Annotated in this window: 50 protein-coding genes and 3 pseudogenes (2 of these 53 running past the window's edge); 30 read left to right on the top strand and 23 right to left on the bottom strand. The window is 69.5% G+C overall.

All coding sequences use genetic code 11. The annotated features are described in order from the left end of the window. From DAETH_RS21860 to DAETH_RS21880, 5 genes and pseudogenes are all read right to left on the bottom strand, one after another. A protein-coding gene (locus DAETH_RS21860) for a COG1361 family protein (protein ID WP_264778230.1) crosses the window boundary here: on the bottom strand, positions 1-1,215 show its 5' portion. Its footprint begins 219 nt before the window's first position; 1,215 of the gene's 1,434 nt are visible here — the first part of the coding sequence; its start codon is at positions 1,213-1,215; the stop codon falls past the left edge of the window. A 74-nt stretch (positions 1,216-1,289) separates the two neighbouring features. Beyond that, positions 1,290-2,798 carry a hypothetical protein gene (locus DAETH_RS21865; protein WP_264778231.1) on the bottom strand — a complete coding sequence of 503 codons (1,509 nt, stop codon included), beginning with the start codon at positions 2,796-2,798 and terminating at the stop codon, positions 1,290-1,292. A 187-nt stretch (positions 2,799-2,985) separates the two neighbouring features. Then, positions 2,986-3,474 (bottom strand): hypothetical protein, encoded by a 489-nt coding sequence (locus tag DAETH_RS21870; protein WP_264778232.1) that lies wholly within the window; start codon positions 3,472-3,474, stop codon positions 2,986-2,988. A 921-nt stretch (positions 3,475-4,395) separates the two neighbouring features. Next, positions 4,396-5,121 (bottom strand): SDR family oxidoreductase, encoded by a 726-nt coding sequence (locus DAETH_RS21875; protein ID WP_264778233.1) that lies wholly within the window; start codon positions 5,119-5,121, stop codon positions 4,396-4,398. A gap of 112 nt (positions 5,122-5,233) precedes the next feature. Then, positions 5,234-6,332 (bottom strand): annotated as a pseudogene (locus DAETH_RS21880) (transposase). 531 nt (positions 6,333-6,863) lie between these two features. Between DAETH_RS21880 and DAETH_RS21885 the strand changes: the two are divergent. The 5 genes from DAETH_RS21885 (at position 6,864) to DAETH_RS21905 (ending at position 14,376) form a co-directional block, all read left to right on the top strand. Continuing rightward, the gene (locus tag DAETH_RS21885) at positions 6,864-8,270 is read left to right on the top strand and encodes a xanthine dehydrogenase small subunit (RefSeq protein ID WP_264778234.1); all 1,407 of its coding nucleotides are present in this window, start codon (positions 6,864-6,866) and stop codon (positions 8,268-8,270) included. Further along, positions 8,267-10,642: a xanthine dehydrogenase molybdopterin binding subunit gene (gene xdhB, locus DAETH_RS21890; RefSeq protein WP_264778235.1), complete on the top strand. Its 2,376-nt coding sequence runs from the start codon at positions 8,267-8,269 to the stop codon at positions 10,640-10,642. Before DAETH_RS21885 ends, xdhB begins: the two co-directional genes overlap by 4 nt. A 1-nt stretch (position 10,643) precedes the next feature. Beyond that, positions 10,644-11,495 (top strand): xanthine dehydrogenase accessory protein XdhC, encoded by an 852-nt coding sequence (gene xdhC / locus DAETH_RS21895; RefSeq protein WP_264778236.1) that lies wholly within the window; start codon positions 10,644-10,646, stop codon positions 11,493-11,495. Further along, on the top strand, positions 11,492-12,811 hold the full coding sequence (gene guaD, locus DAETH_RS21900; RefSeq protein WP_264778237.1) for a guanine deaminase: 1,320 nt from the start codon (positions 11,492-11,494) through the stop codon (positions 12,809-12,811). Before xdhC ends, guaD begins: the two co-directional genes overlap by 4 nt. Positions 12,812-12,975: 164 nt before the next feature. Continuing rightward, positions 12,976-14,376, top strand: coding sequence for an NCS2 family permease (locus DAETH_RS21905; protein WP_264778238.1), 1,401 nt, complete (start codon positions 12,976-12,978; stop codon positions 14,374-14,376). Positions 14,377-14,519: 143 nt separating this feature from the next. Here the strand turns inward: DAETH_RS21905 and DAETH_RS21910 are convergent, their stop codons facing one another. From DAETH_RS21910 to DAETH_RS21930, 5 genes are all read right to left on the bottom strand, one after another. Beyond that, positions 14,520-16,259, bottom strand: coding sequence for an NAD-dependent malic enzyme (locus DAETH_RS21910; RefSeq protein ID WP_264778567.1), 1,740 nt, complete (start codon positions 16,257-16,259; stop codon positions 14,520-14,522). 135 nt (positions 16,260-16,394) lie between these two features. After that, positions 16,395-17,150 (bottom strand): (S)-ureidoglycine aminohydrolase, encoded by a 756-nt coding sequence (gene allE / locus DAETH_RS21915; protein ID WP_264778568.1) that lies wholly within the window; start codon positions 17,148-17,150, stop codon positions 16,395-16,397. 2 nt (positions 17,151-17,152) lie between these two features. Then, positions 17,153-18,526 carry an allantoinase gene (locus DAETH_RS21920; protein ID WP_264778239.1) on the bottom strand — a complete coding sequence of 458 codons (1,374 nt, stop codon included), beginning with the start codon at positions 18,524-18,526 and terminating at the stop codon, positions 17,153-17,155. Further along, positions 18,526-19,770 carry an allantoate amidohydrolase gene (locus tag DAETH_RS21925; protein WP_264778240.1) on the bottom strand — a complete coding sequence of 415 codons (1,245 nt, stop codon included), beginning with the start codon at positions 19,768-19,770 and terminating at the stop codon, positions 18,526-18,528. Before DAETH_RS21925 ends, DAETH_RS21920 begins: the two co-directional genes overlap by 1 nt. After that, a complete protein-coding gene (locus tag DAETH_RS21930; protein WP_264778241.1) occupies positions 19,767-21,158 on the bottom strand; it encodes an aldolase/citrate lyase/malate synthase family protein in 1,392 nt (463 codons plus the stop codon). Before DAETH_RS21930 ends, DAETH_RS21925 begins: the two co-directional genes overlap by 4 nt. A gap of 319 nt (positions 21,159-21,477) precedes the next feature. On the opposite strand from DAETH_RS21930, the gene gcl reads away from it, so the two are divergent. The 6 genes from gcl to DAETH_RS21960 all read left to right on the top strand — a co-directional run bounded on the left by gcl (position 21,478) and on the right by DAETH_RS21960 (position 28,934). After that, positions 21,478-23,256, top strand: a complete 1,779-nt coding sequence (gcl, locus tag DAETH_RS21935) for a glyoxylate carboligase (RefSeq protein ID WP_264778242.1) — start codon at positions 21,478-21,480, stop codon at positions 23,254-23,256. Between the two features lie 112 nt (positions 23,257-23,368). Continuing rightward, positions 23,369-24,169, top strand: a complete 801-nt coding sequence (hyi, locus tag DAETH_RS21940) for a hydroxypyruvate isomerase (protein WP_264778243.1) — start codon at positions 23,369-23,371, stop codon at positions 24,167-24,169. Continuing rightward, complete coding sequence (locus DAETH_RS21945; protein ID WP_264778244.1) at positions 24,166-25,056, top strand: 2-hydroxy-3-oxopropionate reductase; 891 nt, start codon at positions 24,166-24,168, stop codon at positions 25,054-25,056. Before hyi ends, DAETH_RS21945 begins: the two co-directional genes overlap by 4 nt. Before the next feature lie 2 nt (positions 25,057-25,058). After that, positions 25,059-26,351 (top strand): glycerate kinase type-2 family protein, encoded by a 1,293-nt coding sequence (locus DAETH_RS21950; protein WP_264778245.1) that lies wholly within the window; start codon positions 25,059-25,061, stop codon positions 26,349-26,351. A gap of 185 nt (positions 26,352-26,536) precedes the next feature. Beyond that, complete coding sequence (gene aceB, locus DAETH_RS21955) at positions 26,537-28,075, top strand: malate synthase A (protein WP_264778569.1); 1,539 nt, start codon at positions 26,537-26,539, stop codon at positions 28,073-28,075. A 58-nt stretch (positions 28,076-28,133) separates the two neighbouring features. After that, positions 28,134-28,934, top strand: coding sequence for an IclR family transcriptional regulator (locus tag DAETH_RS21960; RefSeq protein ID WP_264778246.1), 801 nt, complete (start codon positions 28,134-28,136; stop codon positions 28,932-28,934). Between the two features lie 197 nt (positions 28,935-29,131). On the opposite strand, the gene DAETH_RS21965 is transcribed toward DAETH_RS21960, so the two are convergent. Beyond that, complete coding sequence (locus DAETH_RS21965; protein WP_264778247.1) at positions 29,132-29,671, bottom strand: MarR family winged helix-turn-helix transcriptional regulator; 540 nt, start codon at positions 29,669-29,671, stop codon at positions 29,132-29,134. Positions 29,672-29,965: 294 nt separating this feature from the next. Between DAETH_RS21965 and DAETH_RS21970 the strand changes: the two genes are divergently transcribed. The 8 genes from DAETH_RS21970 to DAETH_RS22005 all read left to right on the top strand — a co-directional run bounded on the left by DAETH_RS21970 (position 29,966) and on the right by DAETH_RS22005 (position 35,913). Then, on the top strand, positions 29,966-31,342 hold the full coding sequence (locus tag DAETH_RS21970; RefSeq protein WP_264778248.1) for a nucleobase:cation symporter-2 family protein: 1,377 nt from the start codon (positions 29,966-29,968) through the stop codon (positions 31,340-31,342). Next, positions 31,339-31,878: a 2-oxo-4-hydroxy-4-carboxy-5-ureidoimidazoline decarboxylase gene (gene uraD / locus DAETH_RS21975; RefSeq protein WP_264778249.1), complete on the top strand. Its 540-nt coding sequence runs from the start codon at positions 31,339-31,341 to the stop codon at positions 31,876-31,878. Before DAETH_RS21970 ends, uraD begins: the two co-directional genes overlap by 4 nt. Beyond that, a complete protein-coding gene (gene pucL / locus DAETH_RS21980; protein WP_264778250.1) occupies positions 31,875-32,750 on the top strand; it encodes a factor-independent urate hydroxylase in 876 nt (291 codons plus the stop codon). The genes uraD and pucL overlap by 4 nt, the downstream gene beginning before the upstream one ends. Further along, entirely contained in the window at positions 32,750-33,109 is a 360-nt protein-coding gene (gene uraH / locus DAETH_RS21985) for a hydroxyisourate hydrolase (protein ID WP_264778251.1), read from the top strand. Before pucL ends, uraH begins: the two co-directional genes overlap by 1 nt. A 266-nt stretch (positions 33,110-33,375) precedes the next feature. Further along, a complete protein-coding gene (locus tag DAETH_RS21990) occupies positions 33,376-34,086 on the top strand; it encodes a helix-turn-helix domain-containing protein (RefSeq protein ID WP_264778252.1) in 711 nt (236 codons plus the stop codon). A 162-nt stretch (positions 34,087-34,248) separates the two neighbouring features. Further along, on the top strand, positions 34,249-34,809 hold the full coding sequence (locus DAETH_RS21995) for a dihydrofolate reductase family protein (RefSeq protein ID WP_264778253.1): 561 nt from the start codon (positions 34,249-34,251) through the stop codon (positions 34,807-34,809). 1 nt (position 34,810) lies between these two features. Beyond that, on the top strand, positions 34,811-35,701 hold the full coding sequence (locus DAETH_RS22000) for an alpha/beta fold hydrolase (protein ID WP_264778254.1): 891 nt from the start codon (positions 34,811-34,813) through the stop codon (positions 35,699-35,701). 56 nt (positions 35,702-35,757) lie between these two features. Beyond that, positions 35,758-35,913 carry a YciI family protein gene (locus tag DAETH_RS22005; protein WP_264778255.1) on the top strand — a complete coding sequence of 52 codons (156 nt, stop codon included), beginning with the start codon at positions 35,758-35,760 and terminating at the stop codon, positions 35,911-35,913. A gap of 431 nt (positions 35,914-36,344) precedes the next feature. Here DAETH_RS22005 and DAETH_RS22010 read toward each other — a convergent pair whose 3' ends face one another. Continuing rightward, positions 36,345-37,289: an NAD(P)-dependent alcohol dehydrogenase gene (locus DAETH_RS22010; protein ID WP_264778256.1), complete on the bottom strand. Its 945-nt coding sequence runs from the start codon at positions 37,287-37,289 to the stop codon at positions 36,345-36,347. A gap of 367 nt (positions 37,290-37,656) precedes the next feature. Here DAETH_RS22010 and DAETH_RS22015 point away from each other — a divergent pair. Continuing rightward, positions 37,657-37,752, top strand: a pseudogene (locus DAETH_RS22015) (IS6 family transposase); the annotation flags it as partial. Here DAETH_RS22015 and DAETH_RS22020 read toward each other — a convergent pair. The 6 genes from DAETH_RS22020 to DAETH_RS22045 all read right to left on the bottom strand — a co-directional run bounded on the left by DAETH_RS22020 (position 37,739) and on the right by DAETH_RS22045 (position 40,364). Beyond that, positions 37,739-37,948 (bottom strand): DUF1064 domain-containing protein, encoded by a 210-nt coding sequence (locus DAETH_RS22020; RefSeq protein ID WP_319993764.1) that lies wholly within the window; start codon positions 37,946-37,948, stop codon positions 37,739-37,741. The pseudogene DAETH_RS22015 and the gene DAETH_RS22020 overlap by 14 nt on opposite strands. A 47-nt stretch (positions 37,949-37,995) precedes the next feature. Further along, the gene (locus tag DAETH_RS22025; RefSeq protein WP_264778257.1) at positions 37,996-38,169 is read right to left on the bottom strand and encodes a hypothetical protein; all 174 of its coding nucleotides are present in this window, start codon (positions 38,167-38,169) and stop codon (positions 37,996-37,998) included. Between the two features lie 197 nt (positions 38,170-38,366). Further along, complete coding sequence (locus tag DAETH_RS22030; protein ID WP_264778258.1) at positions 38,367-38,741, bottom strand: hypothetical protein; 375 nt, start codon at positions 38,739-38,741, stop codon at positions 38,367-38,369. A gap of 18 nt (positions 38,742-38,759) precedes the next feature. After that, positions 38,760-39,086: a BrnA antitoxin family protein gene (locus DAETH_RS22035; protein WP_264778259.1), complete on the bottom strand. Its 327-nt coding sequence runs from the start codon at positions 39,084-39,086 to the stop codon at positions 38,760-38,762. A gap of 7 nt (positions 39,087-39,093) precedes the next feature. Beyond that, a complete protein-coding gene (locus DAETH_RS22040) occupies positions 39,094-39,780 on the bottom strand; it encodes a BrnT family toxin (RefSeq protein WP_264778260.1) in 687 nt (228 codons plus the stop codon). A gap of 101 nt (positions 39,781-39,881) precedes the next feature. Then, positions 39,882-40,364 (bottom strand): 3'-5' exonuclease, encoded by a 483-nt coding sequence (locus DAETH_RS22045; protein WP_264778261.1) that lies wholly within the window; start codon positions 40,362-40,364, stop codon positions 39,882-39,884. A 44-nt stretch (positions 40,365-40,408) separates the two neighbouring features. Between DAETH_RS22045 and DAETH_RS22050 the strand changes: the two are divergent. After that, positions 40,409-41,069: pseudogene (locus DAETH_RS22050) on the top strand (IS6 family transposase). Between the two features lie 86 nt (positions 41,070-41,155). Here DAETH_RS22050 and DAETH_RS22055 read toward each other — a convergent pair. Further along, complete coding sequence (locus tag DAETH_RS22055) at positions 41,156-43,765, bottom strand: glycoside hydrolase family 9 protein (protein WP_264778262.1); 2,610 nt, start codon at positions 43,763-43,765, stop codon at positions 41,156-41,158. A gap of 850 nt (positions 43,766-44,615) precedes the next feature. On the opposite strand from DAETH_RS22055, the gene DAETH_RS22060 reads away from it, so the two are divergent. Continuing rightward, positions 44,616-47,057 (top strand): apiosidase-like domain-containing protein, encoded by a 2,442-nt coding sequence (locus DAETH_RS22060; protein WP_264778263.1) that lies wholly within the window; start codon positions 44,616-44,618, stop codon positions 47,055-47,057. Positions 47,058-47,195: 138 nt separating this feature from the next. On the opposite strand, the gene DAETH_RS22065 is transcribed toward DAETH_RS22060, so the two are convergent. After that, the gene (locus tag DAETH_RS22065; protein ID WP_264778264.1) at positions 47,196-49,703 is read right to left on the bottom strand and encodes a heavy metal translocating P-type ATPase; all 2,508 of its coding nucleotides are present in this window, start codon (positions 49,701-49,703) and stop codon (positions 47,196-47,198) included. A gap of 152 nt (positions 49,704-49,855) precedes the next feature. On the opposite strand from DAETH_RS22065, the gene DAETH_RS22070 reads away from it, so the two are divergent. Together DAETH_RS22070 and DAETH_RS22075 are read left to right on the top strand one after the other, a co-directional pair. Continuing rightward, entirely contained in the window at positions 49,856-50,059 is a 204-nt protein-coding gene (locus DAETH_RS22070; protein WP_264778265.1) for a CopZ family metallochaperone, read from the top strand. Position 50,060: 1 nt separating this feature from the next. Further along, on the top strand, positions 50,061-50,375 hold the full coding sequence (locus DAETH_RS22075; protein WP_319993760.1) for a metal-sensitive transcriptional regulator: 315 nt from the start codon (positions 50,061-50,063) through the stop codon (positions 50,373-50,375). A gap of 240 nt (positions 50,376-50,615) precedes the next feature. On the opposite strand, the gene DAETH_RS22080 is transcribed toward DAETH_RS22075, so the two are convergent. From DAETH_RS22080 to DAETH_RS22090, 3 genes are all read right to left on the bottom strand, one after another. Next, complete coding sequence (locus tag DAETH_RS22080) at positions 50,616-51,077, bottom strand: hypothetical protein (RefSeq protein ID WP_264778266.1); 462 nt, start codon at positions 51,075-51,077, stop codon at positions 50,616-50,618. Between the two features lie 79 nt (positions 51,078-51,156). Beyond that, the gene (locus tag DAETH_RS22085) at positions 51,157-51,744 is read right to left on the bottom strand and encodes a hypothetical protein (RefSeq protein WP_264778267.1); all 588 of its coding nucleotides are present in this window, start codon (positions 51,742-51,744) and stop codon (positions 51,157-51,159) included. A 128-nt stretch (positions 51,745-51,872) separates the two neighbouring features. Beyond that, positions 51,873-52,241, bottom strand: a complete 369-nt coding sequence (locus DAETH_RS22090; protein ID WP_264778268.1) for an N-acetyltransferase — start codon at positions 52,239-52,241, stop codon at positions 51,873-51,875. Between the two features lie 42 nt (positions 52,242-52,283). On the opposite strand from DAETH_RS22090, the gene DAETH_RS22095 reads away from it, so the two are divergent. The 6 genes from DAETH_RS22095 to DAETH_RS22120 all read left to right on the top strand — a co-directional run. Continuing rightward, entirely contained in the window at positions 52,284-52,433 is a 150-nt protein-coding gene (locus DAETH_RS22095) for a hypothetical protein (RefSeq protein WP_264778269.1), read from the top strand. Between the two features lie 128 nt (positions 52,434-52,561). Next, complete coding sequence (locus DAETH_RS22100) at positions 52,562-52,957, top strand: hypothetical protein (RefSeq protein WP_264778270.1); 396 nt, start codon at positions 52,562-52,564, stop codon at positions 52,955-52,957. 5 nt (positions 52,958-52,962) lie between these two features. Then, positions 52,963-53,430: a YbjN domain-containing protein gene (locus DAETH_RS22105; RefSeq protein WP_264778271.1), complete on the top strand. Its 468-nt coding sequence runs from the start codon at positions 52,963-52,965 to the stop codon at positions 53,428-53,430. A gap of 225 nt (positions 53,431-53,655) precedes the next feature. Then, positions 53,656-54,336, top strand: coding sequence for a glycerophosphodiester phosphodiesterase (locus DAETH_RS22110; RefSeq protein ID WP_406585126.1), 681 nt, complete (start codon positions 53,656-53,658; stop codon positions 54,334-54,336). Positions 54,337-54,468: 132 nt separating this feature from the next. Next, positions 54,469-55,755 (top strand): ABC transporter substrate-binding protein, encoded by a 1,287-nt coding sequence (locus DAETH_RS22115; RefSeq protein WP_264778273.1) that lies wholly within the window; start codon positions 54,469-54,471, stop codon positions 55,753-55,755. Between the two features lie 75 nt (positions 55,756-55,830). Continuing rightward, a protein-coding gene (locus DAETH_RS22120) for a carbohydrate ABC transporter permease (protein ID WP_264778274.1) crosses the window boundary here: on the top strand, positions 55,831-56,714 show its 5' portion. Its footprint extends 73 nt past the window's final position; 884 of the gene's 957 nt are visible here — the first part of the coding sequence; its start codon is at positions 55,831-55,833; its stop codon lies off the right edge, out of view.

Genomic DNA, 56,714 nt, shown 5'->3' on the forward strand with positions numbered 1-56,714 from the left:
GCCGGTGACCGACTTAAAGGTCGTGTTCGCGGGCACGTAGTCGCGCAGGGTGGGGAAGCGCAGCGCCGAGCCGCCCGTGTTGGTGACCGTGACGGTGTAGCGCAGGTACTCGCCGGGCTTGGCGGTCGTGGAGTTCAGCACCGGGGCCGTCTGGCAGGAGGCGTCAGTGCCGCAGTTGTCCACGGTCTTGGAGACGCTCGCCACCCCACGGTTGACGTTCACCGTGTCGGTGTCGCTGACGGACTGGCCCTGTTCGACGCGGTTGTCGAAGCCGGTGCTGTCGGCCGCGTTGCTGTACACCGTGAGCTGGTTGGTGAACGACTGACCGTTGGTCGCGCCCGCCGCGCCCGTGTAGGTCACCACGATGGTGTAGGTCTCGCCTGCGGGCAGGTTCCCCGCGTTTTGCAGCGCCGTCTGGAGGCTGGCGTTGCTGACCGAGGCGCCGGTGGCGCTGTTGGTGACGGTGTAGCTCACGCCGCCGCTCGCCGCGTTCGGGTCGGTCAGCGTGGTCGTGGCGACCAGGGTACTCGCGTCGAGGGTAGCGTTGCCGGTGTTCGTCAGGGTGTGCGTCGCGGTAACGGTGCCGGTCGGGGTGACACTGACCGTGTTGTCCCCATCGAGCGTGAAGGAGAGGATACTGGTCGCCGTGATCAGACCGACGTTGTTGCTGTCGGTCTTGGCCGGGTTCCCCGCCGAGGTCGCCGTGAGGTTGACGTAGGTCTGCTGGTTGCCCGCAGCGTTGCTGGGGACGGTGTACACCACGAAGACCCGGCGGGTCTCGTCGGCGGTCATGTTCTGGAGGCTGGTCACGACCGTGTCGCCGGGATCGTAGCTGCCGACGGTGCCCGTAAGGGGGTTGTCGAGGTAGATCGTCGCGCCTAGCGGGGCCCCCGTCTGCGCGTCCGTGACGCTGAGGTTCAGGGTGTCGGTGCCGTTGCCGCTGTTGGTGACGTTGTAGGTCAGGGTGGCGGTCTGGCCGGGCAGCGCGGTCTGCGTCTGGCCGGGGGCAGCGACCGAGCCGTCCGGGGAGACGTTCGGGTCGTACTGCTGGGTCACCGTGATGTTCACCGGCGTGGTGGGCGTGGAGGTGGTGGTGCCGCCCACGTCGGTGAATTCGAAGACACCGATGTTCTGAATGGTGCTGCCGGCGGGGGCGCCGACGGCGAGGGCGCCGGAGGCGGCGGCGAGCAGGGCGGTGACGAGCAGCTTCTTCATGGTTCTCCTGTCAGGGGGCGGAAAGATCGGCGTTAAACGCGGCTTAAGGTAGTGGGCCGGGCCTTACAGCCGGCTTACAGGCCGCTGTCGTCGCGGGTGATCGTGGTCGTCGTCGTGCTGTCGCTGCGGACGTACCCGGCGATCTTCAGGCGCAGGGTGCCCGCCGCCGGAAAGGTGTCGCTCGTGTCGATGGTGCTCGCGGTGCCGCCGTTCTCCACGGCCACGTACAGGGTGGAGGTGCCGCCGGTCAGGGTGAGGCCGACGGGCGTCCCGACCCAGGTCGTGCCGTCGGTGCTGAACTTGAGGGTGCCCGTGGCGGAGGTGGTCGCCCCGACGCTCGTGGCCACGAAGTTCGCGGGCAGGACGTCGCGCAGGCGGACGTTCGTGAGAGTGCCCGTGCCGGTGTTGGTCGCCTCCAGGTAGTACACGACGTACTCGCCGGGCTTGGCGCTCACCGGGCCGGCGGTCGCGGCCGTTCTGACCGGGCAACTGCTCGCGGCGCTCCCGCAGTAGGCGACGGTTTTCGTCACGCTGCCGACGCCCCGCGCCACCACGGTGGTGTTGACGATTTGGCCCTGCGGGTCGGTGCTGGGGGCATTGTTGGTCACGCCCGCGCCGGTGGTGGGGCTGTAGGCGGTGATCGAGAGGGCCTGCTGATCCTTGTCCGCCGGCGTGCTCGGCGCCGCGACGTTCACGGTGATCGTCAGGCTGCCCCCCGCCGTGAGCCCCGTCCCGACCGCGCTCTTGATCAGGGTGTCGAGGTTGTTGCCTGTCGTGCCACCCACCGTGTACGTCGTGGTGAAGCCGTTGGTGATGCTCGCGCCCGCCGCGTTCGTGGCGGCGGCCGTCACGGTCGCGGTGATGTCGGCGGCGGTCAGCGTGGTGTTGCCGGTGTTCGTCAGCGTGTCGGTGAAGGTGACGGTCCCGTTCGGCGCGACGGTCTTCGTCTGGGTCGAGGCCAGCGTCAGGTCGATGACGCGGCCCACCGTGAACTGCCCAACGTTGTTGGTGTCGGTCTTGGTGGTGTCGCCCGCCGAGGTGCCGCTGAGGTTGAGCTGGTGCGCGGCGCCCGAGGCGCTACCGCCCGTCGTGCCGCTCGGCAGGCTGTAGCGCACGAACAGGGTGCGGGTGGCGTCGGCGGCGAGGCTGGCGACCGAGGTCACGAGGGTGTCGCCCGCGTCGTAGCTCCCGACTGTGCCCGTCGTGGGGTTGTCGAGGTAGACGCCGAGGATGTTGGCGCCCTGCGCTGTCGCGTTCGCCGTGGCAGCGGCGACGTTGAAGGAGTCGGTGCCGTTACCGGTGTTCGTCAGCGTGTAGGTCAGGATGCCCGTCTGCCCGGGGAAGAGGGTGACGTTCTGCCCGGGGGCGGCGGTGGTGCCGTCGGGCGTGACCGTCACGCCGTACACCTGCGTGACGTTGACGACAACGGGCGTGGACTGAAGTGTGGTGGTGTTGACCCCGTCGTTCAGATCGAGGTAGCCGGTGTTGGAGATCGCCGTGTTGGCGGCGGTGCCCACGGCGAGCCCCTGGGAGAACACGGAGAACGTGGCGAGGGCCAGGGTGGTGGCGAGAAGCTTTTTCATCGAACGGGATGTGGGGCGGGAGACTCCTGCCGGGAAGCGCGCCCTGGGCGCCGGGCAGGAGAGGGAAGGCCCCACCAGCGCGGTCAGGCGCTGCCTTTCTGCCTTGGTTCAAGGCGTTCCTGGGGTTAAGTGCCGACTTCTTTTCGTCTGAACGTCCGGAGGCTGGACGCCCCCCGGCGGGAGGGCCTCAGTTGACCCGGATGCGGTGCCCGACCGTCACGGTGCCCGACAGGCCGGTGAGGTCGTAGCGCACGGCGCGGTACTCGTTCTGGGGGGCGGGCACTTCCTTCGTGACCGCCTTGCCGTTCTCCTGCACCGTAATCGCTTTCATCGGGGTCGTGGAGAAGGGTCCGGTGGGGTTCAGGGCGTAAGTCACGCGCACGCCCTGGCTGGCCCGGGCGCTCCCGGGCACGAAGGTCGTGTTCGCGGGCACGGGCACGGTGAAGCGCGCGCCTTTCTCCTTGCCGCTCAGCATGAGGACGCTGCTGGCCTGAAGCAGGTCACCCGGGCGGGTGGTCGCGGCGGCCTCCAGCCGTTCCGTCTGTTTTCCCCCAACCGTGGCCGTCACCACGCGCTGAATCGTCAGCGTCGGCTTGGGAGGTGTGCCCGGTGCGGCGGCGGCGAGGCTGGCGCCGACCAGCGTGAGGACGAGAGGGGCAGCGAGGGAGACGTTCATGGTGTTCCTCCAGCAGAGCGGCGAAGTCGGAGAGCCGAGGGTGCAGGGAAGGTGCGCCGCAGGGGCAATCCGTCTCCAGGGGACTTCATGGAAACTTCATGCTAGGAAGAACGTTAGGAAATGACCTCTGACAGAAGTGTCACGGCGTCGGCGAGGTCGGTACGTCAGTTCACAACCTCCGGACGCTCCCACCACCGGCGGCCCACCGCTGGAGGCATGGATGGCCGCCATACCCTTGCCGATCTGGCAATGACAAAAACCGTAACTCCCCAAGCACCCTCGACGGGAACGGGTCCGATTTCAGGCCGGGGCGAAGATCGCAGTGCCGCTCATGGACGTGGGCAACGGCATCACCTCGCGGTGGACACTGCCGCGAGCGGCACCTCCTTCATAGGGTGCCGATTGGAACCCGCATGATTCGGGTCGTCACCGCCGGCCCCGGCCTCTGCTGAGGACATCGGTGTGACGCTGGCGGCCGGGGCCACCTGGACGGGATTTTGGCCTCGACGCCGCCGGTCTGCTGCGCGTTACGCAGGTTCGCCCTGTGGTGCTGTGGCGGCGTCGCCCCAGGCACGGCGAGCGTCGGCAAGCCCGGCGGTGCGAATGCGGCCAGCGTGGTGCTCGCGACCTCGTGCCGAGTACCAGTGCGGCGGACCTGAACGCCCATGGGAGAAGGGCCTTCAGACCGGCTCCGGAACCACCCTCCCCACCTCAGAGGCTGACACGGACAGCGGGAACCTCACCGCCTCCCCGCGCTCCCGCTCACCCCCAAACTTCTCCGGCCCGCCGTCAAGGACCCCCTGAGCCCCAACGAGCCTCACCAACTGCCGCGCCGGGAGGGAGGAGCTTTCCCCTGTTCAGGATCACGCGCGGCGCCATTCAGCGGTCGCCCCGACAAGCGCCCCATCCACTCGGCGGCCTTCACCCCTCGTACGTCCGGGCGGCCATGCGCCGCACCGCCTCGGCCATGACCTCCGGCGCCTCGGTCCGCACCGCTTCGAGGATCAGCCCCGCCACGTACTCGGGGGAGTCCCCCTGCGTGTAGGCCTCGCCCTCGCCGGGCCGGATGCCCACCGAGTTGAAGCCGAAGTCGGTCGCGGTCCGGGTCGGGTACACCGTGCTGACCCGGATGCCCAGGGGCGCGAGTTCCAGGCGGGCGATGTCCGAGAGGTGGTTGACCACGTGTTTGGTCGCGGAATACAGCCCCATGCCCGGAATCAGCATTTTGGTCGTGCCGGAGCTGATGTTCACGAGCATCCCGCCGCCCTGCGCCCGCATGATGGGCACGACCCGCTGCGTGGCGTGGAGCAGGCTGATCACGTTCAGTTCCAGCAGGTCCCGGAACTCCTGCAACCCCACCTCCGCCACGCCCGCGCGCATGCCACGCCCGGCGTTGTTCACCAGAACGTCGATGCGCCCGTAGTGCTCGTGGGTGCGCTCCACCATCCGCCGCACGTCCTTCTCCCGGGTCATGTCGGTGGCGATGGCGAGGGAGCCGGGCAGCCGCGCGGCGAGGGTTTCGAGTGCCTCAGCCGACCGGGCGGCCAGCGCGACCTGGGCTCCCTGGGCGGCGAACAGCTCGGCGGCGGCCTTCCCGATGCCGGAAGACGCGCCCGTGACCAGGACCACCTTGTTCTTGACGTCCATGCCCGCACTCTAAACCCAGAAGTTCGGGCGGGAGGAGCGGCAACTTCTCCGAGAAGGAACGCCGGCTACGCGGCAGGCACAGGCGGGCGACCTCGGCCCGGCGCGGGAATACTCAGGACTTGCACCTGGATAGGGAGAGTGCATAGCCGTGCTGGCGCAGGAATTCCTCCTCTTGCCAGAGCTGTACAGCAAGTCGCTGAACGACCAACAGGGGCAGGGCCATTCGAGCCGCGACTTCGGCCGCCTGTTCCAACGAGAGGCTGTCGGCGCGGCAGAGCATCGCCAGAGTGAACGCGGCAAAGACGAGCAGGACCCAGCGGTCCAGTCCTTGGGCGGTTTGCAACGCGAACCGATTCAGCCCGAAGCCATGCTTCGCCTCTTTAAACAACGACAACGACTCGATCGCCCAGCGCCGTGCTCCTTCCCGGGCGACTTGGTCGCCCGGGAGCAGTTGGGAGGCGACGAAGAAAAAGGTGCGCTGCCCTCGGTCAACCCGGGCCAGGGTGAGCGTGTCCCACGGCCAGTTGGCCAGGTGAATCCAGCTCCCGTGTTCACAGTCCTGCACCGTGACGTGACCAGGATGGTCGGTGCGTCGAGTGGAACGGACCCCCACCACGAACTCGAAGCCCAGGTCCCGCACTCCCTGAAGGAACGCGGCGAACTCGAAGCCGCTGTCCGCCAGCACCCACACGTCAAACCGCTCGCAGACCTCTGCTGGAACGGTTGACAGCAACTCCAGGGCGAGACGCACGGGGGCAGGGGACCCCTGCCCCCGGTACACCCGGTAGCCCACAGGCAACTTCAGGTCTCCGTACACCGCATACAGGACCACCAGATGAAGGCCGTAGACCTCGCCCTGCACGCGGACGAAGGGCAGCTCGCGTCCCGTCTTCGGGACGCTGGTCAGGTCCACACACAGCCGTAAGCGAGGGTGGTGTTTGCGGCGGGCGGCGAGCAGCAGGGCGTCCCATTGAGCCTGCACCAAGGTCGTCCAACAGGCCGCCGTGTTCCACTCGTACACGTTGAGCAAGCGACTAAGCGCACTGGCACTCACCGTGTGGGCCCGGTGCAGCGCCTTTTTCGTCTTCAGGTCGAGAAAGAGCCCCAGCGCAGCCTCCAGGCTGCGCTTCTGGTACGGACTGGTCGGGATGGCGAGCAGCGCGTCTGCCGTTTGGGGAGGCGCGCTCCCCGCGAAGCTTGAGGTCATACACACCCTCTTTCTCGCGTCTGGGAGCGCTTTCTGGCTACCTACTCAGGTGCAAGAGATGAGGAATATCCTCGATCTCGTTCACGCCGTCGCTTCCATTGTTCTCGAAGCACCCATAACCTTCTCGTCGTTCGGAACGGGGACCCCAACACGTGCAGCGGCCCGCCGGTCTGTCGTGTCCGTCCATGGGAGAGGACGAGGTTGTCCGCGCCAACGGCACCGCCCCGTCACTCCAGCTTCCCCCCTCGGCACCGCTCGTTGGACGAATGAACCATCCTCTGTCCCCACCCCCACACCGAGCGTCGGGCGCTGCCGATCCTTGGACCGGGTCGAACCAACACTCCCGGCCTCTTGCAAAGTAAGTAGACGTCTCAGTATTCTCTTCTTGCAGTCACAACCCTGACCACTGTTCTGCATGGATAACCAGCGGTCCGCCTCGTGCGTCAACCATGCGCCTGACCCCTTCCGGTCGGCGCGTGCCAGACACGGGGCGGACGCTTTTTTGGATTCTCCCTGACGTGGGAAAGGAGCAAGGATGGACAGCATCACCCTGACCGTGAACGGCGTTCCCCGCGAGGCGCATGGGGTGCAGCCCCACACCACCCTCCTGAACTGGCTGCGCGACCTTGGCCTGACCGGCAGCAAGGAAGGCTGCGCGGAGGGTGAGTGCGGCGCCTGCGCCGTCCTGGTCGCCCGCCCCGCCGGGGACGGCGGCACCCGCCTGGAGTCCGTGAACAGTTGCCTCGTCCTGCTCGCGGCCCTGAACGGGGCGGAGGTCGTCACCGCCGAGGGCCTGGGGGCGCCGGGGAGGCTCCACCCCGTCCAGCGTGAACTCGCCGTGCGGGGCGGGTCGCAGTGCGGGTACTGCACGCCCGGCTTCGTGGTCAGCATGGCCGCCGAGTACTACCGGGAGGACCGGCCCGAGGCGGAGTTCGACATTCACTCCCTGAGCGGGAACCTCTGCCGCTGTACCGGCTACCGTCCCATAGGTGATGCGGCCCTCGCCCTGGGGGGCCCGTCGGAGGACGACCCCCTCGCCCGGCGCCGCGAGGGGCCCGCTCCGACCCCGCAGGCCACCCACCTGACCACCCCGGAGGGCGAGTTCCACCGCCCCACGACGCTCGCGGGGGCGCTCGGCCTGCTTGCCGCCCAGCCCGGGGCCGTGCTCCTCGCGGGCGGCACCGACTGGGGGGTAGACGTGAACCTCCGCCACTCACGCGCCGCTGTCACCATCGCACTCGACGGGCTGCCCGAACTCCGGACCCTGGGTTGGAACGCGGACCATGTGGAGATCGGCGCCGCGCTCAGCCTCTCCGAGGTCGAGCGGCGGCTGGCGGGCCGGGTGCCGCTGCTGGACGAACTGTTCCCCCTCTTCGCCTCGCGCCTGATTCGCAACAGTGCCACGCTGGGCGGCAACCTGGGCACGGCCTCGCCCATCGGGGACAGCCTGCCCGTGCTGCTCGCCCTGGACGCGCGGGTGGTGCTGGCCTCGCGGGAGGGCGAGCGCGAGGTGCAGCTCTCGGCCTACTTCACCGGCTACCGGCGCACGCGGCGTGAGCCCGGTGAACTCATCCGCGCCGTGCGGGTTCCGCTGCCCCTGGCGCCCCGGAGCGGCTTCTACAAGATCGCCAAGCGCCGCTTCGACGACATCTCCAGCGTGGCGGTCGCCGTGGCGCTCGACCTTGACGGCGACGTGGTACGCTCCGCCCGCATTGGATTGGGCGGGGTTGCGGCCACACCGATTCGCGCCCTCGCCACCGAGGAGGTGCTGAACGGGCGCCCCTGGAACGAGCGGACGGTGCGCGAGGCCGCCCGCGTCCTGCGGGGCGAGGGCACCCCCCTCGACGACCACCGCGCGAGTGCCGCTTACCGCGCGGCGATGCTGGAGGGGGCCCTCTTGAAGTTCTACTTCGAGAAGACCGCCCGGGAGGTGACCCTATGACCAGCCTGCACGAGCGTCCCCCCGTCGGCGCGGTGGGTGAGGCCATCCCCCACGAGAGCGCCGAGCTGCACGTCACCGGACACGCCCTCTACACCGACGACCTGGGGGTGCGCCTCAGAGAGCTCCTCCACGCCTGGCCGCTCCAGGCCCCCCACGCCCACGCCCAGGTCACGCGCCTGAACGTAGGCCCGGCCCTCACCGTGCCCGGCGTGGTCCGGGTCCTCACCGCCGACGACGTGCCGGGGCTGAACGACGCGGGGGTCAAGCACGACGAGCCGCTCTTCCCCAGCGAGGTGATGTACTACGGCCACGCGGTCTGCTGGGTCCTCGCCGACAGCATCGAGGCCGCCCGGCTGGGGTCCTTGCGAGTCGAGGTGGAGTACGAACCGCTGCCCGCTCTGGTGACGGTGCAGGAGGCCATCGCCGCCGAATCCTTCCAGGGGGGCCAGCCCACCCTGCGACGGGGAGACGCCGAGGATGGCCTGGCGCGGGCCGCCCACGTCTTTGAGGGCGAGTTCGAGATAGGCGGGCAGGAGCACTTCTACCTGGAGACGAACGCCTCCCTCGCCACCGTGGACGAATACGGGCAGGTCTTCGTGCAGTCGAGCACCCAGCACCCCACCGAGACGCAGGAGATCGTGGCGCACGTCCTGGGGCTCGCCAGCCATCAGGTCACGGTCCAGTGCCTGCGGATGGGGGGAGGCTTCGGCGGCAAGGAGATGCAGCCCCACGGGTACGCCGCGATTGCCGCGCTGGGGGCGGTGCTCACGGGCCGCCCGGTGCGCCTGCGCCTGAACCGCCAGCAGGACCTCACCCTGACCGGCAAGCGCCACCCCTTCCACGCGAGCTGGCGGGTGGGCTTCAACGCGGACGGGCAGCTCCTCGCCCTCCAGGCCACCCTCACCTCGGACGGCGGGTGGAGCCTCGACCTCTCCGAGCCGGTGCTCGCCCGAGCCCTGTGCCACATCGACAACGCTTACTTCATCCCGCACGTCGAGGTTCACGGACGCATCGCCAGGACGAACAAGACCTCGCAGACGGCCTTCCGGGGCTTCGGCGGGCCGCAGGGGATGCTGGTGATCGAGGACATCCTGGGCCGCTGCGCACCGCTCCTGGGGCTCGAACCCCACGAACTGCGCCGCCGCAACTTCTACCGCCCCGGCGAGAGCACCCCCTACGGCCAGCCCGTGCGCCATGCCGAGCGGCTGGAGGACCTCTGGGCAACCCTGCTCGCCCGCTCGGACTTCGCGGCGCGGGCGGAGGAGGTGCGGGCCTTCAACGCGGCGAATCCCCACACCAAACGCGGCCTCGCTGTGACGCCCGTCAAGTTCGGCATCTCCTTCAACTTCACCGCCTACAACCAGGCGGGCGCCCTCGTCCACGTCTACAAGGACGGCTCGGTCCTCATCAACCACGGCGGCACCGAGATGGGCCAGGGGCTGCACACGAAGATGCTTCAGGTCGCGGCGACCGCCCTCGGCGTCCCGCTCTCCTGCGTGCGGCTCGCGCCCACCCGCACGGACAAGGTGCCCAACACCTCGGCGACGGCGGCGAGCAGCGGCGCGGACCTCAACGGCGGGGCGATCAAGGACGCCTGCGAGCAGATCAAGGGGCGGCTGGCGGCGGTGGCGGCGGGGCGCTTCGGCGACTACGTCCACCCGAACGACGTGCGGTTCGAGAACGGGCTGGTCTTCCCGCTGGGGCATCCCGAGCGCGGCCTGACCTTCGCGCGGCTCGTCCACGACGCCTATCACGCCCGCACGCAGCTCTGGGCCGCCGGGTACTACCGCACCCCCGGCCTGCACTGGGACCGCGAGCGGATGCAGGGCGAGCCCTTCAAGTACTTCTCCTACGGCGCCTCCGTGAGCGAGGTGGAGGTGGACGGCTTCAGCGGCGCCTACCGCCTGCGCCGGGTGGACATCCTGCACGACGTGGGTGACAGCCTCTCGCCGCTGATCGACCTCGGGCAGGTCGAGGGCGGCTTCGTGCAGGGGGCGGGCTGGCTGACCCTGGAGGATCTGCGCTGGGACACCTCCGACGGGCCTTACCGGGGCCGCCTCGCCACCCAGGCGGCGAGCACCTACAAGCTCCCCAGCTTCTCGGAGATGCCTGAGGTCTTCAACGTGGCGCTGCTGGAGCGGGCGACCGAGAGCGGCGTGGTGTACGGCTCCAAGGCGGTCGGCGAGCCGCCCCTGATGCTGGCGATCAGTGTGCGCGAGGCGTTGCGGCAGGCGGCATCCGCTTTTGGCCCGGAAGGTCACTCCACCCTCCTTGCCAGCCCGGCCACCCCGGAGGCCGTGTACTGGGCGCTCGACGCGGCGCGGCAGGCCAGCGCCCGGCCTACCCCTCCCTCCCACGTGGCGGCGGACTGACATGCCGGGCGGCTGGCTGGAGGCCGTGCAGGGCCTCGCGGACCAGGGCGGGCCGGGCGTCCTCGTCACCGTCGTGGTGGTGCGCGGCCACGCCCCCCGGGAGGCGGGCGCGAAGATGGTCGTCGGCCTGGAGCAGACCTGGGACAGCGTGGGCGGCGGCAACCTGGAGGCGACCGCCGTGGAGCGTTCACGGGCGCTGCTCGCCTGCCGGGCGACCACCCCCGAACTGCTCACCCTGCGGCTCACGGACCGCGCCCCGAACGAGTATGGGCGGCAGTGTTGCGGCGGAGAGGTGACGCTGCTCCTCGAACCCCTCCAGACCGCACGCCCGCACCTCGCCGTCTTTGGGGTGGGCCATGTGGGGCTCGCGCTGGCGAACATCCTGAGCACCCTGCCGGTGAGGCTCCACCTGATCGACTCGCGGGAGGGACAACTCACCCCCGAGCGGCTGGCCGGGCTCCCGGGCGGCGCCGCCCGGCTCCACGTCCACCACGCGCCGATTCCCGAGCTGGCCCTAGCGGACCTGCCCGCCGGGACCCACCTCGTGATCATGACCCACGACCACGCCGAGGACGCCGCCCTGTGTGACGCCGCGTTGCGCCGCCGAGACCTGGGCTTCGTCGGACTCATCGGGTCGCGGGTCAAGTGGCTGCGCTTCCAGGAGCAACTGAAGGAGGTGGGCCACACGGAGGCCGACCTCGCCCGCATCACCACGCCGGTCGGCCTTCCCGGCATCCGTGGCAAGAGTCCGGCGGTGATCGCCCTGGGGGTGGCCGCGCAGCTTCAGCAGGTGCTGGAGGCGACCGAGTTCTCCGCCGTCTCTCCCGCCCCCATCCCCCAGAGGACCCCATGAAGCTTTACCGCGCGACCCTGATGCACACGCCCGAGAACCCCTTCGCCGTGCCGGACGCCCTGCACACGCTGGACGACGGGGCCCTGCTGGTGGACGAAGGTCGCATCCTGGCCGCCGCACCTTACCCGGACCTGCGGGCAGCCCACCCCCGCGCCGAGGTCGTTGACCTGCGCGGCGGCGTGCTGCTGCCCGGCTTCGTGGACACCCACGTCCACTACCCGCAGGTCCGGGTGCTCGGCGGGCTGGGGATGGGGCTGCTGGAATGGCTGGACCGCAACACCCTGCCGGAGGAGGCCAGGCTGGCCGACGCCACCTACGCCGGGGCGGTCGCCCGCGAGTTCCTGTCCGCGCTGGCCGCGAACGGCACGACGACCGCCTTGGTGTTCGGCAGCCACTACGCCTCCGCGATGGACGTGTTCTTCGAGGAGGCCGCGCGGACCGGCCTGCGGGTGGTCGCCGGGCAGGTCGTCTCCGACCGCCTGCTGCGCCCCGAACTGCACACCACGCCGGAGCGCGCCTACGCCGAGGGCCGGGCGCTGATCGAACGCTGGCACGGGACGGGCCGCGCCCTCTACGCCGTCACCCCGCGCTTCGCCCTGTCGGCCAGTGAGGGCATCCTGGACGCCTGCGGGGCGCTGATGGGGGAGTTCCCGGGGGTGCGCTTCACCAGCCACATCAACGAGAGCCCGCGCGAGATCGAGGTGGTTCGGGGGCTGTTCCCGGGCGCCCGCGATTACCTAGACACCTACGAGCGCGCGGGGCTGGTCACCCGCCACAGCGTCCTCGCCCACAACGTTCACCCCACGGGGCGCGAGCTGGATGTGATGGCAGCCTACCGTTGCACCGCCGCGCACTGCCCTTGCAGCAACTCGTCCCTGGGAAGCGGCCTCTTCCCGCTGCGCCGCCACCTCCAGGCAGGCGTCCACGTCTCGCTGGGCACGGACGTGGGGGGCGGCACGGGCTTTTCGATGCTCAAGGAGGGGTTGCAGGCCTACTTCATGCAGCAGCTTCTCGGCGAGGCGGGGCAGCCGCTCGCCCCGGCGCACCTGCTGTACCTGGCGACGCGGGCAGGCGCCGAGGCCCTCGACTTGCAGGACCGGACGGGCGATTTCGGCGCGGGCAAGGCCTTCGACGCGGTGTACCTGCGCCCCCCGGAGGGCAGCACGCTGGCGACGGTCCTCCGGCACGCGGAGGGCCCCGAGCGTGCCCTGGCCGCCCTCTTCACCCTGGGCACCGGGGCGGACGTGGCCGGGGTCTGGGTGGAGGGCGACCGGGTGTATCAACGGCCCGCCACCCCCAGCGAGGTCCGCGTGTGACCCGGCTCTCCCGCGCCCGGGACGGTCCCCCGGCTTAACCCAGGCTGCTGGTGCTTCGCCCCGGACGGGCCACGTCGGCCGCCTGGGTGGGAGCCCTATGCTCCCGGTTTTCCAGCCTTCGATGTCCTGCCCCGCTCCAGGGGCTTTCCGACAGGAGACTGAGCATGTCCGACGTTTCTGCATCCCGTCCCGCAACCGGCTCCGGCCTCGACCGCTACTTCGGCCTGCGGGCCTCGGGTTCGACTGTCCCCCGTGAGTTGCGGGCGGGCCTGACGACCTTCCTCACGATGAGCTACATCCTCTTCGTGAACCCGCAGGTGCTGTCCACGGCGATCCAGGTTCCCAACGCCTTCGTGCAACTCCTGATGACGACCGCCATCGCGGCGGCCTTCGGGTCGCTGGTGATGGGGCTGGTCGCCAAGTACCCCTTCGCGCAGGCGCCTGGGATGGGGCTGAACGCCTTTTTCGCCTTCACGGTCGTGCAGGGGCTGGGGATTCCCTGGCAGACCGCGCTGGGGGCGGTGTTCATCAGCGGCATCCTGTTCGTGCTGCTGAGCGTCCTGGGTGCCCGGCAGGCCATCGTGCGGGCGATTCCCACCTCGCTCAAGTTCGCCATCACGGGCGGGATCGGGGCCTTCCTGGCCTTCCTGGGCCTCAAGAACGCCGGGATCGTGGTGAGCAACCCGGCGACGCTGGTGGGCCTGGGGTCGCTCACCGCCGCGCCCGTGTGGCTGGCCCTGCTCGGGCTGATCGTCGCCGCCGTCCTGATGAGCCGCCGGGTGACGGGCGCGATCCTGTGGAGCATCCTCGCCACCACCGCCATTGCCATCGTGACCCGGGCACCGGTGTACGCGGGTGGCCCCGAGGGCGCCCTGCGGTCCTTCCCCGGCTTCGACGGCCGTCTCCTCGGCATCCTCGACGCGCCGGTCTGGCCCGGGTCGCTGGTCGGGCACCTCGATATCGCCGGGGCACTCGGTCTCGGTCTGCTGAGCGTCGTCTTCACCTTCTTCTTCGTGGACTTCTTCGACGCGACGGGCACCCTGACCGGCCTCGCCCAGCGCGCGGGGTACCTGGACGAGCGGGGGGACATGCCGCGCGCCCGCCGCACCTTCGCTATGGACGGGCTGGCGGCGATGTTCGGGGCGTTTATGGGCACGAGCACGACGACGGCGTATGTGGAGTCGGCCAGCGGCATTGGGGAGGGGGGACGCACCGGCCTGACCGCCGTGACGGTGGGGGTGCTGTTCCTGCTGAGCATGTTCCTGTGGCCGCTGGCTGCCGCGATTCCCGGGGCCGCCACCGCCCCGGCCCTGATCCTCGTCGGTGCCCTGATGATGGAGGGTGTCCGGCATGTGGACTGGGACGACATCAGCGAGGGCCTGCCCGCCTTCCTGACCGTGATCGCCATGCCGCTGACTTTCTCCATCGCCAACGGGGTGAGCCTGGGCGTCATCAGTTATTGCGCGATCAAGCTGTTCAGCGGGCGGGGGCGGCAGGTCAGCCCGATCCTGTACGTCGTCGCCGCGTTGCTGCTGGTGCGGTACATCTGGCTGATGGGCGGGTAGCGTCGCCCGGTCCCATTCAGGAATCCGGGTCCCAGGCCGTGTGTCCGGGACCCTTTTCCCAGCGGCGGAAGGCAGGGGAGGTCCGCGCAGGGGCGGCCTCCCCGGAGTGGAGCGCGTTTGCTGACGGGCTCAGGCGAGGGGTTTCAGGAGCGGGCCCCGTCTGCCCGTGGAGCGCGGAAGGGCAGGTACTTCGGCCGCCAGAACTTGGCCCGCACCCGCTCGGTCAGCGCCGGGTCGTCCAGTTCGCCCAGGCCCGGCTCCTGGGCCACCCCGTCGCGCAGGGCCTGCCGGATCACCCGGGCGGCGACCTCCACGCTGGCGCCCGGCAGGTCGGCCACCGGCGGATAGAGACGCTCCGGATGCTCGCGCCCGGTGTAATCGGCCAGGGCATACGCCGCCTCCAGCACCATCTCGTCGGTGATCTCCCGCGCCCCCGCCAGGATCGCCCCGAAGCCCAGCCCCGGGAAGATGAAGGCGTTGTTCCCCTGCCCGATAGGATGGGTGCGGCCCCCCAACTCGACCGGGTGGAAGGGGCTGCCCGTGGCGACGAGCGCCTCCCCGTTCGTCCAGCGCAGCACGTCTTCCGGCAACGCCTCGCAGTGGGCGGTGGGGTTGGACAGCGGGAACACGATGGGCTGGCGGGTATTCGCCTGAACGGCCCGCACCACGTCCTCGCCGAACGCCCCCGCCACGCCGGAAAGGCCCACCAGGATGGTCGCCCCCGCCCCTTGCACGGTCTCCAACAGACCCAGTGCGCGGTCCGCGTATGTGAAGTCCAGGGTGGCGGAGTCGTGCGCGTAGGGCCGCTTGTAGCCGTCCAGTTCGCGGTCCCTGAGCAGCAGTCCCGTCTGGTCGAGCACGAACAGGCGGGCGCGGGCCTCCTCGTCACTCAGGCCGTCGCGCATCAGGCCCCTTCTGAGGGCGTCCGTCACCCCGATGCCGCCCGCCCCGGCCCCGTGGACTACGATGCGCTGGTCCCGCAGGCGTTCGCCCTTCAGTCGGCAGGCGTTCAACAGGCCCGCAAGCACGACCGCGCCCGTCCCCTGGATGTCGTCGTTGAAGCTCGGCACCACCTTGCGGTACCGCTCCAGCACGGTGAAGGCCGCGTCGCGCGAGAAGTCCTCCCACTGGATGATCGCCTTGGGATACCGCCTGCGCGTCGCCTCCACGAAGCGGTCCACGAAGGCCAGGTACTCGTCCCCCGTGAGGCGGCGGTGATGCACCCCCAGGTAATCCGGGTCGTCGATCAGGTCCTGGCGGTTGGTCCCCACGTCGAGTTCGACGGGCAGGGTCTTGTCCGGCCCCACGCCCCCCGCGACGACGTACAGGCTGAGCTTCCCGATGGAGATGCCCAGTCCCCCGAAGCCCTGGTCCCCGATGCCGAGGATCGCGCTGGAGTCGGTCGCCACGATGATGCGCACATCGTTCAGCGGTACATTCGCCAGCGTCCCCTCCGCCCGGTCGATGTCGCGGGTCGAGAGCACCAGGCCGCGCGGCACCCGGTAGATCCGGCTGAACTGCTGCACCGCCAGGCCCACGGTCGGCGTGTACACGACCGGCAGCATCTCCTCCACGTGCGCGGCGAGCAGGGCGTAGAACAGCACCTCGTTGCGGTCTTGCAGGTCACGCAGGAAGACGTGCTTGTCGAGCGGTTCCTGCACCCGCACGTAGTCGCGGTAGAGGCGGTCCACCAGCGTCTCCAGGGAGTCCACCTGCGGCGCGATCAGGCCGTCGAGCCCCAGCGCCTCCCGCTCCTCCTCGGTGAAGGCCGTGCCCTTGTTCAGCAGCGGAATCCGGGTGAGGTCGAAGCCCCGTACAAAGGGTTCGAGGTAGCGATGCCCGGCGGCGTCGCGGCGCACGTCGTAGTGGGCGGTGAGCGGCAGGCGGTCCTCAGTGGTGGTCATGGCGGCTCCTGTCGGACGGGAACGCAGTGGGTTTCGACGAGTGAATAGGTTTTTCAAACAGGTGACAGGATGTGTCGTGGTGCCGGGGACACGGCGGCCTTCCTCCCCGAAGGGCTACCGGATTTCGAGCGGGTGGCGGTTCATGTCCTTGTAGAGGAGGTACTTGCTCCAGGTTTTCCCGAGGGCGCCGTACCACTGCGGGCAGTGAGCGCCCATCCAGATCACGTCCCCCTTCGTCACGGGTAGGAAGCGTTCGTCGAGGCGGTAGATGCCCTCGCCCTCCAGCATGAGCAGGCCGTGTTCCATGTAGTGAATCTCGACGTAGGGCAGGGTGGCGCCCGGCGCGTAGCTCATGGTCGTCACGATGAAGTCGAAGCTGGGCTCGTCGGGCAGCAGCTTGCGGGCGATGAGAGTGGGGTCGCCCTCGAACTCGGTGCCGGGCACCTGGCGCTCGTTGCCGAGGAAGACCTGCGGCGCGGGCAGCCCCTCAAGCTGGGGGTGAAAGCGTTTCTCGAAGACAGAGACGCGGGCCCCGTTCTCCGAGCGCAGGGTGTGTTCGGTCCCGGCGGGCAGGTAGGCGTAGTCGTACTCGGTGAGGCGGTGGGTGTCGCCGTTTACCTGCAACTCCACCTCGCCGCCCAGCACGAAGACGAAGCGCTGAATGTCCTTCGGTGGGGGACCTGCCTCCGCACCCGGCCCCATCTCCGCCGTGAACTGGGTGAAGCGGGCGCCCTGGCCGATCACCGGGGCGATGTGGACCATGCACGAGGTGTTCCGCCACTCGGCGACGGTCGTGCGGATGAAGGTCTCGGGCGTGAGCAGCGCGAACTCGGGCGCGACGACGCTGCGGGTCTGACCAAGCTGTTTCAGGGTCAAGGGGTCACCTCCTGGGGAACGGGAGCGGCGGGGGAGGGGGCCAGGAAGCGGCCCTGCGGGGGGTGGGGGAAGGTGCCGTCCAGGTACACGGTCTGCCCGCGCAGCAGGGTTCGGCGGACGCGTCCCCGGAAGGTGCGCCCCAGGTAGGGGCTGTACTTCCAGCGGGTGTGCAGGTCGCCCCGCGTGTGGACCCACTCGGCCTCCAGGTCCACGAGCACGAGGTCGGCGTCGGCGCCGGGTTCCAACGTGCCCTTCCCGGTGAGTCCGAAGCGTTCGGCGGGCGCGCGGGCGAGCAGGCGGGCGATGTGGGGCAGGGTCACGCCGCGCGTCCGGCCCTCGGTGAGCAGGGCCGCGAGGGTGGACTGCACGCCGCCGATCCCGCCCCACACCTCGAAGAAGTCGTCCCGTTCCTTGAGCCCCGGGGCGCTAGGCGAGTGGTCGGAGCCGATGGTGTGGATGGAACCGGCCCGAACGGCCTCCCACAGCGCGTCCACCTCGGCCCGGTCCCGCAGGGGTGGGGCGCACTTCAGGACCGCGCCCAGGCGCTCCATGTCCTCCCCGGTGAAGCAGAGGTAATGGGGGCACGTCTCCACGCTCACGTCCACGCCGCGCGATCTCGCCTCCATCGCCAGGGCCACCGCCCGTCCGGTGGAGAGGTGGACGAGGTGCAGCCGCGCGCCCGTCTCCCCGGCGAGCAGCAGGGCGCGGGTGACGGCCTCGACCTCGGCTATGGCGGGGCGGCTGCGGAGGTAGTCACGCACCCCCCGGCCCCCCTCCGCCCGGATGCGCGCCGCGAGGCCGCTGGTGAGGCTGTCACTCTCCGCGTGCAGGGCGACGATGCGGCCAAGGTCGCGCGCCTGGCACATACCCTCATACAGGGTGTAGTCGTCGGGCGACTCGAACTCCGCGAGGCCGCTGTGGCTCATGAAGGCCTTGAAGCCGATGACGCCCGCCTCGGCGAGTTCACCCAGCCGGTCCATGTTGCGGGGGGTGAGCCCGCCCCAGAGGGCGAAATCGGTGTACGACTCCCGCTCCGCCGCCTGCCGCTTGGCCTCGAAGGTCTCGCGGTCGAGCACGGGCGGCGTGCTGTTGAGCGGCATGTCCGCGAAGACCGTGCCCCCCCCCGCGACCAGGGCGCGGCTGCCGGTGGCGATGCCCTCCCAGTCGGTGCGGCCAGGCTCGTTGAAATGGACGTGCACGTCCACCACGCCGGGAAAGACGTGCAGGCCCCGCGCGTCCAGCTCCTCGCGCGCCGGGCCGCCCAGCTCCGGGGCGACCTCGACGATGCGCCCGTCTTCCACGCCGAGGTCGGCGACCGTGACACCCTCCTCACCGACGACATTTCCGCCGCGAATGAGCAGGTCGTACATCAGCGGGCCTCCTCGCGCTCGGCCAGGAGGCGCAGGAAGCGGGCACCGACGCGCAGGGCGGCCTCCACGTCCTCCTCCAGCACGGCCTCGTCCGGGTGGTGGCTCAGGCCGCCGGGGCTGCGGAGAAAGAGCATCGCGGCGGGCCAGACCTGCCCCACCAGCATCGCGTCGTGCCCGGCGCCACTGACCATCGGGACGGCGACCTGTCCCTCGGCGCTCATGGCCTCGCCGAGCAGGACGGTGAGGGCGGGATTCATCGGCGTGGCGTGTTCCTCCATCCGCAATTGGTGAGAGAAGGTGAGGCCGCGTTCCCGCGCGATCCCCTCGGCCACGGTCAGAAGTTGATCCAGTGCGCCCAGCCGCACCTCGTCCCGCGCGTGGCGGATGTCCAGCGTGAGGTGGACCTCGCCGGGAATCACGTTGCTCGCTCCCGGCAGCGGGGTCAGCGAGCCGACGGTGGCGACCAGGCCGGGTGTACTCCGGGCGAGGTTCTCGGCGGCGAGCACGAAGGCACTCGTGCCCGTCAGCGCGTCGCGTCGCAGCCCCATCGGGGTGGTCCCCGCGTGGTTGGCCTTCCCGGTGAAGGTCAGGTCCAGCCGCGACTGCCCGGCGATGGCCTCGACCAGACCGAGTGACCGCCCTTCCGCCTCCAGCACCGGGCCCTGCTCGATGTGCATCTCCAGGTAGCCCAGCACGTCGCCCGTGAGCCGCGCCTCCTCCAGTCGGCCCACGTCCAGCCCGTACTCGGCGATGACCTGCGCGACGGTCTTGCCCCCCGCGTCGGTGACCTCCAGCAGTTCGCCCGCCGTGCCGACCAGCGCACGGCTGCCGATGAAGGGCACGCCGAAGCGCACGCCCTCCTCCTCGCTGAAGCCCACCAGTTCGACATGGTAGGGGAGGGGGGTGTCCCCGAGCGCCTCCAGCAGGGCCAGCCCCAGCACCACGCCGAGAACGCCGTCGTAGGCCCCGGCGTCCGGCACGCTGTCCAGGTGCGAGCCGACGACCAGGGTGCGGGCACCCGGTCGGGCGCTGCGGCGGGTCGCGCGCCAGTTCCCGGCGGCGTCCTCGCGGGTCTGAAGGCCCAGCGAGGCGGCCCAGGCGTCGAGCCGCGCGTGTGCCTCGTGCATGGGGGGGCAGAGGAACGTGCGGGTGATCTGGCCGGGGACCTCGGTGCACGCGGCGATCTCCAGGCAGCAGGCGAGGGTTCGCCCGGCTAGGGCGGTCCAGTCGGAAACAAGGGTCATCGGAACCCCACCTTATCCAGCGTCCGCACCACCTGTGGGAAGTAGGCGGGGCAGGACTCGGGAAGGACGAGGGCCCGCAGCAGTCTCGCGGCGGGTTCCTGCGGGTCCGTCTGCTCCGCCAGAAGCTCCTCGAACCGCTCGGGCGTCACCACCTCCCCGTCATCCAAGTGAACCCGGCGATGAACCCACTGCCAGAGCTGGGCGCGGGCGAGTTCGGCCGTGGCAGTGTCCTCCACCCGCCCCTGCCGCACGATGACGCCCTGCCCGGCCAGCCAGGCGCGGAGGTAGTCGCTCGCCACACCGATGGTGTCGCGCACGGCGGCGAGGGGCACTTTCTGGGCGTGGGGAAAGGCCAGCAGTCTGGCCTCCACCTCGGCCTCGGGCAGGGGTGGTGGCGATGAGGCCGGGGGTGCGGACTGGAAGACGGCACGGACGGTGGGGATCAGGTCGGGCAGCCCCGCCCAGGCGGCCACGTAGCCCTGGGCCGCCTCGCGTTCCTTGTCCGCCCGGACGACGGCGAGAGCGGGGGCGGGGTCCTGGGGATCGGGCGCTAGCGCGGCGGTGCCCCCGATGGCCTGGGCTCCCCGCCGGGCGCAGACCCGGGCGAGGTGGTGCTCGTACGCCTGCATGGAGGGCCGCCCCATGTGCAACTCGGCCCGCTCGGGGAGGCGGAAGCGCGGGTCCTTCCCCAGCCACTTGACCGCGCTGAAGACGTAGTCCCAGCGCCCGGCGTTCAGGCCGAAGGCCCGCTCCCGCAGCACGTACAGCAGCTCCTCGGCGTGGAAGGCCCCGGGCAGCGTCTCGATCTGAAGACAGACCCGGATGCTGCCCGCCGCCCGCTCGAAGTGCCGCTCGGTCTCGGAGAGCAGGTCGTTCCAGAACTCGGCCTCGGCGGGGAATTCCAGCTTGGGGATGTACACGTAGGGGTGCTCGCGCTCACGAAACGCCTCCACGAACGCCGCCAGATCATTGATGGTGGCGCTGTGAGCCTCACTGCCCCCGGGACCGGCCTCCTGCATGTACAGCGGGCGGGGGCGCAGCATCACCAGCGGCCGGGCCTGCCCCCGCAGCCGCCCCAGGTGGGCGTGCCCGGCGCGGACATTCGCCGGGGTGGGGGAGAAGGTGTCGTCGAAGTCGAAGATCAACGCGTCGGGGGAGGCCACCAGCGCCCGCTCCAGCGCCCCGGCATCGCTGGCCTCCACCAGTTGCTCGACCTGGCGGGCCCGCAGTTCCCCCGGTGGTGGGGCGACCCGCCACTCGGCCTGACGAATGGCCGCCCCGCGCGGGTCGAAGCCCGGCGTCCAGGGGGTCGGCGCGAGCAGCGCCCGCCAGCGTTCGGCGAAAAGGCCCTGAAGGCTGCGGTGAACGGCAGGGTCGGATGTGGTCACGGGAGTCTCCAGAGGGGCCCGGGCAGGCCGGGAAAGGAGGAACGTCGCGGTCTTTCGCGGGCGGCACGAGGGAAGCGGGAACAGTCGTCGTAGCCAGGGTGTAACACGCCGCCGAAGTGATTGTCAAAGACTGGAGAGATTTTTCGTTCAGTAAAATATGCGATAGAACGCAATGTCGAGAGGCGAACACGTTTGCAGCGTGACAAAAGGTTGGTAAAGCGTAGGGTCGGGCCCGCCTTATTTCATAGAGTAAAATACACTTCTACGGATTGACAAAGAGGGGTGTGCCCCTTACGCTGCCGTCAAGGAGGAAACGAAGATGCCCAAGATGACCGCAGTCGAGGCGGCCGTTCACGTATTGCGCCTGGAGGGTGTGGAGACCGCCTTCGGGGTGCCGGGAGCGGCCATCAACCCCCTGTACGCCGCGCTGCGGAAGCTGGGTGGGATCAACCACATCCTCGCCCGGCACGTCGAGGGCGCCTCCCACATGGCGGACGGCTACACCCGCGCGAAGGCGGGCAACATCGGCGTGTGCATCGGCACCAGCGGGCCTGCGGGCACCGACATGATTACCGGGCTGTACGCGGCGAGCGCCGACTCCGTGCCCATCCTGTGCATCACCGGGCAGGCGCCGCGCCCCCGGCTGCACAAGGAGGACTTTCAGGCGGTGGACATCGAGAGCATCGCCAAGCCGGTGACGAAGATGGCCGTCACGGTGCGCGAGCCCGCCCTCGTTCCCCGCGTCTTCCAGCAAGCCTTCCACGTGATGCGCTCCGGCCGTCCCGGCCCGGTGCTGATCGACCTCCCCTTCGACGTGCAGATGGCCGAGATCGAGTTCGACCCCGACACGTACTCGCCCCTGCCCGTCTACAAGCCCGCCGCGACCCGGGCCCAGGTGGAAAAGGCGATGGAGATGCTTCAGGCTGCCGAGCGCCCCCTGATCGTCGCGGGCGGCGGCATCATAGGCGCGGATGCCCCGGACCTCCTCCAGACCTTCGCGGAGCTGACCGGCGTGCCCGTCATCCCGACCCTGATGGGCTGGGGCACCATCCCCGACGACCACCCGCTGATGGCCGGGATGGTGGGCCTCCAGACCTCGCACCGCTACGGCAACGCGACGATGCTCGCCTCCGACTTCGTGCTGGGGATCGGCAACCGCTGGGCGAACCGCCACACCGGCGGGCTGGACGTGTATACCGGGGGCCGCAAGTTCGTCCATGTGGACGTCGAGCCCACCCAGATCGGGCGCGTCTTCGGCCCCGACTACGGCATCGTCAGCGACGCGAAGGCCGCGCTGGAACTGTTCGTCGAGGTGGCCCGCGAGTGGCGGGTATCCGGGCGGCTCAGGGACCGGGGCGAGTGGGCCGAGGAGTGCCGCGAGCGCAAGCGGACGATGCTCCGCAAGACGCACTACGACAACGTGCCCATCAAGCCCCAGCGCGTCTACGAGGAGATGAACAAGGCGTTCGGGCGCCAGAGCGTGTACGTCACCACCATTGGCCTGTCGCAGATCGCGGGCGGGCAGTTCCTGCACGTCTACAAGCCCCGCCACTGGATCAACGCCGGGCAGGCCGGGCCGCTGGGCTGGACGGTGCCCGCCGCCCTGGGAGTCGTGGCGGCCCGCCCGGACGCGGAGGTCGTCGCTCTCTCCGGCGACTACGACTTCCAGTTCATGATCGAGGAACTGGCGGTGGGCGCGCAGTTCAACCTGCCCTTCCTCCAGGTGCTCGTGAACAACTCGTACCTGGGCCTGATCCGCCAGTCGCAGCGCGGCTTCGAGATGGACTATCAGGTGCAACTCGCCTTCGACAACATCAACTCGCCCGAGACGCAGGGCTACGGGGTGGACCATCTCAAGGTCGCCGAGGGTCTGGGCTGCAAGGCGTTGCGCGTGACCCAGCCGGGCGAGGTTCTGCCCGCCTTCGAGAGGGCCCGCGACCTGATGCGCGAGTTCCGGGTGCCGGTCGTGGTCGAGGTGATCCTGGAGCGCGTGACCAACATCAGCATGGGCACCGAGATCAACGCGGTCACCGAGTTCGAGGAACTGGCAGAGGATGCCCGGCAGGACGCCCCCACCGCCATCGCCATGCTCGACTGAACGACTTCTGCTCCTCCCCCTTCATGGGGGAGGCTGGGAGGGGGTGAACGGGCAGGGCATCCGAGAAGGGTCGCCCGGCCAACCCCTCTGCCCCTTCTCTACGAGGACTGACATGACCCGATTCGCCGCCAACCTCACCCTGCTGTTTCAGGAACTGCCCTTTCTGGAACGCTTCGGCGCGGCCCGTCAGGCGGGCTTTACCGCCGTGGAATACATGTTCCCCTACCCCTACTCGCCCGAGGAACTGCGGGATCAGCTCCGGCAGCACGGCCTAACCCAGGTGCTGTTCAACCTGCCCGCCGGGGACTGGGCGGCGGGGGAGCGTGGGATTGCCGTGCTGCAAGGCCGCCAGGAGGAATTCCGCGACGGCGTGGCCCGGGCGCTGACCTACGTGGAGGCGCTGCGGGGAGCACAGCCGCCCCTCGTGAACTGCCTCGTCGGGAAGCTGCCGGAAGGTGCCAATGCCGATGAAGCCCGCCGCGTTCTGGTCGAGAATCTGCGGTACGCCGCCTCCGAACTGGCCCGCGCCCACGTCACCCTCCTCATCGAGCCCATCAACCCGCACGACATCCCCGGCTTCTTCCTGCGTACGCCCGACCAGGCGGCGGGGCTGATCGCCGAGGTGGGGGCGGACAACCTGCGTATCCAGTACGACCTCTACCACCAGCAGCGCACCGAGGGGCAACTGCTCGACACCTTCCGCCGCCTGCAAGGGCAGATCGCGCACGTCCAACTCGCGGACGTGCCGGGTCGCCACCAGCCGGGCACCGGGGAGATCAACTACCCCTTCGTGCTCGCCGCGCTGGACCGGGAAGGGTACGGCGGCTACGTGGGCCTGGAGTACATTCCCGAGGGGGACACGGTGGGTTCGCTGGCCTGGATGGCGGCGCTGAGGGAAGGAGTGACGGCATGACGGACGGCAAGGAACGCATCGGCTTCATCGGCCTGGGCATCATGGGCCTCCCGATGGCCCGCAACCTGATCAGGGCGGGTTATTCCCTCACAGTCAACAACCGTGGCCCGGAGCCTGAACAGCAACTCGCCGCCGAGGGCGCCCAGGTGGCCCGCACTGCCCGCGAGGTCGCCGAGCAGAGCGACATCGTGATCACCATGCTGCCCGACAGCCCACAGGTGGAGGAGGTGGTGCTGGGCGAGAACGGCGTGGTCGAAGGGCTCGCCTCGGGTGGCCTCTACATCGACATGAGCAGCATCGCCCCCAGCACCGCCCGTAAGGTCGCCGAGGCGCTGAAGGCGAAGGGGGCCGATTCGCTCGACGCGCCCGTGTCCGGCGGTCAGGTCGGCGCGGAGGGGGCCACCCTCAGCATCATGGTGGGGGGCAGCGAGGAGGGATTTGCGCGGGCCCGCCCGGTGTTCGAGGCGGTCGGGAAGAACATCGTCCACATCGGCGGCCCCGGTGCCGGGCAGGTCACGAAAATCTGCAACCAGATCGTCGTAGCCCTGACCATCCAAGCGGTCGCAGAGGCGATGACGCTCGCCCGCAAGAGCGGCGTGGACGCCTCAAGGGTGCGCGAGGCGCTGCTGGGAGGCTTCGCGCAGAGCCGCATCCTCGACCTGCACGGGCAGCGCATCCTCGACGGCAACTTCAAGCCGGGCTTCCGCATCCACCTGCACCGCAAGGACCTGCGTCTGGCGCTGGAGGCGGGCCGCGAGCAGGCCGTGCCGCTTCCCGCCACCGCTGGCGTCGCCGAGCTGATGAACAGCATGATCGCGCAGGGGATGGGCGACCTCGACCACTCGGGCCTCGCGGCGCTGTACGGGCAGCTCGCCGGGCTGGACTGACCGTGACCGCTCCTGACCGGACGGTTCCTGGGACGGCTGTTCCTTCAACCGATCTACGGGCGCTGCTGGAGCACAGCTACCGGGCGGCGCTGGAGGCGGTGGCCCCCGCTCGATTGCTGGCCCCGCACTTGACGGGAGAACGCCCCGACTTCGTGCTCGCCTTCGGGAAAGCCGCGCTCCCCATGCTGCGCGCCGCGCTGGAGGCGTACCCGGGCGTTCCCGCTCTCGCCGTCCCCCCACGCGGCACGCCCGACCTCAGCGCACCGGAAGAGGCGGAAGTCCTTCCCGGCAGCCACCCCGTTCCCGATGAATACAGCACGCTCGCCGCCGAGCGGGCACTCTCGTGGGTGCGGGAGTTGCCCCGGGGGGCCCGGCTGCTCGTCCTCGTGTCGGGGGGCGGGAGCGCCCTGCTGAGTGCTCCCTGGGGCGTCACGCTGGCGCAGAAACAGGCGCTCACCCGTGACCTGCTGCGCGCCGGGGCGACCATCGAGGAGATCAACGCGGTTCGCAAGCACCTCTCGCGGGTGAAGGGCGGGCGGCTGGCGCAGGCGACTCGCGCCCGGGTGCGGGCCCTCCTGATTTCCGATGTCATCGGCGACGACCCCTCGGTGATCGCCAGCGGTCCCACCGTCCCTGACCCCTCCACCTTCGCCGACGCTCTAGCGGTCCTCGACCGTTACGGCATTGGGGCAGAGGAAGCCCGCGCGCACCTCACGGCTGGGGTCCGGGGCGACCTCCCCGAGACACCCAAACCCGGCGAGTTGCCCCAGGTCGAGAATGTCGTCATCGGCTCGAACCGCGTGCTGCTGGAGGCGGCGCAGGGGTTCTTGCGGGGGCAGGGTATGGAGGCGGTGATCCTCGGCGACACCTTCGCGGGGGAGGCGCGCGACTTGGCGGGGTTCCACGCCTCGCTCGTACACAGTGTCCGCACTTATGGCACGCCCTTCCGGGGTCCGTTGGCGCTGCTCTCGGGTGGGGAGGCGACGGTCACCGTGCGCGGAGAGGGGAGAGGTGGGCGCAACCAGGAGTTTGTCCTGTGGCTGCTGGAGAACCTGGGGGAGCGCGGGGTCTACGCCCTCTCCGCCGGTTCCGACGGCATCGACGGGAACAGCGACGCGGCGGGGGCCTTCCTCACGCCCGATTCGCTGTCGCGTGCCCGGGCCCTGGACCTCGACCCACGCGACTTCCTCGCCCGCAACGACTCGGGCACCTTCTTCGCGGCGCTGGGGGACGCCCTGGTCACCGGTCCCAGCGGGCACAACCTCAACGACTATCGGGTCGTCCTCGTGGAGTGACGGGCTCCGGCCGCCGCCGGATATAGGCCGACAGCGGCGTTACTGGCCTGGAGACGCTTCCCCGCCTTGCCCCAGCCTCCTGAATGGGTAGAATGGAAATAATCTTCAACAGATAAAATTTCCCGCGCGTTTCCCGCCCCTTCCAGGAGGTTCCCGTGACCACGATCCCGCACACGCCCGCTGGCATGACGTTCGCCGCCCCCGTCCCGGAGGCCTACGCCGAGGTACTCACCCCGGGGGCCCTGTCCTTCGTGGCCGAGCTGCATCGGCGCTTCGACGCCCGGCGGCGCGAACTGCTGGCGGCCCGCGAGGAACGGCAGGCCCGGCTGGACGCGGGCGAGCTGCCCGACTTCTTGCCCGAGACCGAGGGCGTGCGCGCGGGCGACTGGAAGATCAGCCCCCTGCCCGCCGACCTGCAAGACCGCCGGGTGGAGATCACGGGCCCGGTGGACCGCAAGATGATCATCAACGCGCTCAACAGTGGCGCCCGCATGTTCATGGCCGACTTCGAGGACGCCAGCAGCCCGGTCTGGGAAAACATGCTCGACGGCCAGCTCAACCTGCGCGACGCCGTGCGGGGCACCATCTCGCTCGAACAGGGGGGCAAGAGCTACCGCCTGGTTGAGCAGCCCGCCATGCTGCTTGTCCGCCCGCGCGGCCTGCACCTCCCCGAAAAGCACGTCACGGTGGACGGCGAGGAGATGAGCGGGTCCCTCTTCGACTTCGGCCTGTACGCCTTCCACAACGCGCAGGAGCGGTTGAAGCGCGGCACGGGCACGTACTTCTACATCCCCAAGCTCGAAAGCCATCTCGAAGCGCGGTGGTGGAACGAGGTGTTCACCTTCACGGAGGACACCCTGGGCGTGCCGCGCGGCACGATCCGGGCGACGGTCCTGATCGAGACGATCCTGGCCGCCTTCGAGATGGACGAGATTCTGTACGAACTCCGCGAGCACTCGGCAGGGCTGAACTCGGGGCGCTGGGACTACATCTTCTCGTACATCAAGAAGTTCCGGAACCGGGACGACCAGATCCTCCCCGACCGCGCCCAGGTCACGATGGCGGTGCCCATGATGGCGAACTACTCCAAGCTGGCGATCCAGACCTGCCACAAGCGCGGCGCCCCGGCCATCGGCGGCATGAGCGCCTTCATCCCGGTTAAAAACGACCCGGCGGCCAACGAACGCGCCTTCGAGCAGGTGCGGCTGGACAAGGAGCGGGAGGCGACGAACGGGCACGACGGGACCTGGGTCGCGCACCCGGGGATGGTGGACCTCGCCACCGAGGTCTTCGACCGCCTGATGCCCACCCCGAATCAGATCGACTCGGGCAAGCAGATGGAGTTGACGGTTACCGCCGCCGACCTCCTCACCCCGCCTGAAGGCACGATCACCGAGGGCGGCGTGCGGACGAACATCAGCGTCGGCATCCAGTACCTCGCGGCGTGGCTCCAGGGGCGGGGGGCGGTGCCCATCCACAACCTGATGGAGGACGCCGCAACCGCCGAGATCAGCCGCGCGCAACTGTGGCAGTGGCTCCACCACGGGGTCCGGCTGGACGACGGGCGGACGCTGACGCCGGAACTGCTGGACGGCCTGTTCGAGGAGGAGCTGGGCAAGCTCGGCCCGAACTTCGCCGAGGCGGGGCGGCTCTTCAGGGACGTGGCGACCCGCTCGCCGCTCGCCGACTTCTTGACCCTCCCGGCGTACGAGCGACTCGCGTGACGCCCGCCGCCCGAACAATCCCGGCCACGCGGACGCCCTACCCTGTCCGGCGAACCCTATGACGACGACCGCCAGGCAGAAACCGGGCCGCGCCCGCAGCGGCGAGACGAGCAGCGTCCGCACCCTGGAGCGCGGGCTGACGGTCCTGCTGGCCCTCAAGGAGTTGCGCCGCGCGCCCCTGAGCGTGCTCGCCCGGCAGGTGAACCTCTCGGCGAGCACGACCTACCGGCTGCTGGAGACCCTGCGCCAGCACGGCTTCGTCGAGTGGGACGAGCCCAGCGGGGTCTACAGCGTGGGGCTGCGGGCCTATCAGGTCGGCCTCGCCTTCACTGAGCGCAACAATCTGATCAGTTCTGCCCACCCCGAGATGGAGGCCCTGGTGGGGGACCTGAACGAGACGGTCAACCTCGCCGTGCTGTACGGCTCGGAGGCGGTATACGTGCATCAGGTGGAGGGCCGCCAGCTCATGCGGATGTTCGCGCATCTGGGGGACAACGCGCCGCTGCACGCCTCCGGGGTGGGGAAGGTGCTGCTCGCGTGGCGCCCCGAAGGAGACGTGCGGCAGAAGCTGGGCGACGGTCCCTTCCCGGCCTACACGACCCACTCCATCACGACCCTCGCGGCGCTGCTGCGCGAACTCGCTCAGGTGCGTGAGCAGGGTTACAGCGTGGACGACGAGGAGCGCGAACTGGGCGTGCGCTGCGTGGCCGTGCCCGTCCGGGACCACACCCGGCAGGTGGTCGCCTCCCTCAGCGTCTCCGCGCCCACCTCGCGCTTCGGCCGGGACCAGATCGCCGAGGTCGCCGGTCGGATGAACCGCGCCGCCGAGCAGGTGTCGATCCGCCTGGGCTGGGGGTAAACGCGGGACGAGCCGCTTGAGCTGCCCCTGACGGTCTGCCCGGAAACTGTGGTTGGAGTCCGGGCAGGCCGTCAGGCTTGACCTCGTTCGGAGCCGGGTTAAACCGGGGAAGCCGCCGTAGCCGAACAGGGCGGGTCGGGCGGCCCTCTGCCCCCCGGCACCCGTTACCCCATGCAGCGTGCAGGGGCCTCCCCACCTCAGCCGGGTGCCTGAGCGGCCTCCCCATCCTCCGTTCGTGACTCCAGTCCCAACAGCAACCGGGCGGCGAGGCGGCGGAGAACCTCCGTCTCAACGGGGTCGAGCGCCGACAGGACCCGGGCGGTGGTGGCGAGGTGCTGGGGCAGGAGGCGTTCGACCAGGGCCCGCCCCTCCCGCGTGAGCCGCACCCGCACCGAGCGGCGGTCGCGTTCGCCCCCCCGGCGCTCCACCAGGCCCCTCTCGACCAAACGCTGAACCCGGTTCGTCATAGACGGCCCGCTGATGGCGGCGAGGTCGCTGAGCCCGGTCGGGGTCAGCCCCTCCGGGGGGGCCGAGCGGTACAGCGTCAGGAGCAAGTCCCAGCCCGCCGCGTTGACGCCGTCCGGCAGGTAGGTGCCCTCGATCTCCCGCGCCAGGGCGGCGTGCAGGCGACCCAGCAGCACCACCGTCAGCATGGGCTCCGGGTCGAGGTCGGGCCGGACCCGTTCCCAGTCGTCCCGGATACGGGCCAGAAAGTCGGGCGTCAGGGAAGGCATCATCGCGTGGGGCCTGTGTAGGCGCCTGAGCCTAACACGGGGCCTCCAGGGTGGATGGTGGACGTGGGCGCCCTCCGGGAACTCGGAGAAGGGATCGCCCCCCGTCGGACGAGAGGCACACACCTTGTTTTTTATTCTATGAAAAGAAGTTTCACAGCTTGACACGAAGCGGGGCGACCCTTACGATGACCCCATTCAAGTACATAGGCGTCTAAGTAGTTCGGTCTGCCGGCGGCCCTGGCCCGGTCGTCTCTCCCGGCGTGTCCACAGGGCGCGTCCACCCGCAGGGAGGTTGACATGACGCGAGCAGTTCCCGTTCCGCCCGTCCACCCCGTCGACGAGGTTCCGCCGGCCGGGCGCATGGTGGCCTTCGGGCTCCAGCATGTGCTGAGCATGTACGCGGGGATTATCGCGGTGCCGCTCGTGCTCGCCTCCGCCCTGGGGCTGAACCCCGACCAGATCGTGCGTATCGTGAACGCCAGCTTCTTCATGTGCGGGGTCGCCACCCTGATCCAGACCCTCGGGTTTCCGGGCTTCGGCGCGCGGCTCCCTATCGTGCAGGGGACGACCTTCGCGGCGCTCGCCAGCATGATCGCCATCGGCAAGGACTACGGGCTGCCCGGCATCTACGGGGCGGTGATCGCCGCCGGGCTCTTCACGGTGCTGCTCGCGCCGTACTTCTCGCGCCTGCTGCGCTTCTTCCCGCCGGTCGTCGCGGGGACCGTCATCACCATCATCGGCGTGGCGCTGCTGCCGGTGGCGATCCGCTGGGCGGGGGGCGGTAACCCGGCCGCCGAGACCTTCGGCGCCCCGGCCAACCTGGGGCTGGCCGCGCTGACCCTGGTCTTCGTCCTGCTCGTGACCCGCTTCGCGCGGGGGTTCTGGAGCCGGGTCGCCGTGCTGCTGGGGCTGGTCTTCGGCACGGTCGTCGCGGCCATCCTCGGCAAGGCGTCCTTCGCCACCGTGGGCACCGCCGCCGCCATCGGCTTCACGCCGCCCTTCTTCTTCGGCCTGCCCACCTTCGCCCTGGTGCCCATCCTGTCGATGATCCTGGTGATGCTCGTCGTGATGGTGGAGACGACCGCCGACCTGCTCGCTATCGGTGAGATCACGGACAGGCCCGTCGACGCCCGGGTCGTGGCTGACGGACTGCGCGCCGACGGGCTCTCGACGGCGCTGGGTGGAGTGTTCAACGTGTTTCCCTTCACCGCCTTCGCGCAGAACGTCGGGCTGGTGCGCTTCACGGGCATCAAGAGCCGCTTCGTGGTCGCCACGGCGGGCGTGATCCTGCTGCTGCTGGGCTTCTTCCCCAAGCTGGGCGCACTCGTGGCCTCCATCCCCCTGCCGGTGCTCGGCGGCGCGGGGCTGGTGCTGTTCGGCACGGTGGCGGCGGCGGGCATCCAGACCCTCAGCCGGGTGAACATGGTGGACACACGCAACCTCACCATCGTGGCCGTCAGCATCGCGATGGGCGTAATCCCCTCCACCGTGCCCACCCTCTACGAGAAGCTGCCGGACTGGGCGGGCCTCTTCCTGGAAAGCGGCATCACCGCCGGGGCCCTGAGCGCGATCCTGCTCAACATCCTCTTCAACATCGTCGGCCACCCGCGCGCCCAGCTCTCCTCGACTGCCGATGCGGCTGCCCACGCCCCCGAACTGGGAGACCTGCATTGAACCGCCCCCTGACCCTGACCGAGGTGAACGCCCTCCCGCTGCCCGAGTTCGTGCGCACCTTCGGCGGAGTGCTGGAACACAGCCCGCGCTACGCCGAGCGGGTGGGGCGGGAGCGTCCCTTCACCGGGGTGGAGGAACTGGCCGCCGCCTTCACCCGGGCGGTGCAGGCGGACTCCCCCGGGGAGCAGCTCGCCCTGATCCGCGCGCACCCCGACCTCGCCGGGAAGGCGGCGCTGGCGGGGGAGGTGACCGCCGAGTCCGCCTCCGAGCAGGCGTCCGCCGGGCTCGACCGCCTGACCCCCGAGGAGTACGCCGAGTTCCACCGCGTCAATTCGGCCTACCACGCCAAGTTCGACATGCCCTATATCGTCTGCGTGCGCGAGAACACCAAGGCCAGCATCCTGAGCGGGTCCGCCGCGCGCCTGGAGAACACCCCGGAGCAGGAGCGGGAGACCGCCCTGAGGGAAATCGGCAGGATTGCCCGGCTACGAGTCCTCGACCTGGTGCGCCAGGACACGCAAGGAGCCCCAGCATGACCCAGACTCACCCCTCCCCCGCCAAGGTGAACGTCCGTCTCGGCGAGAACAACTACGGCAAGGCCGAGGTCAAGCTGATGAAGGTCTGGCGTGACACTGAGCGCCACGAGATCCGCGAGCTGTCCGTGCGCGTCGCCATGACCGGTGACTTCGACGCCGCGCATACCGGGGGTGACAACACGGACCTCGTCGCCACCGACACCGTGCGCAACACCATCTACGGCTTGGCGAAGGAGGGTTTCCGGGGCAGCCCCGAGGAATTCGGCAAGGAGCTGCTCAATCACTTCGTGAAGACCGGGCCCAGGGTCACGGGTGGCTTCGCCGAGTTCACCGAGTACCTGTGGGAGCGCATTCCGGTGGGCGGCGAAGGGCACGACCACTCCTTCGTCCGCCAGATGCCCCAGCGCACCGCCCGAGTGGAGGGGGACGGCCAGACGTTCAAGGTCACTTCAGGCCTGGAGAACCTGTACGTCCTCAAGACCACCCGGAGCGGCTGGGCGGGCTATCTGCTGAACGAACGCTTCACCACCCTGCCGGAGACGACGGACCGCGTCATGGCGACCTTCGTCACGGCGAAGTGGGAGTACAACACGGAGGACGTGGACTACGACGACGTGTGGAACCAGGTCTACCGCCAGATTCAGGAGACCTTCACCGACCACTACTCGCCCAGCCTCCAGAACACGCTGTTCCTGATGGGCCAGGCCGTGCTGACGGCGTGCCCGGAGATTTCCCGGGTCTGGTTCCAGATGCCCAACAAGCACCACCTGCGGTACAACCTCGAACGCTTCGGGCTGGGGAACGACAACGAGATCTTTCATGTGGACCCCGAGCCCTACGGCCTGATGGAGGCGTGGGTGGAGCGGGCCTGATGGCGGGACACTCGGGCCTTACGACTCACGTCCTCGACACGGCCAGGGGGCGACCCGCCGCCGGGGTCCGGGTGGAACTCTTCCGGGTGGAGGGCCAGGAGCGCCGCAAGGTGACCGAGGCGGTGACGAACAGGGACGGGCGCACCGACGCGCCCCTGATCGAGCGAGGGAGCCTGGCCCCCGGCACCTTCGAGCTGACCTTCCACGTCGCCCCGTATTTCGAGGGCTTCGAGGCCGCGCCGAGCCCCCCCTTTCTCGACCTCGTCACGCTGCGCTTCACGGTGGGCGACACGTCGGGGCACTACCACGTGCCCCTGGTGGTCTCGCCCTGGTCGTACAGCACCTACCGGGGGAGCTAGAACCTGCTCCGGCCGGAGATGGAAGGAGGGCGGAGCGCCTCTCGTCCTGGGGGAGACCGGGCAGGCTTGCCCTCTCGTGGCGACGACCCACCCAGGGAACCAAAAGACGACCAGGGAAAGAGCGGCTGCGGCGCTGTTCTTGAACCGTGGACTCCTCCCTCGTGTTCGCCCACGCTCCGCCTCCCGGACCGGGGGTCGGGACACGGACAGGCCACCTCTGGATGCCGGGGTTGCCAAGTCTGTCGCCCGTGCGGTAGGAGGAGGCCATGCTGTTTACCCTGGAGAGCCTGGCGTCCGGTTCCCCGCTGGTAGAGGAGGTCTGGTCCGGGCAGAGCGAGCGGCCTGGAACTTTTACCTCGCTCGCCGTGAGTCGCTCGGAACTGGTGGTCACGCGCTCCCGGGGCCAGGTCGGCGTCGTGCTGCGCGGGCCGGAGAGCCGGGCGAGCGTCGCGCACGCCCCGGGGGACGCGGAGTTCTTCGGTATCACCTTCAAACTCGGCGTCTTTCTTCCCGCGCTGCCCCCCATCCACCTGCTCGACCGGCACGCGGTGTTGCCCACCACCGGTGGCTCGTTCTGGCTGGACGACCACGCCCTGCCCATCCCCAGCGTGGGGGACGCCGACGCCTTCGTCGAGCGGCTGATTCGCCTGGGGCTCCTGCGCTGCGAGCCCACGGCCCTGCCCCTGATAGGCGGCGACTTGCCCGAGGCCCCGGCCACCATTCGCACCCTGCAACGGCGCTTTCTCCAGGCCACCGGGCTCTCCCAGCGCACGGTGCTCTCCATCGAGCGGGCCCGCGAGGCGGTGGCGCTCCTTCAGACGGGCAGCGCCATCCCAGATGTCGTGCATGACCTGGGGTACACCGACCAGCCGCACCTGACCAGGACGCTCAAGCAGTTGGTGGGCCGCACCCCCGCGCGCATCGTCCGCGAGGCCTGGCCGCACTCGCCGCTGAGCGCCCGGGAACTGGCCCCGTAGCACCGCTCACCCCTGTCCGCCGCGTGGGCGAAGCACCGAACAACCCTGCCTGGTGTCGTTTCGGTACAAGACTCCGGCGGGGCCAGTTCGCATACTCATGTCGTGGTGCAGGGCCTGTCCCGAGGGACGTGACCGCAGCACGGCATCCAAGGAGTGTGGAACATGCGCAAGATCGTGGCGGTGGAATACCTGAGTCTGGACGGCATCATGAGCGACCCGATGTGGACCATGCCGTACTTCAACGAGGAGATCGGCACTCGGCAGGACGCGTGGATCGCGCAGAGCGGCTCGCTCCTGCTCGGCCGGGTGACGTACGAGGGCATGTCGGCAGCGTGGATGGCGAACGAGGGCGGCGACGGGTTCACGACCCGCATCAACACTATCCCCAAGCACGTTGTTACCGAAACGCTCACCGAGCTGACGTGGAACGCGGCGCCCCTCTCGGGCGACATCGCCGAGGAGGTCCGGGCGCTCAAGCAGGGCGAGGGCGCTGACATCCTGATCTATGGCAGCGGCGTGCTGGTGCGTGCGCTCCTCGACCACGGCCTGCTTGACGAATTCCACCTGATCGTCTGCCCCGTCGTGGTGGGGGAGGGCCAGCGGTTGTTCTCGGAGGACAGCCGTGCCGCCTTGCAGTTGACGAACGTTCACGCGACGGCCACCGGGGTCGTGGTGCTGAGCTACCAAACCGAGGCGTCCAGCGGCGCGAATGAAGGCACCTGAGATGACTTCGCCCACCCTGAGGGCTGGATACGCCCCGGTGAACGGCCTGCGGATGTACTACGAGGTCCACGGGACGGGCGCGCCCCTCGTCGTGTTGCACGGCGCGTACATGACCGTCGACCTGCTGGGGGGGCTCGTGTCCGAACTCGCCGGGCACCAGCGGGTCATCGCCCCCGAGTTGCAGGGGCACGGGCACACCGCCGACAGCGGGCGGCCCCTGTCCTACGAGGGCATGGCGGACGACGTGGCCGCGCTGCTGGCCCACCTGGGCATTTCACAGGCCGATGTTCTGGGCTACAGCATGGGAGGCGCGGTGGCGCTGCAACTGGCGATCCGCCACCCGCAGGTCGTCCGCAAACTGGTGGTCGCCTCGGCCTCCTGCAACAGCGAGGGCGTGTACCCGGAGTTGCTGGAGGGCATCGAGCAGATGACCCCCGAGGTGTTCGACGGAACCCCCTGGAAGGAGGCCTACGACCGGGTCGCACCCAACCCGGAGGAGTTCGGGGTCCTGGTGGACCGGCTGAAAGCACTTGACCTGGAGGTCATGAACTGGCCCGCCGAGGCTATCCAGGCGATCCGCGCGCCCACCCTGCTCATCGTCGGGGACGCCGACATCGTTCGCCCCGAGCACGCGGTCGAGCTGTTCCGGTTGCTCGGCGGCGGGGTGGCGGGCGACCTGACGGGCCTGCCCGCCGCGCGGCTTGCCGTACTGCCCGGCACGACCCACACCGCCGTGCTGGACCGCGCCTCCTGGCTGCGGCCCATGATTCTTGAGTTCCTGGACGCTCCCCTGCCCGAGGGGACCGCAGCGCGAGCGGCGGTGGAAGCGGGCATCAACCGCGATACTCCAGGCAGGATGAACGATGAACGTCGCCCTGCCGTACAGCTATGACCCCGCCCTGACCGGCCGAGCAGGAGGATCACGAATGACCCGAATTCGACCGGCAGGTGAGAGACGCCGGTGCCTTCGTGTACGAGGCGGGGGTTTCCCCGGCGAACGCGGTCAGGATGGTCCAGGTCCGGAACGGCCAGGTCTCGGTCCAGCCGCGCCCCGTGGCGGGGGCCGGGGAGGTCGTCGCGGGCCTGTCCATCGTCGAGATGTGAGTGGTTGGCCGCCTTCGGAGCGCGCGTGGGAGCCTTCGCCGGATAGGCAAGGAACGTCCCGGCCTGGTCCACTCGTCGGCTGCCCTTGCCCCTCCCACGGCGCAGGGGCTTCTTGGGGCCCAGTTGCTCCCCGTCCCCCATTTCCCTCTCGGGGACGCCAAGCTCCTCGACCTGTCGGGGACTGGGCGGGGGACCATTCCCCGGCCCGCAGTTCGAGACGCGGCGCCTCGGCCCCAGCTCCCTCCTGGTCGCCGCCCTGCCGGCCTGACCGTGTTGCTCGGCTCCAGGCAGTGGGTCGCCGGGACGAACGGAACGGGCGGTTCTCGTGCCCCCTCGGCCCACCCCCTGACAGCTCCTGTGCCTCCGACTCGGCCCTCTGAGTCGGCGTGAGATTCGATCTGTGCGGCGAGCTTGCCCCCGGCCCGGCGTCGCTAGATCACCACGACGGTCTTTCCGCGCGCCTCCGGCCCCTCGGCGTGGCGGTGGGCGGCGACGATCTCCGCCAGCGGAAAGGTCCGGTCGAGCGGCACCCGCAGTTGCCCCGCGTCGATCAGCCGCGCCAGGAACGCGAGGTCTTGCGATCTCTCCTGCGTCCGCACCCCGGCCCAGCGGGGGCCCTCCCGCCCCAGCCGGGCGCGCAAGTCGGCCGCACTCGTCGGGAAGGGCCGGGTGGACACGAACACGCCGTCCGGGGCCAGCGAGGCCCGCACCTGGGGAAAGGCCAGCGCGGGCGGCGTGTCGAAGATCACGTCCCAGCTGCGGCCCAGCCGCGTGAAGTCGAGCGACGTGTGGTCGAGAACCTCGTCGGCCCCAAGCTCCCGCACGAAGTCGAGCTTGGGGCCGCGCGCCACGCCCGTCACCACCGCGCCGTAATGCCGGGCGAGCCCCACCGCGAAGGACCCGATGCCGCCCGCCGCCCCGTTCACGAGCACCCGTGCCCCGGGGCGCAGGTGCATCCCGGCCCCGTCCCGCAGAGCCTGCAGGGCGGTCAGGCCTGCCAGGGGCACGGCGGCGGCCTCCTCCAGGGAGACGCGGGCGGGCGCGGCCGCGACGCGGGACTGGCGCACGGTGACGTACTCGGCCGCGCCTCCTCCCCCGTGCCCCAGCAGTGAGAACACCCGGTCGCCGGGGTCGAAGGCGGTCACCTCCGGGCCCAGCCCGGCCACCTCCCCGGCGACGTCGAGCCCGACGGTATACGGTCGCCGCGCCACCAGGCGGGCGGGACCACCCCCCCGGCGCAGGCCGAGGTCGGTGCCGTTCACGCTGCTCGCCCGGACCCGGATGAGCACCTCGTCGCCCCGGGGATGCGGCCAGGGCACCTCCTCCAGGCGAAGCACCTCGGGGCCACCGAACGAGTGAAAGCGTGCCGCAAGCATGGGCCACCCTAGAGCGGCGGCCCGGGCGCGGTGTGAGGCCGCCTGGCCACCGTCTTTACCCGGACTTTGGAAGAGTGCCCAGGGCCCTCAACTCAAAGCGCCCGGCTCAACTGACCTCCAGGAGGGTCGTGTCGAACCGACAGAGGACTGGACCCTCCTGCCGCTCGATGGGCACGTGGGGCACCGCCGACGACCGCGCCCGGCTGACGTTCTTCGCCGGCTCTTCAGTGGGCGCGGTCCTGGGTCCGCCTCACGATTCGGGGCAGCAGGTGCGGCGCGAGGGCCTGCAAGGCATTGAGGCCCCCACGACCCGCACTGCCTGCGCGCGCAGGGTTCTAGCAAGTTAAGTTCGGTAGGCTGCTGAGCTGTGCCTGACCGGAAGCCCTACTGCCACCGGTTCCCTCTGAGAGTGATCGGCTACGCCCTGTGGCTCTACCACCGCTTCCCCCTCAGCCAGCGGGACCGTCCCTCCAGAACACTTGGAAGTCGCAGACGTACCGGGCATTCCCGGGCAGGTGGAAGGGCACCTGCCGCAGGAAGCCCACGACCTCCCCATCCGTGACCAAGATCTTGATGTGGTCATAGTACGCGGCCTCGAGCTTCGAGTCGAAGCGCATCCCGTCCCGCTCCACCGCGACCGCGCCGTACTTGTGCCCCATCGGGGGCACCGCTACCCTGCCCCGCCTCGTTGTGTGGCATCACCTTTCTACAGGGTCACAGGATGGTGAGGGCGTGAGAAGGTGGCGGTGAGTCGGCGTCGCCTGCGGTACCCGGCGCGCTCAAGGGCCCGGTGCACGTGCGTCACCCGCAGGACATGGCGGGGCGCGGCCGGGTACCGCTCGGCGAGCAGGGCGTGGAGAAAGGGCAGCGCGGAGAGCAAAAGGACCTCGCGGGCGTGGAGTCACCTTCCGGGTCCACGTTTATGCAGACTTAAGATGCTGTCCATAATCTAAGCGCGGCGTTATACGTGGCTCTTAGCGCGGACCCGGGTGAAGAGACGTGCACGACGGCCTGAAGCCTCCCAACGTTTCGCCCGCCGAGGCCGGAGCCAGGGTGGGCGGGGGAGGGGAGAGCGGGTCAGCCGAGGATGGGGGTCAACTCGCGCACGTACTCCCGCACCTGGGCCGCGTCCCGCAGTTGGAGCGGCTGGTAGCTCACGTAGACGGGCCGGTCCTGCGGCACCTCCGGGGCATCCTGGAGCAGATACCCGCACAGGCTCTCTCCGGTGAGGTTCAGGGGGTAGGGATGCCCGGTAGCGAGCCCCCGCAGGGTGATGCGCCTGGCGTCGTGGTCCAGCCTGGACCGGGGGGAGATCAGGACGAGGTCGCTGAGAACCAGGGCGAGGTAGGGGTGGCCGTCGAAGTGGAAGGTGGTGGTTTTCGTACCGGGTGTCAGGATCACCCGCCACGTGTGCCCGGGGGGAGGAGCCGAGGCCTCACCCCGCGGGGTCACCCTTCTCCCGGGGCACGATCACAGGAGGTGGTGACGCTTCTCCTCCTCGTACACCCGTTCCAGCACGAACTCCTTGAGCAGCGTCTGGTAGGGGGTGCCCTTGACCTCGGCGAGTCGGCGCAATCGACGCTCCAGGTCCACCCCCAGGCGCAGGCTGACAGGATTGGACCGGCGGGGGCGGGTGGGCAGGGTTCTCAGGAAGGCTTGGGTCTCCGGGTCGCCTTCGGCCCGGTCGAACATCGCGTCGCCCATCGCGTGGGTCGCCCAGAACTCGGCCTCCTCGGCCTCGGTCTCGAAGGCTGGAATCTCGCTGGGGTCGTTGACGATGATCAGGTCTTCCGGCATAGGCTCCTCAGGTGCGGCGGTAGCGCCGCCGCTCGCTCGGGATGGTTTCGCGTGCGGTGACCACCCGGAGAAGCCCAGCGCGTACCACGAAGACGACGAATAGGTACCGTCCCTCATTGGTCTGGCCGACCACGGCGCGGCGGCGCTCCCCGCCCGGACTCTGGTAAGCCTCCACGGGCACGCGGTCCGGGTCGAGAACCGCCTCCTCGGCTTCCTCGGGAGTGACGCCGTGACGGGCGATGTGCCCCTCGTTGGCGTCGTCCCATTCGAAATCCATGCCCGAGCGTAGCGCATCTGCATTACCACTGGAACGGGGAGCGGGGGGATCGTCGAGAGCCTGAAGGAAGAGGTCCATGTCCGGAGCGTGATCCCCGTGGCGGGGGGACGTGGGGGTGGGGGAGAGCACGTGCTCCACGCGTCCGTCCCGCCGACCGGCCGAGCTTCGCCCTTGCTGCGGCACCTCTTGGACGGCGATGATCCAGAAGGGCTCGCCGCCGAGCATGACCTGTTCTCCCACGGCGCCGAGGGGGTCAGGGAAAAAGCGAAGGACGTGGGCGATCCTGTCGAAGCGGGACCTGGCAAAAGCCTGCGCCCCGAGCCCGGCACGACCCCACGCTTCGCCCGGGCGGAGCACACGGACGGTGAGAGCCGAGAAGAAGAGGCGGAGGTGGACGAACCGGGTCACGGGCGACATGCGTTCCACCCTGCGCCCCCGGCCGGGCACGTCGGTACCACATCTGGCCGCACCCCCCGCGCAGGAGCGTCAGGCCCGGGAGGCAGGGGGTGAACGACCGTTCACAGGCCCATCTCGCAGAGCATCCCCGGGGGCGCCTTCTGCGGCACGGGCCAGACTCGCTGAGCCACAGCCCGGATCAGGGCAGCGGTCGTCAGGGCGTCCTCAGCGGCGCGGTGGGCGGGTCCCTGGGGCGTGACCCCCATCTCGGCGCAGGCCCGACTCGAACTTACCCGGGCGTACTCCTGGCGCTCGGGGTCGTAGTCGGCGTACAAGAAGGCGTACATATGCATCACGCAGGCGGTCTGCTTGCGGCCCACGACGCCAGTCGAAAGCCCGTGGTCCCGGCGCGTGGATTTCAGGCGGCCGTAGTCGAACTCGCTGTTGTAGATCAGCGCGGTCTTCCCGCGAACGGCCTCGCGGATGCGGAGGGCAACCTCCGCGAAGGTCGGGGCTCCGGCGAGCAACTCGTCAGCGATCCCGTGCACGCACCGTGCGCCCTCCTCGACGGGCACGATGTTGCGCACCAGGGTGTCGAGCAGCACCTCCCCGCGGTTCTGGCAAGTTAAGTTCGGTAGGCTGCTGAGCTGTGCCTGACCGAAAGCCGTACCGCCACCGTTTCCCCTTGAGCATCATCAGCTACGCCCTGTGGCTCTACCACCGCTTCCCCTCAGCCAGCGGGATGTCCAAGAGTTGCTGCAAGGGCGCGGGATCAGCGTCAGTCACGAAACCCTGCGGCAGTGGAACATCAAATTCGCCCCGCTGCTCACCGAAGAACTGCGCCACCGGGAACCCCGTCGGGGTTCCCGGTGGGAGGGGTCAAACACTGACTGTGGCGGGCCGTGGGCGAGCACGGTGCTGTGCTCGACCTCCTGTTCCAACCGTATCGGGACACGGAGGCGGCCTGCACCTTCTTCACCCGGCTGCTCAGTGAACACCAGGTTCCCGAGGTCATCCACACCGACAAGCTGTGGAGCTACGGGGCGGCGATCCGGAAACTTCCCGTGCTCCACAGCGTGGAGCACGTTCAAGTCGCCTCGGCTTTACGTTGTAACAACCTGGTCGAACAATCGCACCGTCCTACCCGGCAGCAGGAGCGAAGCCAACTAGGCTTCAAGCGACGACGACGGACGCAGGAGTTCCTTGCCCTGCACGCCCGAGTCTCGAACCTTCACCAGCACACCCGAACCACCGTCCCTGCCTCAGCAAGGCGAAGCCATTTGGCGAACGCTCTGCGGTTCTGGGATTAGGTGGTGCAGCAGGCAGCCTGAACTTCAGGCTGCCTGCCAGAAACGTCGGCCTGCCCTCGTTTAGTTGCCACAACCCCCGGTCCCTGTCACCTGTCCTTGTGGGTCTCGTCGAGGAAGGTGGAGACCCAGGCGAGGGGTGCGTTCCAGTTGATGGCGACCTCGTTGAACGATGAGGATCCGATGTCGTCGATGTAGCAGGTCTGCGGGGCACACCTGCCCCTCAGGACGGCGGCGGTGGGATCGGCCGGGCTGGAGTTCGGGCCGCCTGCCAGCGCGCCGGGGGGCGGAGCGGGAAATCTGGAGTCCCGGGCATGCGCCCAAAAGCGGTGGTGCGGGTTCGTCAACGGACGTTCTCCATACCCGGAGACGTAGGACTTGTCCAGGGGGTTGCGGCCCAGAAGGTAGTTCACGCCTTCCAGGGCCGCGTTCCGGTACCGGATGTTCCCGGTGAGGTGGTAGGCCAGGCCGAGGATGATGCCCCGGTTCATCACGTTGCTGTTCGAGCCCCAGGGGTAATGCGGCGAGCTGAACGGCAGCCCGTACCCGCGCCGGGGCACCTCGTCGGTGTAGGCATCCGCCGCCCGCAGCAGCTCGGCCCGGGCCGTCCTCACGTCTCCCTGACGCGGGCGACCTGGTCCCAGGGCGAGGGTAATGATGCCTGCCGCCTTCACGTCCCACCAGGTCAGGTCGTTCTCCACACCGCCCCCAGCAGCCCTGAGCACGCGCCGGTACGGCTCCTCTCCCGTCGTGGCGTACAACTCGGCGGCAGCCCAGTAGAACTCGTCTCCCAAGGTGGTGTCGGCATATGAACCCCCGCCCGTGAAATTGTCGTAGGCGTAGACGGCCGGGTTGCGCTTGGCGGCGTTCCAGGCACGGCGGGCCGCCTGGAGGCACCGCTGCGCGTAGGCGGGATCCACCCGCGCGAAGACCCGGGCACACTGCGCGGCGGTCGCCGCCAGGTTGAGGGTGGCCGCCGTGGAGGGCGGGTACAGGAAGCGCCGCTGCGAGTCCTCGTCGGGTCGGGAGGGAAAGTTCGTCCACTGCTCGCTGTGTAGCTTGTGATGCGCCATCCCCGAGGCGTCCACCTCGCTGAACCTCAGGTTGGAGAGCCTCAGGCGTTGGTCGCCGACCGGCAGACGCAGCCTCTGGCCGTCCGGCACCTGCATCCTCAGCAGGAAGTCCATCTCCCAGCGGGCCTCGTCCAGCAGGTCGTTCATGCCGTTGGCGTGCTCGGGAATACGCAGGCGGCCGTCCGCGAAGGGCTGGGTTCCTGAAAACCGCAGGCCCGTCTCGTAGAGGTTCATGAGCGTCCAGACCGAGATGCCGCCGTTCACCACGTACCGGCCGTGGTCACCCGCGTCGTACCAGCCGCCTCCGGCGTTCAGGGTGTAGCGGCAGCCCGGCCAGGTGTTTCCCTGGGCGTCCCGGCCGGCGAAGCAGGTGACGGCCCCGTCCCCCCGGTTCCCCAGGTGTCCGGCGGGCCGGGCCCACCTGCTGTTCCCGACGTACTTCGCCTCGATGGGGATGCCGCTGCGGTTGTGGTAGAAGTACGCCAGCGCGTCGTACTTCAAGGAGGCGTACAGGTCCCCCGCGATGCGGAAGGGGTGGCTGCGCAGGCCTCCCACCTCCAGCACGTACCCGTCGCCGACGGTTCGGAAGCCCGAGAAATCGACCTGATGAACGAAGTCTCCGGAGACCGGGTCTGTCCCGAACACGCGGCTGCGACCCCGGGCGAGTCTCCGGCCATCCGGGCCGAGCAGGGTCCAGGCGAGCGGCACCGCCGACTCGTAGGCGACGGCGGCGAGTTTGGGCGCGCCGGGGAAATATCCCACCTGGTTGACGCGCACCTCGGCCCGGTCGTTCACCTGGGCCGAAACGGGTCCCGGCGCGAACGTCGGTCCCCTCACCGAGATGTTGCTCAGGCACACCCGCGTGGCCTTCTGCCCGCCCAACTTGAACTGCAAGGAGGCCTGCGCGTCGTTCGCCCCGGTCATGTCGAAGGTGAAGCGGTAGGTCCGGGCAGCCTGGGTGACCCGGGCAACCTGCTGATCGAAGTATGCCGGGTAGGGCGACGTTTCCTGTTCCAGCAGGACCTTGAAGGCGGTGGGCTCGTCGGCGCGGGCCGTGAAGGAGACCGTGTACTTCGCCTCCCTCATCAGGCCCAGCCGGTTCTGGCCGAAGACCACGTCCCAGGGGTTAACCCCGGGCTTGACGACCTTCAGACACACCTCGCCGTTCCTGGCCGTGACCGCCGGGTCTCCCGCCACCCACCAGGGAGCCCGACCATTCTGGAACCCGCTGTTCCTGAGAAGGTTGCTCACGCCGATGGCCACCGGGACGGGGCGTGACAGGGCGTCTTGTCCGGACCAGTCGAAGGCCTGCGCCGTATAGATGTGCTCGCCGCTCAGGGTCGAGGGCGCTCGCACGGTCAGCGTGTAGGGTGCCGCTCTGTCCTCGCCGATCTTTTTGCCCCGGTCGTAGAACACGACCCGCGCGATGCCGCTCGTGTCCGCCGCCCTCGCCGTCAGGGTGAGGGGGCCGCCGACCGGAACGGTCATGGCGCTCGACGTCAGGGAGACGGTCGGCGGTGCCGTGTCGCCCCTGCCCGGTCGCCCCTGCCCGGAAAGCACCTGACAGGACGAGAGGGTTGTGGCGACCAGCAGGAGAACTATGTGCTGTGGGGCGTTTTTGTACATCCTCTCCTTCTCCTCAGGCTTTCGCGGTGGAGCACGGGCTTCATCTGTATAATTATAAACTTGAACTTAAGACGGTGGTGTCAGGTCCCCTTCTGAGAGGCCCTTCTTGAAGGCTGTCGGCGGTGAACCGGACACCTCGACGATCCCCGCCGACAGAGAGTGAGCGTTCGCCGACCGCAGGGCCGGGGGTTCCCGCTGTCCCCCAGCTTCCGTGGGCTCTGGGCCCGTTATGGTCGCCGTCGGCGGCCCGGTGGCAGCCCGTGGGGAAGCTGGCGGCGAACGCCCGGGGTCTTTGCCCACAGCGGGGCCGTCCGGGCAGAGGGGAGCCGTGGCCCCGTGCCCCGGACGGCCCGCTCCTTCCGTGAGGGGTTCTTGGAGCCCCCCAGGTCTCTCATACAGTCAGGCTTGCTTCCGCCCCCCGTCTTCGGCATACTGGCGGGGCCGCGGGTGCGGTGTCCCGTCTGAGTGACGCCCCCGACGATAACTGAAGCGTTCAGCGCTGCTGACCAGCGGCCCTGCCCCCGCACACGGACCATTCCGTCGCGGACCTTCGGTGATCACGGCACGTTCGGAGGTGCACCTCGCATGACCGCGACCCATCCCCTTTCCTCACGCTTCCACCGTCCGCTTTACCCCCCACCGGGGCGGCGGTCGGAGGATAGCGGCGAAGGGAACGACGGCGACCGGCTCTCCCCGCGTCCGGGTGAGACGCGCGGCTGGGGGACAGGTTGAGCGGTCATCGTCCGCCGTGTGGGCGAGGGGCTGGTACCCCTCCCATTCCCCCGGACGGCCCACCTCCCCAAGGAGAGCCCGCATGCTGATCGCAACCCACGTCTCAAGACTGAAATGGATGACCGCCGCCGTCCTCACGCTGGGCCTGCTGTCGTCCGGGTGTGCCGAGCCCGGGGCAGTCCGGGCCCAGACGACACCCGGCCCCTCCACCTCCGCCCGCGCGCTCAAGGTCATGCCGCTGGGGGACTCGATCACGGACGGGTACAACGTTCCGGGTGGTTACCGGACCGAGCTGTACCGCAGGCTGTCCGGGCAGGTGCCCGGGCTCAACTTCGTCGGCTCCCTGCAAAATGGCCCCGGCACCCTGGCCGACCGTGATCACGAGGGTCACAGCGGGTGGCGCATCGACGAACTCGCCGCCCAGGTGGACCAGTGGCTGGACCGCTCTCAGCCCGATGTCGTTCTCCTGATGATCGGCACCAACGACATCATCCAGAACCGTGACGTGCCGGGGGCTCCGGCCCGGCTGGGCCGTCTGCTCGACCAGATGTTCGCCCGACGTCCGGACCTGCGGATTCTGGTCTCTTCCCTTCCTCCCCTGCAAAATCCGGGGGAGAACCGCCGGGTGGAGCAGTACAACGCGGCCATCCCCGGGCTGGTCAAGAGTCGGGCCGATGGGGGCAGGAAGATCACCTTCGTGAATGCGGGGGCCGCGCTCACCCTCGCCGACCTGGCGGACGGGGTTCATCCCACTGCGAGCGGCTACAACAAGCTCGCGGGCCTCTGGTACCAGGCCCTGCGTCAGACGCCGGGGGTGGTCCGGGTGCAGCCGGTGCCTGACCGTGTCTTCCTGGAGCCCGCGCCGGGTGGAAGCGTTGTCAACGAGTCCGGCGCCTCCCGGGGACAGGCGGTGGGGTTGTGGTCGGCGGACCACCGGGCCCGGTTCGTGGTGCCCGCTACCCTGCCCGCCGGCTCCTACGCCCTGGGTCTGACCGCCCGCGCCGACGAGTACCGGGGCTGGCCTGTCGTCGCGTTGAAGCGGGGGAACACCCGGATCGGCACCGCCACCCTGACCTCGAAGACCTACGCCACCTACGCCCTGGGCACCGTCTCCCTCGCTCCCGGACAGGTTCTGGAGGTGGAATTCACTAACGACGCGCTCGGCAGCCGGGCGGGCGAGGACCGCAATGCCATCGTTGATCACCTCACCCTGGTCCCGGCCCGGGCCCGCGCCTCACAGAACACGGCACAGAACACGGCCCGGACCGCTCAGCCGACAGCGACCGGGGGCCGCCTGACTGTCTCACCCGACGGGAGGCGGCTGGAGTACGCGGACGGGCGGCCCTTCCTGTACTGGGCCGACACCGGCTGGGAACTGTTTCACCGCCTGAACCGCGACGACGCGCGCCAGTATCTCCAGAGGCGCAAGGAGCAGGGCTTCACGGTGATCCAGGCCGTGGCCCTCGCCGAACTCGACGGCCTCACCAAGCCCAATGCCCAGGGCGACCTGCCGCTCGTCGGCAAGGACCCCGCCCGCCCCGCCGTGACCCCGGGGAGCAGTCCCAATGACCCCGCGCAGTACGACTACTGGGACCACGTGGACTATGTGGTGGACCAGGCCGCCTCGCTGGGGCTGGTCGTCGCGCTGCTGCCCAGCTGGGGCCGTTGGGTGAACAACGAGCCGATCTTTACCCCGGCCTCGGCCAGGAGTTACGGGACCTTCCTGGGGAAGCGGTACAAGGACAAGCCGGTGATCTGGGTGATGGGGGGAGACCGGGTTCCCGAGACGGCCGCACACTCCGAGGTCTGGCGAGCGCTGGCCGAGGGCATCGAGCAGGGCGTCGGGGGGCGGGACCGGGCATTGATCACCTACCACCCGCACGGGGGCAAGACCTCCGCCGAGTATTTTCACGACGAGCCGTGGCTGGATTTCAACATGTGGCAAACCGGCCACTGCCGCGATCAGCAGGAGGCGGCCAAGCTGCTGAGCACCTTCGGGCGCACTCCGGTCAAGCCGGTGATCAACGCCGAGCCGGTGTACGAGAACCACGCGGTCTGCCACGATGAGGACAACGGCTTCGCCGACGAGGTAGACGTGCGGAACGTCGCGTACTGGAGCATGTTCGCGGGCGCAGCGGGGCACAGCTACGGCCACCGCATCATCTGGGGCTTCGACGTGTACAGCGGCGATAAGGCGTGGCTCAAAGCGATGCAGGCGCCGGGGGCACGGCAGTTGGGGTACCTGAAGCGGCTGCTGGAGTCCCGCCCGGCCCAGGGGCGGGTGCCCGACGAGACGCTGGTGAAGGGGAGTTTCACGGGCACGCGGCCCGTCGTGTCGCTGCGCGGGCAGGACTACGCCTGGGTGTACCTACCGGACGGCGGCGCGGCCACCGTGACGCTGGGGCGGGTGGGGGGCCAGCGGGTCCGGGCGGCGTGGTTCAATCCCCGCACCGGGAACAGGGCGACGATAGGCACCTTCACGAACTCCGGCGAGCGTGCCTTCTCCTCCCCCTCGAAGGGTCATGGCCAGGACTGGGTGCTGCTGATCGAGCGGGCCTGAGGCGAGCACTCGCCCTGATCGCCCCGGGGTTCATGCAGACGAGTCTGGTCCACCACTCCGGCAGAAGGAGAACGTCGCCTGCTCCAGCAAGAGCAAGGCGGCGTTTCGTCTGTGGATGAAGCCGACTGGAGGCCCGATTCAGGGGAAGTGGGCGACGGCAACCTGTGAGGCTGCCGGGACAGCATCGGGGCGAACAGGTGGGCGGAAGGAGCGCAGGCGCAGGGCGTTGCTGAGCACGAAGACACTGGAAAAGCCCATCGCCGCCGCCGCCAGCACCGGGCTGAGCAGCCAGCCGAAGGCGGGGTACAGCACGCCCGCCGCGACCGGGATCAGCACGATGTTGTACGCGAAGGCCCAGAACAGGTTGAGCTTGATGTTCCGCAGTGTGGCGCGGCTGAGCGCCAGGGCGTTCGGCACCCCCCGCAGGTCCCCGCTCATCAGGATCACGTCGGCGGTCTCCACGGCCACGTCCGTGCCCGTGCCGATGGCGAGGCCCACGTCCGCCTGCGCGAGCGCCGGGGCGTCGTTGATGCCGTCTCCCACAAAGGCCACCCTGTCCCCCTTGCCCTGAAGTTCCTTCACCGCGTCACTCTTGCCGCTGGGCAACACCTCGGCCAGCACTTCGTCGATGCCGACCTGTCGGGCGATGGCGTTGGCGGTGCGGGCATTGTCACCGGTGATCATGGCGACCTTGAGGCCCTGGCGGTGAAGGCGCTTCACCGCCTCCGGGCTGCCCTCCTTGATGGGGTCGGCCACCGCGATGACGGCGGCGAGCTGCCCGTCGATGGCCGCGTACAGCGGGCTCTTGCCCTCGTCGCCCAGCCGCTTGGCCTGGGCAGCGAAGGGGGCGACACTCAGGCCCAGCCGCTCCATGTAGCGGTCAGCCCCGACCTGAACCAGATGGCCCTGCACGCGAGCCTCCAGCCCGTACCCGGGGATGGCCTCGAAGCTCTCAGGCAGGAGGATGGGGACGCCCTGCTTCTTCGCCGCGTCCACGATGGCGCGGGCGATGGGGTGCTCGCTCTGTTCTTCCGCCGCCGCGACCAGTTGCAGCACTTCCGCACGGTCGAAGCCGGGGGTGGTCACCAGATCGGTGAGTTCGGGCCTCCCCTTGGTCAGGGTGCCCGTCTTATCCACGGCGACCACGTTCACGCCCTGAAGTCCTTCGAGCGCCGCGCCGTTGCGGAAGAGCACGCCGAGTTCGGCGGCCTTGCCGGTGCCGACCATGATGCTTGTCGGGGTGGCGAGGCCCATCGCGCAGGGGCAGGCGATGATCAGCACGGCGACGGTGTTCACCAGGGCGAAGCTGAGGGCCTGCTGCCCGCCCACCAGCAGCCAGATCAGGAAGGTCAGCGCGGCGATGCCGAACACGATAGGGACGAAGACGCTCACCACCTTGTCCGCCAGGCCCTGAATGGGGGGCTTGGAGCCCTGAGCCGTCTCGACGAGCTTGATGATCTGCGCGAGGGCCGTATCCGCGCCGATGCGAGTTGCCTTGAAACTGAAGACGCCGTTCTGGTTGATGGTTCCGCCCACGACCGCTGCACCTGTCTGCTTGACGACAGGAACAGGCTCGCCGGTAATCATACTCTCGTCCACGAAGGAGTTGCCGGAGACGACCTCGCCGTCCACGGGCACCTTCTCGCCGGGGCGCACCGAGATCAGGTCACCGATCAGGACCTCGTCCACCGGGAGTTCGAGTTCCTGTCCCCCACGGACCACCCGCGCCGTTTTGGCTTGGAGACTTAGCAGCTTCTTCATCGCCTCGCTGGAGCGGCCCTTGGCGATGGCCTCGAAATACTTGCCCAGCAGGATCAGGGTGATGACGACCGCCGACGCCTCGTAGTACACGTGAGCTGTCCCCCGGGGGAAGACCTGCGGGGCAACTGTGGCGACGAGCGAGTAGAGGAAAGCCGCCGAGGTGCCGATCATCACCAAGGCGTTCATGTCGGGCGAGCGGTGCCTCAGGCTCTTCCAGCCCAGGCGGTAGAAGCGCAGCCCGGGGCCGAACTGAACCGGGGCTGCGAGGGCGAGCATGATCCAGTTCAGGGCGGCCATGCTCACCCGCTCGTGGAGCCACATGCCGAAGGGCGCAAAGAGCATCGGGAGCATCGCCAGGATCAGCAGGGGCACGGCGAACAGGGCGCTGAAGGTCACGGCCCGGCGTAACCCCTGGACTTCCCGTTCCCGGGCCTCGCGTTCCTGATCACTGCGGTCCTGCCCAGCCTGGCTCTCCAGCACCCCATACCCGGCGCCCCGCACCGCTGCCTTGAGCTGCCCAGCGCTGACGCTCGACGGCAGGTAACGGACGCTGGCGCGCTCAGTGGCGAGGTTGACGCTGGCGTCCAGCACCCCGTCCACCTTCCTGAGGGCCCGTTCCACCCGGCCGACACAACTCGCGCAGGTCATCCCCTGCACGCCCAGTTCGATCTCGCCCACGACGGGCTCGTAGCCCACGTCCTTGACCTTGGCAATCAGCACTTCAGGGCCGATCTGCTCCGGGTCATACGTGACAGTGGCACGCTCAGTGGCGAGGTTCACGCTGGCCTGCTCGACGCCCTCCACCTTGCTCAGGCCCCGCTCGACTCTTCCGACGCAACTGGCGCAGGTCATCCCCTGCACGCCGAGTTCGATGGTCTTGCTCATCTCTGCCTCCTATCCCCCCGGGGGGGATCATGGAAAGAGCATAGGCCAAGAGGTCGGGCAAGGCAAGTCTTTTCTCGGTCGTTGAGGGAGAGTGAAAGCCAAGTCCGTCGCTTCCCCTTGAAACCCTCCCGGGGGGGCTGTATCCTTCTGCCATGACGACGGAACTGACGGTTACCGGAATGAGCTGCGGCCACTGCGAGAAGGCGGTCACCGGCGCCCTGAAGAGCGTGCCCGGGGTGCAGGATGTGCGTGTGGACCTGCAAGGCGGCACGGCGACGGTGCAGGGCGAGGCTGACCCCCAGGCGCTGATCGCCGCTGTGGCCGAAGAGGGCTACGGGGCTCAGGTGCGCGGTTGACATGACCCAAGCCAAGACCGAGCCTGCCGCTCACATGGGGCATCACCTGTGTATGCCCGAGGACGCCCGCAAGCGCGCTGCCCGGCGCCTGAAGATTGCCCGGGGGCACCTCGACAGCATCGTGACGATGCTGGAGCAGGAGGATGCTTACTGTGTGGACGTGTTGCGGCAGATCAAGGCGGTGCAGGGGGCGCTCTCGGGCGCGGGGGAGGTCGTGCTGCGCGGCCACCTCGAAGCCCACGTCGCCACCGCCTCCACCCGGGGGGACAGTGTGGAGATCGTCGAGGAACTGATGGAAGCCCTCAAGTACACCTGAACGGCGGAGCTTGGACCGGTGGGCGGTCAACCTGGCTGCCCACCGCGTTCTTCGGGCGCTGTTCCCCGGTCGGGGGAGCGGATTACGTACGCTGGCCGGAGAGGTCCGCTCCGTCCGCTGCCCCACTCCCGGGTCGTGGGGAGTGGCTGCGCCGCCGGGCGGGCCACGCCTCCGCCCGCACGGGGTACCCTGAAGGGGGGACAGGATGAGTCAGGACCGTGCCCAGCCGCTCGCCACCGTCTAGAGACTTCCCTCGCTGCGCTTCGGGGGCAACGGGGCCCTGATGGCGGCCCTGTTCGTCCTGACCTGCGCCCTGATGCTCAGCGTGCCCTGCTCGCCGGGCTCGGCGCCCTGTACGTCCTGGTCGCCATCGTCGGCTTCGCGGCGGTGCAGTGCCGGGGCGGCGTCGCCCGGGGACTGGTGTACCTGGGCACGCAGCATCTGCTCGGCATGGAGCTGATGGCGCTCGGCGGTATCGGGGTCGGCAACACCCTGCTCCTGCTCCTCGTGCTCAGCCAGGCCACCCGGGTCCTGTCGCTGGGGTGGGACGAGCGTGCTGGGCAAGCTCGGGGTGCGCGACCGGACCCGGGCCGCCCTCCAGGCGCGGGCCCTCGGGCTGCTTTGACGCCTGTCGGCGTTCGGACACCCGCGACCGGGGATTCCGGCCTGAGCGTCAGGAGGAGGGGCCAAGGGCGGGGTCATGGGGTGGAGGGCTCATGGGCCACAGCCAGGCCGCCCTCTCCGGGGTACGGGCGCCTCGCGGCGGGCCGCGCTCGCCCCCTCACCCGTGGAAATGGAAGCGCCGCGCGCCGTCCCTGGAGGTCAGGTACGCGATCTCCCGCAGTCCCGCCGCCTCGTAGACGGCCCGCTGGGCCTCCGCTCCGCGCCGGGAGCCGTACACCACCCCCTCGAACCACCAGGCCTCCGCCAGCCAGCGGCGCACCGCCTCCAGGAACTCCCGCTCGAGGGCCTCGGTCGTGCCGCGCCGCAGCCAGGACTCCACCCGCACCCCGGCCCGCGCGAGCACCTCCCGCTCGGCATCACTCACGTGGTAACTGTCCAGGAAGGGCGCCACCTCGCTGAGGTAGAGCGAGCCCAGCAGCGTCCGCTCATCCGGCGTGAAGACGCTGAAGCCGTAAGCCTCGTCCCGGTCGTGCTCGCCGATGTGCATGTGCAGGTCTTCGAGGTTGGCCTGCGGGGTGAAGCTGTCCTCGGGCCACTCGGAGTCGCTCCAGACGCGCAACTCGTGCCTGGAGTCCATGACGGCCTCGTAGTCGAGGGCGTTGTCCTCCGGCCGCTGGCGGCGCAGCGTGAAGTGCGGGGTGACGAGGAAGTCGGGCACGGGAAGGTGATTCGGGTTCAGGGGCATGGAGTCAACCTACCCGGCCCGGCATGGTCGGCGGATGGCAGCGGGGTCGGCCGTCCGTGGCGAACCGCAGACACACGATGGGGGAGCGCCTTACGCCCGCGCTTTTCCCCTCTTGCCGCCGCCCCCGGTCATTCCAGGCGGCGCACCAGGGCCACGTGGTCCTCCCTGAATCCGGCCCGTTCGGAGAAGGCCCGCGCCCGGGTGTTGTTCCGGGACGTTTTCGACTTCACCTTGGCGGCGTCCATCAGGAAGCGGCCGACGCCCCGGCCCTCCGCCCCCCGGCCACGGCAAGGTTCTTGCCGAAGGCGCTCCGCTCCCCAGGCTTCCGGTACAGCAGGGTGAAGCCGAGCGGCTCCTCCCCCTCGTCCTGCGCGGGTCAGGACCGCCGACCCCTCCTCGGGCCCGTGGAAGACGCCCCGGAACAGGTTCTCGTAGCTCGCCGCGAGCGCCGCCCGGTCCCGCCAGGCAGGGGCGGTGGCGGTCAGGCGTGGGACCAAGCGGAGCAGGAAGGGGAGACCCCGCGTGGTGGGCGTGTCTACGTGCTGCGCGTGTGGTACGAGGGGGAGGCCCCGACGCGGCGGCGGCACTGGCGGGCGTCCCCGCGCGAGGGGACCGACGGCGAGCGGCGGCACTTCGCCAGCATCGACGACTGCATCGAGCACCTCTCCGGCGAACTCGCGCGGCGCTGAGGAGCGGGCATTCACAGGGGGCACGCCCTTCGCGCGGGGGGGTGCCCCTTCCCCCTGGGGCCGCGTCATCCTCCAATCATCCGCTGCCCCGTACGCTGCGGGCACGCCTAAAGGCGACGGAGGACCCCATGAACCGAACGACCCGCACCCTGACCGCCCTGCTCGGCCTCACCCTCACCCTCGGCGCCGGAGCCGTCCCCGCCGCCCGCACCATCAGCGGGACGATCACGGCGGCGGGCGGGCACTCCCTCAAGGACACGGTGGTCATCGCCTGCCCGAAAGGGGACTGCGACTCGGACGACGTGAAGGGCATGGTCGTCGAGAGCACGGGCGCGACCACCACCTTCACCCTGGGGGACCTCGACGACGTGGACTACGCGATCTACGCGGTGCAGGACAACGACGGCGACGAGGACGTGAGCGCGGGCGACTGGGTGGACCGCAACCTCGCCCAGGAGAAGGAGGCGGCGCTGGTGAAGATCGGCACGAAGACCGTCAAGCTCGAACTCGTGGAAGTGAAGTGACGAACATGAAAACTCTCCTTGCCCTGATCGCCCTGTCCGCCGCCGCGACCAGCCTCGCCGCGCCCACCACGCCCACGATCCTCGACGCGAAGCCCTCGGCCATCGTGGACCTGCTGAAAAACGAGGGCTACAAGCCCGAATTCAAGCCCGGCGACGACAAGACCTCGCCCTCCATCACCGTGAAATCTGAGGGCAACTCGTTCTACCTGTACTTCACGGGCTGCAAGGACGGGGTGTGCAAGCGCCTGAGCACCACGAACGGCTTCGAGCGCCCCAGCAAGGCCGACGACCTCGCCGCCAAGATCACCGCCTGGAACGCCAAGTGGTACAGCCAGGCCTACGAGGAGAAGGACGGCTCCGTGTACCTCGACGCCTCCTACGTCCTGACGGGCGGTTTCACCGCCGCCAACTTCCTCGCGTGGTTCGACGCGTACAAGACCGAGTACGACGAATTCACGAACACGATCTACTGACACGTCCCCTTCCAGGGCGGGGTTCCTGCGGGAGCCCCGCTCCTTCGTGCTGCTGGAGTGAGCCTTCTGTTCCCGGCGCTCCCCGCCGCCTGAGGTGGGCTCCGCCCCGATTTTGCCGGCTCTTTGGCAGGACCGTCCATCCTCGCCCGCCGTTGGGAAATCCGGGGACGGTGACTCACGGGTACGGCGGCCCCGAGCACGCACCGTTACCCCCGGCCCGGTACGATGCCGGGCATGACCCTTCCCCTCCTGCTCGGCCACCGGGGCTCTCCCCGGCGGCACCGTGAGAACACCCTGGCGAGTTTCCAGGCAGCCCTCGACGCCGGGCTCGACGGCGTGGAACTCGACGTGCGGCGCCTCGCGGACGGCACGCTGGTGGTCCACCACGACGAGCGGCTCTTCGACGGGCGGAGACTGGCGGACCTGAACCGGGCGCAGCTCGCCCCCCATCCCGTGCCCACGCTGGAGGAGGTCTGCGGCTGGGCGGCAGACACGGGCGCGTACCTCAACGTGGAACTCAAGTACGAGTCCGCCCTCCCCGACGACCGGGTGGCCCGCACCGCCGGGTTGCTGAGGCGGCACGGCCTGCTCGGTTCCACCATCGTGTCGAGCTTCAACCCCCTCTTCCTCGCCGCCCTGCGGAGGACGGCGCCAGGGGTCGAGCGCGGCTTTCTGTTCGACCGCGCTCCGGGGGTGGCGCCCCTGGTCGCCGCCCGGCTCGGGGTGAGCGCCCTGCACCCGCGCCGCACCCTCGTCACGCCCGCGTTGATGGAGACGGCCCGGGGGCGGGGCTGGCGGGTCAACGTGTGGACGGTGAACGACCCGGACCTCGCGCGGCGCCTCGTGGACCTCGGGGTGGACGGGTTGATCGGGGACGTGCCGGAGGTGTTGCTCGCCGCGCGCTGAAGCGGGTGGTATGCTGCGCTCACGAATCTCAATCTCGGTCCCGGCATGGGGCGTGGGCGCGGCAGACGGCCCGGCGCCCCGTGTGACGGGCCCCTGACCCCGACGCCGTACGCTCACTCCTCGGGAGGACTCATGAAAAAGCTGACGCTCACGCTCGCCCTGTTAGGCACGGCCTCCGCCCAGACCGTGACGGTGGACTTCTGGCACTCGTTCGGGGACGCCAAGCGCGCCGGGTGGATTCAGGCCCGCGCGGACGAGTACAACAAGACGCACCCGAACGTGAAGGTGGTGCCCGCATACAAGGGCGGATACAACGACTCCCTCCAGGCGACCATCCTCGCCGCCCGGCAGGGCAAGCCGCCCGCCCTGGTGCAGATCTTCGAGGTCGGCAGCCAGCTCGCCCTCGACTCGGGGGTGTTTCAGCCCGTCAGCGGCATCAAGGCCGTGGACTTCAGCGACTACATCAAGCCGGTGATCAACTACTACACGATTGGCGGCAAGGTGAACTCGCTGCCCTTCAACTCGTCGAGCCCGGTGCTGTACTTCAACAAGAACCTGATGCGCAAGGCGGGCCTGGATGTCACCCGGCCCCCCGCCACCTTCGGCGAACTCCTCCAGGCCTGCGAGAAGATCAAGGCGGCGAACCTCGACGCCAAGTGCCTGAGCGCGGCGCTGTACGGCTGGTTCGTGGAGCAGTGGATGAGCGAGCAGGGCGCGCAGCTCGTGAACAACGGCAACGGGCGCCAGGGCCGCGCGACCGAGAGCAACCTCGACTCCCCGGCCGCCCGCAACATCTTCCAATTCATGAAGGACGTGAACGACAAGGGGTACTACACCTACACGGGCAAGCTCGCCGACACCGACGGCGGCAACGCGATCTTCAGCAACCAGAAGGCCGTGTTCAATATCAACTCCACCGCCGACATCGGCAACGTGAGCGACTCGGCCAAGAAGGCGGGTTTTCAGCTCGGGATCGGCGTGCTGCCCATCCCCGACGGGGTGAAGCGCAATGGGGTGGTGATCGGCGGCGCGAGCCTGTGGATCGCCAAGAACATCCCCCGGCCCCAGGCAGAGGCCGCCCTCGACTTCGCCCTGTACATGACGAACACGGCGAACATGGCCGACTGGCACAAGCTCACGGGCTACTACCCGGTGCGCAACTCCTCCATCGCCCTCCTGCGCAAGCAGGGCTGGTTCAAGCAGACGCCGCTGCAACTCGTCGCCTTCAACCAGCTCCTGCGCACGACGCCGAACGTCGCCTCGGCGGGGGCCCTGAACGGCACCGCCATCCAGACCCGCAAGATCGTGGAAGAAGGCCTCCAGAAGGTGCTCGGCGGCACGGGCGTGGACGCCGCGATGAAGGACACCAAGGCCCGCGTGGACGCCGCGCTGCGCGAGTACAACTCCAACTTCCGCTGAAGCCCGCCCGCGTGGCGCGCCCCCCGTCCGGCGGGGGTGCGCCGCGCGGTTCGCCTTGCCGCCCCCGGAGGACCCATGACCGCCCTTCCGACCACACCTCCCGCCGAGGCGGCCCCCCCCGTCCGCGAGACCGAGGCCGCCCCCGCCTTTCGCGGCCGGGTGCTGCCGTGGCTCTTTCTCGCGCCCACGCTGGCCGTCCTCGCCCTCTTCCTGTACCTGCCCGCCGCCCAGACGCTGAAGTTGAGCGCCTACCGCAGCAACATCGTCCTGGGCACCCAGCAGTTCGTGGGCCTGTCGAACTTCACCGAACTCCTGAGCAGCCCGGTCTACCGGCAGGTCGTGGGGCAGACCCTCGGCTTCGTGGCGCTCGTCGTGGTGCTGGGGCTGGGGCTCGGCCTCGGCCTCGCGTGGCTGGCGAGCCGCCCGATTCGTGGGGGGAGAGTCTACCGCCTGCTCCTGATCTTTCCGTACGCGCTCTCCCCGGCGGTGGCCGGGACGCTGTGGCTCTTCCTCTTCAACCCCGAGATCGGCGCCGTCAACCAGCTCCTCGGATCGCTCTTCGGCATCCGTCCCCGCTGGCTCGACGACCCCACCCTCGCCTTCGGGCTGGTGACCGCCGCCGCCGTGTGGAAGGGGCTGGGGTACAATGTGGTCTTCTACCTCGCGGCGCTCACGAACCTGCCCAAGGAGGTGCTGGAGGCCGCCGAGATCGACGGGGCGAACGGCGCCCAGAGCTTCTGGCGGGTGGTCGTGCCTCTGCTCTCGCCCATGACGTTTTTCCTGCTCTTCACGAACGTCGTGTACGCCCTGTTCGACTCCTTCGGGCTGGTGGACATCCTGACGCGCGGCGGGCCGATCCAGGGACAGGCGGGCGCGACGACCTTCCTGATCTACCAGCTCTACGAGGACGCCTTCCGTAACTTCCGCACCGGCCTCGCGGCGGCCCAGGCCGTGCTGAT

The organism is Deinococcus aetherius, from assembly GCF_025997855.1.
Taxonomy (GTDB): Bacteria; Deinococcota; Deinococci; order Deinococcales; family Deinococcaceae; genus Deinococcus; species Deinococcus aetherius.

Coding starts and splice junctions, on each gene's coding strand:
- aceB (WP_264778569.1), top strand. CDS start 26,537: ATGACGTTCGCCGCCCCCGTCCCGGAGGCCTACGCCGAGGTACTCACC.
- DAETH_RS22040 (WP_264778260.1), bottom strand. CDS start 39,780: ATGTCGCCCGTGACCCGGTTCGTCCACCTCCGCCTCTTCTTCTCGGCT.
- guaD (WP_264778237.1), top strand. CDS start 11,492: ATGAAGCTTTACCGCGCGACCCTGATGCACACGCCCGAGAACCCCTTC.
- uraH (WP_264778251.1), top strand. CDS start 32,750: ATGGCGGGACACTCGGGCCTTACGACTCACGTCCTCGACACGGCCAGG.
- DAETH_RS21990 (WP_264778252.1), top strand. CDS start 33,376: ATGCTGTTTACCCTGGAGAGCCTGGCGTCCGGTTCCCCGCTGGTAGAG.
- DAETH_RS21905 (WP_264778238.1), top strand. CDS start 12,976: ATGTCCGACGTTTCTGCATCCCGTCCCGCAACCGGCTCCGGCCTCGAC.
- DAETH_RS22035 (WP_264778259.1), bottom strand. CDS start 39,086: ATGCCGGAAGACCTGATCATCGTCAACGACCCCAGCGAGATTCCAGCC.
- DAETH_RS21925 (WP_264778240.1), bottom strand. CDS start 19,770: ATGACCCTTGTTTCCGACTGGACCGCCCTAGCCGGGCGAACCCTCGCC.
- DAETH_RS21920 (WP_264778239.1), bottom strand. CDS start 18,526: ATGTACGACCTGCTCATTCGCGGCGGAAATGTCGTCGGTGAGGAGGGT.
- DAETH_RS22115 (WP_264778273.1), top strand. CDS start 54,469: ATGAAAAAGCTGACGCTCACGCTCGCCCTGTTAGGCACGGCCTCCGCC.
- DAETH_RS21995 (WP_264778253.1), top strand. CDS start 34,249: ATGCGCAAGATCGTGGCGGTGGAATACCTGAGTCTGGACGGCATCATG.
- DAETH_RS22000 (WP_264778254.1), top strand. CDS start 34,811: ATGACTTCGCCCACCCTGAGGGCTGGATACGCCCCGGTGAACGGCCTG.
- DAETH_RS22100 (WP_264778270.1), top strand. CDS start 52,562: ATGAACCGAACGACCCGCACCCTGACCGCCCTGCTCGGCCTCACCCTC.
- DAETH_RS21865 (WP_264778231.1), bottom strand. CDS start 2,798: ATGAAAAAGCTTCTCGCCACCACCCTGGCCCTCGCCACGTTCTCCGTG.
- xdhB (WP_264778235.1), top strand. CDS start 8,267: ATGACCAGCCTGCACGAGCGTCCCCCCGTCGGCGCGGTGGGTGAGGCC.
- DAETH_RS22110 (WP_406585126.1), top strand. CDS start 53,656: ATGCCGGGCATGACCCTTCCCCTCCTGCTCGGCCACCGGGGCTCTCCC.
- DAETH_RS22060 (WP_264778263.1), top strand. CDS start 44,616: ATGACCGCCGCCGTCCTCACGCTGGGCCTGCTGTCGTCCGGGTGTGCC.
- DAETH_RS21970 (WP_264778248.1), top strand. CDS start 29,966: ATGACGCGAGCAGTTCCCGTTCCGCCCGTCCACCCCGTCGACGAGGTT.
- DAETH_RS21870 (WP_264778232.1), bottom strand. CDS start 3,474: ATGAACGTCTCCCTCGCTGCCCCTCTCGTCCTCACGCTGGTCGGCGCC.
- DAETH_RS22065 (WP_264778264.1), bottom strand. CDS start 49,703: ATGAGCAAGACCATCGAACTCGGCGTGCAGGGGATGACCTGCGCCAGT.
- DAETH_RS22055 (WP_264778262.1), bottom strand. CDS start 43,765: ATGTACAAAAACGCCCCACAGCACATAGTTCTCCTGCTGGTCGCCACA.
- gcl (WP_264778242.1), top strand. CDS start 21,478: ATGCCCAAGATGACCGCAGTCGAGGCGGCCGTTCACGTATTGCGCCTG.
- DAETH_RS21960 (WP_264778246.1), top strand. CDS start 28,134: ATGACGACGACCGCCAGGCAGAAACCGGGCCGCGCCCGCAGCGGCGAG.
- DAETH_RS22105 (WP_264778271.1), top strand. CDS start 52,963: ATGAAAACTCTCCTTGCCCTGATCGCCCTGTCCGCCGCCGCGACCAGC.
- DAETH_RS22020 (WP_319993764.1), bottom strand. CDS start 37,948: ATGGGGCACAAGTACGGCGCGGTCGCGGTGGAGCGGGACGGGATGCGC.
- DAETH_RS21875 (WP_264778233.1), bottom strand. CDS start 5,121: ATGGACGTCAAGAACAAGGTGGTCCTGGTCACGGGCGCGTCTTCCGGC.
- DAETH_RS21945 (WP_264778244.1), top strand. CDS start 24,166: ATGACGGACGGCAAGGAACGCATCGGCTTCATCGGCCTGGGCATCATG.
- DAETH_RS22075 (WP_319993760.1), top strand. CDS start 50,061: ATGACCCAAGCCAAGACCGAGCCTGCCGCTCACATGGGGCATCACCTG.
- hyi (WP_264778243.1), top strand. CDS start 23,369: ATGACCCGATTCGCCGCCAACCTCACCCTGCTGTTTCAGGAACTGCCC.
- DAETH_RS21965 (WP_264778247.1), bottom strand. CDS start 29,671: ATGATGCCTTCCCTGACGCCCGACTTTCTGGCCCGTATCCGGGACGAC.
- DAETH_RS22070 (WP_264778265.1), top strand. CDS start 49,856: ATGACGACGGAACTGACGGTTACCGGAATGAGCTGCGGCCACTGCGAG.
- DAETH_RS21885 (WP_264778234.1), top strand. CDS start 6,864: ATGGACAGCATCACCCTGACCGTGAACGGCGTTCCCCGCGAGGCGCAT.
- xdhC (WP_264778236.1), top strand. CDS start 10,644: ATGCCGGGCGGCTGGCTGGAGGCCGTGCAGGGCCTCGCGGACCAGGGC.
- DAETH_RS22080 (WP_264778266.1), bottom strand. CDS start 51,077: ATGACCCCGCCCTTGGCCCCTCCTCCTGACGCTCAGGCCGGAATCCCC.
- pucL (WP_264778250.1), top strand. CDS start 31,875: ATGACCCAGACTCACCCCTCCCCCGCCAAGGTGAACGTCCGTCTCGGC.
- DAETH_RS22010 (WP_264778256.1), bottom strand. CDS start 37,289: ATGCTTGCGGCACGCTTTCACTCGTTCGGTGGCCCCGAGGTGCTTCGC.
- DAETH_RS22085 (WP_264778267.1), bottom strand. CDS start 51,744: ATGCCCCTGAACCCGAATCACCTTCCCGTGCCCGACTTCCTCGTCACC.